This window comes from Candidatus Thermoplasmatota archaeon (assembly GCA_022848865.1).
Lineage (GTDB): Archaea > Thermoplasmatota > Thermoplasmata > RBG-16-68-12 > JAGMCJ01 > JAGMCJ01.
This window is the reverse complement of sequence record JAJISE010000013.1, coordinates 1-43,391: the sequence shown is the minus strand read 5'-3', so window position 1 is coordinate 43,391 and position 43,391 is coordinate 1. Positions and strand designations below refer to the sequence as shown.

37 protein-coding genes and 1 other RNA gene are annotated in these 43,391 nt (G+C 58.7%); 24 read left to right on the top strand and 14 right to left on the bottom strand.

Annotated features, from left to right (window positions below; translation table 11 throughout):
• Positions 1-1,840: PKD domain-containing protein (locus LN415_04010; protein MCJ2556255.1), on the top strand; the 1,840-nt coding region annotated here is incomplete at its 5' end.
• A 73-nt stretch (positions 1,841-1,913) separates the two neighbouring features.
• Complete coding sequence (gene proS / locus LN415_04005) at positions 1,914-3,311, top strand: proline--tRNA ligase (GenBank protein ID MCJ2556254.1); 1,398 nt, start codon at positions 1,914-1,916, stop codon at positions 3,309-3,311.
• Here proS and LN415_04000 read toward each other — a convergent pair.
• Positions 3,308-3,517, bottom strand: a complete 210-nt coding sequence (locus LN415_04000; protein MCJ2556253.1) for a hypothetical protein — start codon at positions 3,515-3,517, stop codon at positions 3,308-3,310. The genes proS and LN415_04000 overlap by 4 nt on opposite strands.
• A gap of 35 nt (positions 3,518-3,552) precedes the next feature.
• On the bottom strand, positions 3,553-4,326 hold the full coding sequence (locus LN415_03995; protein MCJ2556252.1) for a hypothetical protein: 774 nt from the start codon (positions 4,324-4,326) through the stop codon (positions 3,553-3,555).
• 130 nt (positions 4,327-4,456) lie between these two features.
• On the opposite strand from LN415_03995, the gene LN415_03990 reads away from it, so the two are divergent.
• Together LN415_03990 and LN415_03985 are read left to right on the top strand one after the other, a co-directional pair.
• A complete protein-coding gene (locus LN415_03990; protein MCJ2556251.1) occupies positions 4,457-5,095 on the top strand; it encodes a MarC family protein in 639 nt (212 codons plus the stop codon).
• Positions 5,096-5,155: 60 nt separating this feature from the next.
• Positions 5,156-6,166, top strand: coding sequence for a class I SAM-dependent methyltransferase family protein (locus LN415_03985; GenBank protein MCJ2556250.1), 1,011 nt, complete (start codon positions 5,156-5,158; stop codon positions 6,164-6,166).
• A gap of 42 nt (positions 6,167-6,208) precedes the next feature.
• Here the strand turns inward: LN415_03985 and LN415_03980 are convergent, their stop codons facing one another.
• Both LN415_03980 and LN415_03975 read right to left on the bottom strand, forming a co-directional pair.
• Positions 6,209-6,472, bottom strand: coding sequence for a hypothetical protein (locus LN415_03980; protein ID MCJ2556249.1), 264 nt, complete (start codon positions 6,470-6,472; stop codon positions 6,209-6,211).
• 523 nt (positions 6,473-6,995) lie between these two features.
• A complete protein-coding gene (locus tag LN415_03975; GenBank protein ID MCJ2556248.1) occupies positions 6,996-8,531 on the bottom strand; it encodes a hypothetical protein in 1,536 nt (511 codons plus the stop codon).
• A 99-nt stretch (positions 8,532-8,630) separates the two neighbouring features.
• Between LN415_03975 and LN415_03970 the strand changes: the two genes are divergently transcribed.
• The 6 genes from LN415_03970 (at position 8,631) to LN415_03945 (ending at position 15,063) form a co-directional block, all read left to right on the top strand.
• The gene (locus LN415_03970; GenBank protein ID MCJ2556247.1) at positions 8,631-8,891 is read left to right on the top strand and encodes a zinc-ribbon domain-containing protein; all 261 of its coding nucleotides are present in this window, start codon (positions 8,631-8,633) and stop codon (positions 8,889-8,891) included.
• Positions 8,892-8,916: 25 nt separating this feature from the next.
• Complete coding sequence (locus LN415_03965; GenBank protein ID MCJ2556246.1) at positions 8,917-9,960, top strand: tyrosine--tRNA ligase; 1,044 nt, start codon at positions 8,917-8,919, stop codon at positions 9,958-9,960.
• Positions 9,961-9,965: 5 nt separating this feature from the next.
• Entirely contained in the window at positions 9,966-10,682 is a 717-nt protein-coding gene (locus tag LN415_03960) for a 5-formyltetrahydrofolate cyclo-ligase (protein MCJ2556245.1), read from the top strand.
• Between the two features lie 22 nt (positions 10,683-10,704).
• Positions 10,705-10,978, top strand: an RNA gene (gene rnpB / locus LN415_03955) — RNase P RNA component.
• 108 nt (positions 10,979-11,086) lie between these two features.
• On the top strand, positions 11,087-13,546 hold the full coding sequence (locus tag LN415_03950; protein ID MCJ2556244.1) for a DUF2791 family P-loop domain-containing protein: 2,460 nt from the start codon (positions 11,087-11,089) through the stop codon (positions 13,544-13,546).
• A gap of 98 nt (positions 13,547-13,644) precedes the next feature.
• Positions 13,645-15,063 carry an SDR family oxidoreductase gene (locus LN415_03945; GenBank protein ID MCJ2556243.1) on the top strand — a complete coding sequence of 473 codons (1,419 nt, stop codon included), beginning with the start codon at positions 13,645-13,647 and terminating at the stop codon, positions 15,061-15,063.
• Between the two features lie 118 nt (positions 15,064-15,181).
• On the opposite strand, the gene LN415_03940 is transcribed toward LN415_03945, so the two are convergent.
• Positions 15,182-16,279 carry a hypothetical protein gene (locus LN415_03940; GenBank protein MCJ2556242.1) on the bottom strand — a complete coding sequence of 366 codons (1,098 nt, stop codon included), beginning with the start codon at positions 16,277-16,279 and terminating at the stop codon, positions 15,182-15,184.
• Positions 16,280-16,389: 110 nt separating this feature from the next.
• Between LN415_03940 and LN415_03935 the strand changes: the two genes are divergently transcribed.
• The 7 genes from LN415_03935 (at position 16,390) to LN415_03905 (ending at position 22,966) form a co-directional block, all read left to right on the top strand.
• Positions 16,390-16,608: a hypothetical protein gene (locus tag LN415_03935; GenBank protein MCJ2556241.1), complete on the top strand. Its 219-nt coding sequence runs from the start codon at positions 16,390-16,392 to the stop codon at positions 16,606-16,608.
• A 240-nt stretch (positions 16,609-16,848) separates the two neighbouring features.
• Positions 16,849-17,649: a 3-oxoacyl-[acyl-carrier-protein] reductase gene (fabG, locus tag LN415_03930; protein MCJ2556240.1), complete on the top strand. Its 801-nt coding sequence runs from the start codon at positions 16,849-16,851 to the stop codon at positions 17,647-17,649.
• Positions 17,650-17,666: 17 nt separating this feature from the next.
• Complete coding sequence (locus tag LN415_03925; protein MCJ2556239.1) at positions 17,667-18,599, top strand: hypothetical protein; 933 nt, start codon at positions 17,667-17,669, stop codon at positions 18,597-18,599.
• A 29-nt stretch (positions 18,600-18,628) separates the two neighbouring features.
• On the top strand, positions 18,629-19,144 hold the full coding sequence (locus LN415_03920) for a hypothetical protein (protein ID MCJ2556238.1): 516 nt from the start codon (positions 18,629-18,631) through the stop codon (positions 19,142-19,144).
• A complete protein-coding gene (gene phaC / locus LN415_03915) occupies positions 19,125-20,189 on the top strand; it encodes a class III poly(R)-hydroxyalkanoic acid synthase subunit PhaC (GenBank protein ID MCJ2556237.1) in 1,065 nt (354 codons plus the stop codon). Before LN415_03920 ends, phaC begins: the two co-directional genes overlap by 20 nt.
• 41 nt (positions 20,190-20,230) lie before the next feature.
• Positions 20,231-21,016: an enoyl-CoA hydratase-related protein gene (locus LN415_03910; GenBank protein MCJ2556236.1), complete on the top strand. Its 786-nt coding sequence runs from the start codon at positions 20,231-20,233 to the stop codon at positions 21,014-21,016.
• 90 nt (positions 21,017-21,106) lie between these two features.
• Positions 21,107-22,966: a CehA/McbA family metallohydrolase gene (locus tag LN415_03905; GenBank protein MCJ2556235.1), complete on the top strand. Its 1,860-nt coding sequence runs from the start codon at positions 21,107-21,109 to the stop codon at positions 22,964-22,966.
• A gap of 4 nt (positions 22,967-22,970) precedes the next feature.
• Here LN415_03905 and LN415_03900 read toward each other — a convergent pair whose 3' ends face one another.
• From LN415_03900 to LN415_03890, 3 genes are all read right to left on the bottom strand, one after another.
• Positions 22,971-25,433, bottom strand: a complete 2,463-nt coding sequence (locus LN415_03900) for a TIGR03790 family protein (protein MCJ2556234.1) — start codon at positions 25,431-25,433, stop codon at positions 22,971-22,973.
• Positions 25,434-25,480: 47 nt separating this feature from the next.
• Positions 25,481-26,044 carry a GTP-binding protein gene (locus tag LN415_03895; protein ID MCJ2556233.1) on the bottom strand — a complete coding sequence of 188 codons (564 nt, stop codon included), beginning with the start codon at positions 26,042-26,044 and terminating at the stop codon, positions 25,481-25,483.
• A 116-nt stretch (positions 26,045-26,160) separates the two neighbouring features.
• Positions 26,161-26,670 carry a hypothetical protein gene (locus tag LN415_03890; protein ID MCJ2556232.1) on the bottom strand — a complete coding sequence of 170 codons (510 nt, stop codon included), beginning with the start codon at positions 26,668-26,670 and terminating at the stop codon, positions 26,161-26,163.
• A gap of 110 nt (positions 26,671-26,780) precedes the next feature.
• On the opposite strand from LN415_03890, the gene LN415_03885 reads away from it, so the two are divergent.
• The gene (locus tag LN415_03885; GenBank protein ID MCJ2556231.1) at positions 26,781-30,035 is read left to right on the top strand and encodes a M28 family peptidase; all 3,255 of its coding nucleotides are present in this window, start codon (positions 26,781-26,783) and stop codon (positions 30,033-30,035) included.
• Here the strand turns inward: LN415_03885 and LN415_03880 are convergent.
• Entirely contained in the window at positions 30,032-31,315 is a 1,284-nt protein-coding gene (locus LN415_03880) for a hypothetical protein (protein MCJ2556230.1), read from the bottom strand. The two genes, LN415_03885 and LN415_03880, sit on opposite strands and share 4 nt — an antisense overlap.
• A gap of 158 nt (positions 31,316-31,473) precedes the next feature.
• Between LN415_03880 and LN415_03875 the strand changes: the two genes are divergently transcribed.
• Both LN415_03875 and LN415_03870 read left to right on the top strand, forming a co-directional pair.
• On the top strand, positions 31,474-32,850 hold the full coding sequence (locus LN415_03875) for a DUF835 domain-containing protein (GenBank protein MCJ2556229.1): 1,377 nt from the start codon (positions 31,474-31,476) through the stop codon (positions 32,848-32,850).
• Between the two features lie 45 nt (positions 32,851-32,895).
• Positions 32,896-33,771: a hypothetical protein gene (locus LN415_03870; protein ID MCJ2556228.1), complete on the top strand. Its 876-nt coding sequence runs from the start codon at positions 32,896-32,898 to the stop codon at positions 33,769-33,771.
• Here the strand turns inward: LN415_03870 and LN415_03865 are convergent, their stop codons facing one another.
• On the bottom strand, positions 33,772-35,205 hold the full coding sequence (locus tag LN415_03865; GenBank protein MCJ2556227.1) for an aminopeptidase: 1,434 nt from the start codon (positions 35,203-35,205) through the stop codon (positions 33,772-33,774). It abuts the gene before it with no gap.
• 143 nt (positions 35,206-35,348) lie between these two features.
• Between LN415_03865 and LN415_03860 the strand changes: the two genes are divergently transcribed.
• Genes LN415_03860 through LN415_03850 form a run of 3 tightly spaced genes read left to right on the top strand, consistent with a single transcriptional unit; the run spans position 35,349 to position 39,445 of the window.
• Positions 35,349-38,060 carry a hypothetical protein gene (locus LN415_03860; GenBank protein ID MCJ2556226.1) on the top strand — a complete coding sequence of 904 codons (2,712 nt, stop codon included), beginning with the start codon at positions 35,349-35,351 and terminating at the stop codon, positions 38,058-38,060.
• A 37-nt stretch (positions 38,061-38,097) separates the two neighbouring features.
• Entirely contained in the window at positions 38,098-38,706 is a 609-nt protein-coding gene (locus LN415_03855; GenBank protein MCJ2556225.1) for an MBL fold metallo-hydrolase, read from the top strand.
• 4 nt (positions 38,707-38,710) lie between these two features.
• The gene (locus LN415_03850) at positions 38,711-39,445 is read left to right on the top strand and encodes an SDR family oxidoreductase (protein ID MCJ2556224.1); all 735 of its coding nucleotides are present in this window, start codon (positions 38,711-38,713) and stop codon (positions 39,443-39,445) included.
• On the opposite strand, the gene LN415_03845 is transcribed toward LN415_03850, so the two are convergent.
• The 4 genes from LN415_03845 to LN415_03830 all read right to left on the bottom strand — a co-directional run bounded on the left by LN415_03845 (position 39,446) and on the right by LN415_03830 (position 42,753).
• Positions 39,446-40,222, bottom strand: a complete 777-nt coding sequence (locus LN415_03845; protein ID MCJ2556223.1) for an enoyl-CoA hydratase-related protein — start codon at positions 40,220-40,222, stop codon at positions 39,446-39,448.
• Positions 40,223-40,230: 8 nt separating this feature from the next.
• Positions 40,231-41,079 carry a 3-hydroxybutyryl-CoA dehydrogenase gene (locus tag LN415_03840; GenBank protein MCJ2556222.1) on the bottom strand — a complete coding sequence of 283 codons (849 nt, stop codon included), beginning with the start codon at positions 41,077-41,079 and terminating at the stop codon, positions 40,231-40,233.
• Between the two features lie 61 nt (positions 41,080-41,140).
• Positions 41,141-41,578, bottom strand: coding sequence for a Zn-ribbon domain-containing OB-fold protein (locus LN415_03835; GenBank protein ID MCJ2556221.1), 438 nt, complete (start codon positions 41,576-41,578; stop codon positions 41,141-41,143).
• The gene (locus LN415_03830; protein MCJ2556220.1) at positions 41,575-42,753 is read right to left on the bottom strand and encodes a 3-ketoacyl-CoA thiolase; all 1,179 of its coding nucleotides are present in this window, start codon (positions 42,751-42,753) and stop codon (positions 41,575-41,577) included. Before LN415_03830 ends, LN415_03835 begins: the two co-directional genes overlap by 4 nt.
• Positions 42,754-42,865: 112 nt before the next feature.
• On the opposite strand from LN415_03830, the gene LN415_03825 reads away from it, so the two are divergent.
• A partial coding sequence (locus tag LN415_03825; protein ID MCJ2556219.1) for a 2-dehydropantoate 2-reductase occupies positions 42,866-43,391 on the top strand: 526 nt, incomplete at its 3' end.

Below are 43,391 nucleotides of genomic sequence, written 5' to 3'. Positions count from 1 at the left end.
CGAGGTTCCGAACCAGCCGCCAACAGCTGCGACGGACCTCGCGGTTGACACATTCACTGCCGCTCCGGAGATCACACATCTGCTGAACCCGACGCCAACCTTCAGCTGGACGTTCAACGATCCAGACGTTGGCGACACGCAGGGAGACATCGACGTGATTGTCTCGACTGGTCCAGGGGGAACTGGCACAGTCATCTGGGACCCGGCGCCACAGGCCTATATGATGGAATCAATCGTCTTTGGCGGTGGGATAAACCCCCAGCCCTGCGAGACGTACTACTTCGGCGTTCTCACAGCTGACGACAAGCACTTGTGGGCTGACTCCGCGGACTGGTCGGAGATAATGTTCGCCATGAACTGCCCGCCGACTGTACCCACGCCGACGACTCCAGCTGACGGAGCGGTCTTGGTGCCCTCCGCGACCCAGACAGTGGGATGGGATCCATCTACGGATGCTGACGCCGACGCCATCGACTACGAAGTTGAGGTGAACGAGACTGACGGTTCGCCAGTCTGGAGCGAAACCACAGCAGGAACGACTTCCGCGTCCTTCACCACAGAAGGTGGCAAGTGCTACGTGTGGCATGTCCGCGCAACGGACAGTTGGGAATACTCTCCCTGGAGCAATGACTTCGGTTTCTGCGCGAACACTCCGCCCGACCTGCCAACAGACCTCATGGTCGAGGGATTCATGGTCGCCGATGTTGATGACCGCATGCACATAATAGTTAGCCAGCCGACCTTCAACTGGACATTCACGGATCCCGACGGCGATTCACAGGCTGAGTACGCGGTCGAGGTCTGGACAGACCCCGATGGGACAGGTACTCAGATGTGGAGCGACTCGGACACGACTTCCGTCAACACAACGACCTACGCTGGCACAACGCTCGTACTGGGAGAATCCTACTACTTCAGGGTGAACGCGTCCGATGGCATTGAATGGAGTGGCTGGTCTGAGCTTGCGTTCAATATGAGCGCCCCACCACCCGCACCACAGCTTGATGATCCAGCGAACAACGCCGTGGATGTCCCGACAACGCCTCTTCTGAACTGGTCCGCTGTTGTTGACCCCAACGGCGATGAGATATCCTACTACTGGTATCTCGACAACGAGACAACGGTCACCACACCATTCCTTCAGGAGGGGACGACGACAGATACGGAAGTAACCATAACTACAGCACTCACAGAGTCAACAGGCTACTATTGGAAGGTTTGCGCCGATGACGGTTGGGAGCTGCCTGTGTGCTCGGTCATCTGGGCCTTCACGACCGCCGCACCCGACAATCTGGCGCCGGATGCAGTCGCAACAGCAGACCGGACAGAGGCCGAAGAGGGACAGACGATCAACTTCGACGGAACCGGCTCGTCCGACCCGGATGATGACCCGCTGACATTCTCCTGGAATTGGGGAGATGGAACTGCCGCCGGTACCACTGAAACAGCCTCTCACAGCTACTCCACAGCGGACACCTACACGGTGATCCTCACGGTCTCCGATGGCCTGCTCTCCGACACAGTCACACTAACCATAACTGTGACTGAGAAGGAGGAGCTGGACTTCCTCAGCCAGTACTGGTGGATACTCCTCATCATCATAATCATCGTGATCCTCGTCATCATCCTGCTGGCGAAGAGGAAGAAGCCAGAGGAGGAAGAGGAAGCTCCGGTCGAGGAGGAGGAAGAGATTCCGCCGCCCGAGGAAGAACCCGAAGCGGCTCCCGCCGCGGCCGAGGAGGCCAAGGAGGAGGGCGCCGATATGAAGGAGTGCGCCAACTGCGGGACGGTCCTAGCAGCCGACGACGCAGAGTGCTTCATGTGTGGAGCTAAGGTCTAGCCCCACACCTCTCCCATATTTCGGACCCGCACCAAAATCCATTTAAACAGCGTACGCTTTGTGAGGGAAGCCCATGAGAAAGAGAGACGAGTTCAGCGAGTGGTACGACGAGGTCATCCAGAACGCGGAGATCTGCGACAAGCGGTACCCGATAAAGGGGATGAACGTCTGGACGCCCTACGGCTGGAAGATCATGACCCGCATGGACGGGTTCATCCGCGCCGAGCTTGACAGGACGGACCACGGCGAGGTCCACTTCCCCGTGCTCGTTCCCGAGGGGGAGTTCGCCAAGGAGGCCCAGCACATAAAGGGCTTCGAGGAGGGCGTCTACTGGATAACGCACGCCGGGCTCAACCCGCTCGATGTCCGCCTGCTGCTCAGGCCGACGAGCGAGACGGCGATGTACCCGATGTTCAACCTGTGGATAAGGTCGCACGCCGACCTCCCGCTGAAGACGTACCAGATAGTCGAGGTCTACCGCTACGAGACAAAGCAGACGAGGACGTTCATCCGCGTGCGGGAGATACACTTCTTCGAGTCGCACACGTGCCACGCGACGTACGAGGAGGCCGAGGACCAGATCAAGGAGAACCTCGAGATAATGGACAGCCTCGCGCGGACGTTCTGCGTCCCCTACCTGAAGATGAAGCGCCCGGACTGGGACAAGTTCGCGGGTGCGGACTACACGGTGGCCGTGGACTCGCTCATGCCGACGGGCAGGGCGATCCAGAACGGCGGGATCCACCAGTACAAGGACAACTTCTCGCGGGCATACGACATCAAGTACGAGGACGAGAGCGGGGAGCACAAGTACGTGCACCAGACGACCTTCGGGCTCTCCGAGCGGCTCCTCGGCGGTGTCATCGAGATACACGGGGACGACCGCGGGGTGATCCTCCCGCCGAAGATAGCGCCGATCCAGGCGATAGTCGTGCCCATCCCGGAGAAGGGCTCGCAGGAGGAGATACTGATGGCCGCGAGGGACCTGAACATGCAGCTCCTCGGATGCGGTGTCCGCACGGACGTCGATGACCGCGACATAAGGCCCGGCGCGAAGTTCTACGAGTGGGAGAGGAAGGGAGTCCCGCTCAGGATCGAGTTCGGCTCGAACGAGATGAAGGACGGCACCGTGACTCTTGTGCAGAGGCACAGCATGAAGAAGGAGGCGGTACCGCAGGGAGATTTGACAGTGACGGTCCAGAGGCTCCTGGAGGACATCCAGAAGGAGCTGTGGGACCGCGCTTCGGACGAGCTTGCGAAGGGCATCCTCCCGATCGAGGAGCTGAAGGACGCGAAGGCCGGGATAAACCGCATGGGTTGGTGCGGGGAGGAGTCCTGCGGGCACGAGATCGAGGACGTCACGGGCATGTCCGTTCTCGGCACGCTCTACGACGGCGAGGAGTTCGAGGGCGACTGCATCGTGTGCGGGAAACCGGCGAAAACAGCGGCGTACGTGGCCAGGACATACTAGCGCCTGGAGTAGAGCAGGAGGCCGACTATGCCGAACCCCACGAGGATGACCGTGAGGGCGTAGACGCCCACGTTCTCGGGGCGGGTGACGTCCCAGCTTCCGAAGATTATGCCCCAAGCGAGGTAGAAGAATATCCCCAGGATTAACAGAAAGGCGTAGAATGCGACGGCGACGCCGCGCGGGAACCCCGTGCCCTCTTCTTTCATCGGCTGGGTATTATGTAGGCGTGGCTATAAAGCTTTCACTTCTTCGGTCTTTTCGGTTTCTGGAACGTCTGCCTCCATAGCCCGCGGAAGCGCCTCCACTTCCGCTCCATCCAGGGCCAAGTGCCGGGGTTCTCCTCCAGGTGGAACATCAGCGCCAGGAAGAGGAAGAACGCCGCCAGGACGACGAACGTGTAGAATGGCCACATGGGCATGGGCTCCTTGACGCCGAAGCTCGAGTCGGGGATGATCCCGTCCACGCCCAGGTAGGTGAGGCAGATGTCCCCCTTCCTGTCGGCGGGGTCGCAGTTGGCCACGTTCGTGTCGTTCGTTGCGTCCTCCCACATCTGGTCCGTGAAGTAGCCCCTGGATGCCATCAGGTAGCTCTCGTTGTCGTAGTCGAACTCCATCCGGAACCGCACGAAGTAGGTCCCCTGGTCGAAGACCCCACCGCGGACCGTGTGCACGGACGTGACGATCTCCACGCTGACCGTCCTGGTGTTGTTCTCCACCAGGGTGCCGTTCACGCCAAACGTCGGGAAGGTGAACGCCTGCTCCTGATTGTTCCTTATGAGTGGCGTGCTCCAGTTGTCGTCCACGTCCTTCGTCTCCTCCGCCGTCGCGAACATGTAGATGCTCATCGTCAGCGAGATGTTGGTCATGTTGTTCTCGTTGGTGTTGACGACATCGAAGCTGAACGTGCCCGATTCACCGGGAGCGAGCTGGGGCGTGCTGAAGTTGGACAGGAGCTTGTTCACACGATCGACGCGCGTCGGGTCATCGGCGGCCGCCACGTATGGGAGTAGAAGCATAAGCGAGAGCAAAAGCACGACAGCCTGGAGGCGCATCTGAACTCGATAATATTTCTTTGCACAAATAGTTTGTGAAAGGGCGCTCGCCTGTGTCACGCTTAAATAGGTGAGTGGAAGTGAGTCCTCCGCAATGGTAGACTTCGCCCTCTCGGCCTTCGCAGCGATATTCGCCATAGTCAACCCAGTGGGCAATCTCACGTTCTTCGTCGCGCTCACGGAGGGGTACACCCCGGAGCTCAGGAGGAAGGTGATCAACAAGGTCATACTGGTCGCCTCTGTGACGCTCCTCGTCTTCGCGCTCCTGGGCAACTACATATTCATGATCTTCCACACGTCCATACCTGCCTTCAGGATCGCTGGCGGGATTCTCCTTTTCTCGATCGCTTTCGTCATGCTCTGGGGAGGGAGGCCTGGTACGAAGCTCACTGACAGGGACAGGTCCGAGGCTATGGAGCAGGAAGTCGTCGGGGCGGTCCCGTTGGGGGTCCCGATGTTCGCGGGACCTGGGTCGATAACGACCGTGATGGTCTTCATGGCAGAGGCCTCGTCGCCGACCCTGGACCTTGTCAAGGCCGTGGTGATAGTGGCGGCGATATTGGGAACTATGGCGGCCTCCTATTTCCTCCTCCTGTACAGTGACAGGATCACGAAGAGAATGGGGCGCATAGGCGCCCTCGCGTTCTCGAGGATAATGGGTCTGATACTCGCGGCGATTGCCATGCAGATCATTCTCGTTGGCGTGTTCGGTGCCATAGAACTGTTCGGCTAGGTTCGCGGGGCGCTCCAACAGCAACCCTATATCACGGGAGCCCGATTCCTGTCCGTGCGTGTGCTTCGCGTGGCTAAAGAGGCGGCCGAGGAGGCTAGGTTGGCTCTTCGGGATTGCGGAGCGGTCGACAGTACAATGAGGATAGTCGAGCGGGACGGTGCGGTGATGATCCCCCTTCTGCGAGATGACTTCGAGCTCCCCGGCATCGAGGGCGAGATCGTGGAGATGCCCTCCTTTCCGCTCATCAAGGAACAAGAGATACCGTTCCATGTCATCGCGAACGGTCTGGACCTGCCCGCCCTCGCCAAGGAGAAGCTACCGCGAAGGTGGGAGCTCATCGGAGACGTACTCGTGCTGAAGCTCGATTCCTCGCTCAGGGAATACGACGATGAAATCGCCGAGACGTACGCCCGAGTCCTGGGAGCGAAGTCCGTCCTCGAGGACGTTGGCGGCATTGGCGGGGAGCTCAGGGAGCCAGATCTCAGACTGATACTTGGCAGCGAGACGACGACGGTTCACAAGGAGAACGGGGTGCTCTTCAAGCTGGATGTGATGAAGGTCATGTTCTCATCCGGGAACATACACGAGCGGATACGGATGGCGAGAATATGCAAGCCGGCCGAGACGATCGTGGACATGTTCGCTGGGATAGGGTACTTCTCGCTTCCGATCGCAGTTCACTCGAAGCCGCGCAAGGTCTACGCGTGCGAGATCAACACGGCCGCCTTCAGCTATCTGGAGGAGAACATCCGCTTGAACCGGGTGCACGAGGTCGAACCGCTCCTCGGTGACTGCAAGGACGTTGCGCCCGAGGGGGTCGCTGATAGGGTCATCATGGGCTATCTCTGGGGGAAGGAGTACCTGGGAAAGGCGATGAGAGTGGTCGGCGAGAAGGGCATCATCCACTATCACGAGGCGTGCCACAAGGATGAGATGGCAGAAAGACCGATCAGGGTCCTCAAGGAAGAGGCACACGAAGAAGGCCGCAGAGTTGAGAATGCCGTTGTCAGGAGAATCAAATCGTATTCGCCAAACGTCTATCACGTTGTCGTGGACGCGGAAATCCGATAGCACATTCCCCTGCGCATCTAGATTCAACGCTCGATGAGAGGACTACGGCACGTTGATGACTTCGCTGGTTATCTTGTTGTCGTTCGCCGCCCAGATCAGTATGACCTCGTACTGCGAACCAGATGTCAAGTTCTCAAGCGTGAAGAAGTCCCCACCCGTCAGCTTGCCATCGCTCGTCAGGTCGGTGAAGTTCAGATACTCGCCTGCCCAACCGGTACCACACGCTCCCTGCCACACTACGCTCGGGGATCCCCACGGGATCCCGTCCTTCAGGACAGAGACCTTGAAGGCGCTCAGTGCTTCCATTCTGCTTGGCGCCTGAATTTCGACCTCATATCCCTCCGAGGTCGGAGTAGTAACCATATCGACAGTCGGTGCATAACCATTCCACGGATGGAATGTACTAGAGGGAGCGGAGAATGCTACGAACAGGATCACGGCGCACACGACTGAAACAAAGGCGACGGAGAGCGCCGCTTTCAATCCCAGATTAAGCAAACGCGCTGTTTCCCGAGTCCCGGAAGTCTCGGGTTCGGTCAATTCCACTTGTTGATCCCGAGGCGCCGACACATCTTCCCCTCCAGCTTGTTGACATGTATCACCACTGATCGTGACGATATAATCGTTTCCCTCGAAACCATTCCATATCTCTGGATTCATTCTCATTTCCCAGGTCCAGAGATGGGTGATCGTGTGGAGGAGTCGTCAGCATTATTCCTTATCGTGAGTGGAAGCTGAAGGAACGCAATCAAGAGACCTTCACGTCACTTCTAGCAGACAGAGACGCCGAATCCACCTTCGTGACCTTTCGGCCTTCATCGGCAATCGGCTAGAAAGAGTGCCCGCTCGCGGTCAACAGACTCCGCAAAGAAGCGTCATATCCCTCGGGCTCGGCGGACAGCAGCGCCTCCGCTTTCGACTTGAGATGCGCCCCGAATCCCAGCTCGTCCTCTGAGTACCTCCACTCGTCGCCCCTGCCCGCGCCGAGAGCGAGAAGGAAGGCGTACTCCAGAGCCTTGAACTCCTTCTTCCTGGACTGGGTCCCTCGTATCTCCATCACGGCCGCGTCCGATCCCTTCGTCCTGTGGATGCGAGTGATGCGGTCGCAGAACCTCGCGACTGGCGGGAGCCTCTCGTACTCCGGCAGGTCCGCCAGTATCCTCTCGCGCTGAGCGGACCGAAAGGCCTCCCGCACGAATCGCGACGGCGTCTCCTTCGACTTCAGCGATCGCTCGTAGAACTCCTCGGCAGCGTCCTCGTCACCGAGCACCGCCTCGAGGACCTCCTTCCCAGCTTCCTTCCAGTACATGTCGAGAACCTTGGCGGGAGTGGCCTCGTCCACGATGACGTTCTCGTCCAGGTTGTCAAGGAGCGCCTGCAGAGCCTCCCGCTCGACCTTGTTCGGCCTGAGCGATTCGATGAAAGCCTTGGAGTCGTCGTCGAAGCACGTCATCCCGACCGCGAAGATCCGCCTGCTCATCGCCTCCGCCTTCTCCCTCACGTCCTCCACGTGGTTGTCGATCGCTTCCCTGTCCGAGATGCGCCCGCCAACGTATTCCGCCCTCCAGTGATCGCTGACCTTGGTGAGCTTATTGAGCGGGCAGTCCTTGCCCCCGTTCGTGTGCTTGAACCCCGGTTGGACGCGTATGTCGAATACTGTGTCAGCCTGCGGGTGGAGCATGCGGTTCAGTATGACGCTCGCGATGTTCCGCTTCGTGCTGGACCTGTGGCGGGAGACCTTCAGCGAGATCTTGGCGGGGATCCATTTGACGCTCAGAACCGTGTCATCGGCGGGGTCCAGGGCGGCGTAGCCGTCCGCGCTCTTCTGGAACGGATACCTCATCCTGGCGACAGTCTCTGTCACGTACTCCTCCGGCGGCTTCCCGCTCGTCCCGGTGCAGACCATCTTGTCCTTCATCGAGAATATGTACAGCCCGTTCTTGCGCGCGATGTCGGCCACCGCCAGGAGCCGCGCGTCCGGGTCGTGATAGTGCTGGAAGCCGATCAGCATCTCCTTCTTCGCCTTCCCGCGCTGCGCGTACGCCAGGTCCTTGTTGCCCACGTGTGCAACAGCCAGGTAGGGCGCCTTGTCCTGCGTCGCAAGCAGCAGGGCGGCCGCGTAGGCCTTCGAGAAGTCCGGCCCGAGGTTGGCGAGCCCGCTCAGCTTCCTCTTGTTGTCCTTGTACTTCAGCTGCTTGAGCAGCCTTGCCCTCCACTTCTCGAACGGGCACTTCCTGCACTCTCCCCCGCATTCCGGGATCACGGGGTCTGGCCCGTCGCGGAGCCTCTTCACCCTCGCGATGAGCTCCCTCTCCTTCTTCTTGGCTGCTGTCCTGGCCTTCGTGCGGACCGTGCCCCGCTTCATTGCGGTTCAATACGGGAGCCGCCAATTAACACTTTCGTCAGAGACCAGGACCTGCGCGCGAAAACTCTTTAGGAGCGTGCGAGATTATGTCTCGATACAATGTATTGTCAGAAATGCGGAGCTGAGGTCGAGGAGAAGGCCGCCTTCTGTCCAGACTGCGGGGAACAGATCAAGTCGAAATCGGAGCAGTTCGTGGACGACGCTGCACGCGTCACTGGCGAGGTCGTCGAGGGCGCTGTGGATCTTACTAAGAAGGCCTACGATAAGACGAAGCCCGTTGTCAAGGACGCGGGAAGGAAGACGAAAGGTTTCGTGAAAGGCGTCACCAAGAAGCTCAAGGGAGATGAAGAAAAGTCTTAAATCGACCTTGCTCTTGCACGATAACATGGCTGGTTCTAGGTTCGACCTCATCTCGAGGGGAGCGGAAGAGATCATCACGGAGGAGGAGCTAGCGTCGCTCCTCGACGAGAAGGAGAAGATACGCTCCTACGTTGGGTTCGAACCCTCGGGGATCGTTCACATCGGCCAGGGCTTCGTCGTGGCGCGCAAGATCATCGACTTCTCCGAGGCGGGTCTGGACACGACGATCCTGCTCGCGGACTGGCACGCCTACATCAATGACAAGCTCGACGGGACGCTGGAGAGCATCAAGATATGCGGGGACTACGTGCGGGACTGCTTCATCGCGCTCGGCGTTGACCCGGCAAGGACGGAGTTCCTCTTCGCGCACGAGCTGGTGGGCAGGCGGGAGTACTGGCAGAAGGTGCTGTCCATATCCAAGAACGCGACCGTGTCGCGCATGCGGCGGGCGATGACAATCATGGGCCGCAAGGAGGAGGACGCCGACATGGACGCCTCCAAGCTCATCTACCCGGCGATGCAGGCCGCCGACATCGTGGAGCTGGACCTGGACATAGCCCTGGGCGGGATGGATCAGAGGCACGCGCACATGCTCCTGCGGGACGTGGCGGGGAAGATAGGCGCGAGGAAGCCTGTCGCCGTGCACACGCCGCTCTTGGCGGGCCTGCAGGGTGGAGGGCGCATGGACTCCTTCGAGGCGAAGATGAGCAAGTCCAAGCCGGAGACGTTCATATCCATTCACGAGACGCCCGAAGTCGTGGAGCAGAAGATCAAGAAGGCGTTCTGCCCGGAGGGAGACGTCGAGGACAACCCCGTCCTGGAGATATGCAGGCTCATCATCCTTCCGGCGGTCGAGGAGTTCAGGGTCGAGCGGGAGGAGAAGTTCGGCGGGGACGTCTCCTTCAGGAGCTACGAGGAACTTAGAAAGGCGTTTGGCGGAAGGGAGCTGCACCCGAGCGACCTGAAGAACGCGACGACGCGGTACCTGAACGAGATCATGGAACCCGTGCGCGCTTACTTCGAGAGGAACCCGGACAACTATGAGAAGATAGTCGAGCTGACATCGTGAGAGCGATGGACAAGGACGAGATCCGGGAGATGATCTGGGACGTCATGGAGGAGAAGGACATCGCTCTATTCCCCCGCCCGGTTCTCGGACGCATTCCCAACTTCAAGGGCGCCGACGTGGCCGCCAAGAAGGTGGAGGAGCTGGAATCCTGGCGGGATGCGAGGTTCGTGAAGTGCAACCCCGACAGCCCGCAGAGACCGCTCAGGGAGATGGCGCTGCAGAGCGGGAAGACGATATACATGGCCGTCCCCCGCCTGAGGGAGGAGAAGTGCTTCATCCGCGTCGACCCGAACTACATCGAGTCCCCGCGAAAGGCATCGACCATCCGAGGCGCGTTCAAGTACGGGCGGGCGGTGCATCCGCGAGAGATGAATCCTGTTGACATCGTCGTAGCGGGCTCGGTCGCCGTGAACCGCTCAGGCGGGAGGGTTGGGAAGGGCGGCGGCTACTCGGACCTGGAGTATGCAATCGGGCGGGAGTTCGGGATTGTGGATGAGGACACGCCGATTCTAACGACGGTCCACGCGGTCCAGGTCGTTGACGTTGACATTCCGATGGTCGAGCATGATGTCCCGATCGATTTCATTGTCACGAGGAGGGAGGTCATCGAGTGCGAGAGGAGGGAGAAGCCCAACGGGATCCTCTGGGAGAGGCTCGATGAAGAGAAGCTGGAAAGCATCCCTGTCCTGAGATCGGTCACCTCGCGAAAAAGCTTTATGTGAGCGGGTCGTTTGTATATACGCCAGGAGACCGTGGACGGCTGACGGTGCCTTCGGGCGCTGAGGAAAGTCCCCCCTCCTTCAGAAGGTGGACTGGTTCAAGCCAGTTGTCCGAGAGGGCAGGCAAGGGCGCAGAAACGACACAGCCGCTGGATAATGCGATGATTCGCCAGGCGATGAGGTCTCCAGCGGATTTGGTGAGACGGCGACTCCCCACCGGAGCAAGTCCAAATAGCGAAAGCAGGTAGGACGCTTAGTCGAATGCCGTCGGAACAGAAGGGGGCTTACGACGGTCACCTGGCACTTCATGCATCCCGATGGCGGGGTTCGGGCGGATCCCAAGAAAGCCAGCATCCCGCAGGGAAAAGATATATAAGATGATACTAGATGATGAAATGGGGGAGTCTATGCCACAGCTCGATTTTCATCCCCACATAGTGGGTAGAGAGCAAGAGCTCAGGGAGCTGGAGGCATACCTCGATGGAGTCGCAGAAGGACGCGGGAACACCCTCCTGATCTCAGGGGAAGCAGGCGTAGGCAAGACCACGCTCGTGGAGGAGCTGAAGTCCATCGCCCGATCGGAGGGCTTCCAGGTGATGTCTGGTAACTGCATGTACGAATCCCTCAGACCTTACATGTCTTTCGTGGAGGCCCTGAGGTCCAAGGACCTAGGTTACCTTCTTGCAGAGGAAGCGCCGAGGGTAGAGGCCGTCTATCTAGTGGAGGACACAGGCCTGTCGATAGAAGAGGTGCTGAGGGAAGAGACGGAGCTCGACTCGGACATATTCGCCTCGATGCTCTCCGCCGTTGGGAGCTTCGTGAAGGACTCATTGTCCATGCTCACTGGTGAGGAGACGCGGGACACGTTGAACAGACTCGGCTACGGCGACTGCACCATCCTCATAGAGGGCGGGAGGATCGCGAATCTCGTGGTGATACTCACGGGTCGGGAGAACGAGTCCCTGATAAGCGACATGGGCGACATACTCTCGGAGGTTGACAGCAACTACGGCAATGAACTGACGAACTGGGACGGAGACGGCGAGAAGGTGGAGGGTATCGAGAGGATCCTCGAGGCACTCATCACTTCAGGCAAGTACGATGGCATCTTCCACGGGAAAGAGGACACGGAGGCGAGGAGGGACTCGCTATTCGAGAACGTCTCCTTGGGGATGATCAGGCAGGCCCGCGACACGCCGACGCTCCTGTGCATCGAGGACCTGCAGTGGGCAGACCCGTCCTCCCTGGCGCTGATGCATCATCTCGCGGGAAGGACGCGGGAGAGCCCCCTCCTCATTCTGGGCACCTACAGGCCCGAGGACCTTGTCGTGGAGGATGAGAACGGTCATCCTCTCGTCGAGACCATGCGTCTGATGAGTCGTGAGGACCTGCACGAGAAGATGGAGCTGCAGAGACTGCCCGACAAGTACACGATGGAGTTCCTGACATCCCTCCTCGGGGCAACCGACTTCAGTGATGACTTCAGGAAGCGGATATATCAGAAGACTGAGGGGAATCCGCTGTTCTTGATAGAGCTAGTGAAATCGTTCGTAGAAGAGGGGATAATCGAGGCTCAGGACGGGGCCTGGAGGTTGGTCAAAGACATCCGGGATGTCAGCATCCCCTCCAAGATATACGACCTGATCCTGAGAAGGCTGGACCGAGTGAAAGAGGAGCCGAGGGAGACACTTGACTGGGCCTCGATCATCGGTGCAGAGTTCACATCCAAGGTCCTGGCCTCTGCAATGAGGAACGGAAGGATAGATCTGCTCAAGGCTCTCAGGCGGTTGGACCAGAGACACAGGTTGATTCATTCTGGCAATGGCAGCTATGTGTTCGACCACTCAATGATAAAGGAAGTGCTCTACTCCGAGATGCCGCGGGAACTGAGGACGGAATATCACGCGGTCATCGCCGAGTCCATCGAGGAGCTGAACAAGGACGATCTCGATGAGGTGGCTGGAGACCTGGCATTCCACTACCATCGTTCCGGGAGCGGGGACAAGGCGCTTCTGTACCTCATCAAGGCGGCGGAGAAGGACTACTCGACCGACGAGGCGATAAGGTTCTACGACGAGTCCCTGGAGATCGAAGAGGAGGAGCAGAGAAGAGTGGAGACTCTCGACGGTCTGGGAGATGCGTACAGCGTGATCGGAGATTACGAGAAGAGCAGAGAATCCTACGAGAGTGCATTGGACGTGGCCGAGGGAAGGACGAAGAGGGCCAGGATAAGGGCTAAGATCAGGAGCCTCGGCATAAGAGAAGCGGAACGGGACGAGGAGATCGAGGCCAAGAAGCCCGACGTCGTGGAGAGCGGGGAAAGCGAGGAAGCTCTCGCCCTCAACAACGTCTGCAACGCTCATTTCAGCCGGGGGGAATACGGTAGGGCTCTCAGGTACTGCGAGAAGGGCCTGAAGATGTCAGAGGAGATTGAGGACCGCATATTGGCGGCTTACTATTCCATCAAGATCGCGGAAGTATATCTCAAGAAGAAGGACTTCCAGAAAGCCCTGGACTTCTGCGCCAGGGCGTCCGAGGTGTCAGAAGAGGTGGGCGCCAAGGATGGCATCGCCCACGCGAAAAGGGTCTTCGGCATGATATATCGCGAGCAGAAGAGGTGGAGAGAATCGATCGAGAACTTCGAGGAGAGCCTCAGGATATGCGAAGAGATCGGGACGGAGAAGGAACTAGCAGACTCCTACTTCGAGTACGGAATGATGTGGAAGGAGAACGGGGATGCGGAGAAGGAGAAGGACTACCTGAACAAGGCCATGGACATCCTGGAAGACCTGAGACTCGAGATGGAATCGGAGAAGGTGAAGGAAGCCCTCTTCAATATGGATGGGATTCAGAGGGCTGGCGTCTAGGGCCACAGGGGGCCAGCAAGCACCAGTTGGCATCTCGGTTCTGCCTTAGTTGATGATAAGTACGAGAGCGCATCTTCTAATCTTGAAGGTGCACGGGCTTGAAGGTGCTGCTCACAGGCGCGACGGGATACATAGGTAGGAGGCTGACCCAGCGACTCCATGAGGATGTGGATGTGGAGCTGCGGCTCTTCGTGCGGGACTCGAGGAAGGTCACGACCGACACGAGTGCGGGGGCGGAGGTCGTCGAAGGGGACACGTTCAACAAGGACTCCCTCAGAGAGGCGGTCAAGGGCGTGGACGTCGCCTACTACCTCATCCACTCAATGGAGGCCGGAGGAGGCTACGAGAAGCTTGACAGGCTGAGCGCCCAGAACTTCTTGGACGCCTGCACGGAGGCGGGCGTGCGGAGAATCATATACCTCGGAGGGCTCGGAGTGAAGGAGACCGCCAGCAAGCACCTTCTGAGCAGGATCGAGGTGGGCGAGGTCCTGAGCTCTCGTCCTGATAGGATCCAGACGATATGGCTCCGGGCGGGCATCATCATCGGCTCCGGAAGCGCGAGCTTCGAGATAATCAGGAACATCGTGCAGAAGCTCCCCGTGATGACGCCACCAATGTGGGTGAAGACACTGACCCAGCCTATTGCGGTGGATGACGTTCTCGAATATCTCACGGCTGCGAAGGATCTGTCTGTCAAGGGCAACCAGGTCGTCGACATAGGCTCGGAGAGAATGAGCTTCCAAGAGATGCTCAAGCAGGCCTCCGATGTGATGGGCCTGAGCAGGATCCTGATTCCGATGCTCTTGCCCACGCTGAAGCTTTCCTCCTACTGGTTCATGATGCTCACGCCGGTCCCGACCAGAATTGCCTCTGCCTTGATCGAAGGGATAAGGTCGGAGACGGTCATGCAGAACGACAATGCAAGGAGACACTTCCCCGACATCGTTCCCATGTCGTACGAGGAGGCCTTGAGAAGAGCTCTGAGGGAGATAGAAGAGAACCAGGTGATCAGCCGCTGGTCCGACAGCAGCGCGGGCGAAGTGAGCGACATAGTCGACGGCGACATCGCAGAGGCCGTATTCATCGACACGCAGACCATGGACCTGGGGGAAGTGAGAGCCGAGGACGTGTTCTCCACCATCACTCATCTGGGCGGTCACAGAGGATGGCTGAGGTTTAACATGCTCTGGCGCATCAGAGGGGTGATCGACAAGCTGCTAGGCGGGTACGGACTCACCAGGGGCAGAAGGGACCCAGAGAAACTGAGGATAGGGGACAGCCTAGACTTCTGGAAGGTGGCCGATCTCGTGGAGGGGAGAAGACTCTTGCTCGTCTCCCAGATGGTGCTTCCTGGAAAGGCGTGGCTTGAGTTCACGGTGGCAGAGGGCAAGCTCACGCAGACATCATACTTCTACCCGAACGGCATCCTCGGTCGGCTCTATTGGTACGCGATCTTTCCCTTTCACGCCCCCGTCTTCCGGAGCTTGGCGGATGCGCTCGTGGAAAGGTCGAAGTGAGCTAGATGATGGCCCAATGTGAATCGCCACCCTATCCGCGTTCCTCGTAATCAGTACGCATCTCTGAAGGGAAGTTCCAAAGCGAGCAGCTAGAACTTCCTGTGCTCGCCGTGCCTGGTCACCTCTTGAGTCCGAGCAAGGGGACGAGGAGCAGGGAAATCCCGGCGATCATCAGGGTCATCTGGACACTCACGAAGAAAGTGGCCAGCAGACACAGGAACGCTCCCACTGTCCTCCCCGCGTTCAGCATAAACTCTCTCACCATTATAGCGTTCTGCGATGAGGCCGCCCTGTCGACCGCGAGGACGAAGAGGAATATCCAAAGCAGCGGGAGGAAGAAGTAGATCGCCCCGATCGTGAGCCCGAAGAGCAGGGGGTCAGAGACGAATGCCGAGAGGAGGAGCAGCGGCCCGCAGACGAGGGCCGCCAGGATGATGAAGACCTTCCTCTTGCCCTTCTTGTCGGACATTTTGCCCGCCACGACCGACATCACACCGCCCGCCACACCGAAGGCGGCGAGCATCTTCCCCAGGTCGAACTCGCCACCAACGAGGAAGAACGTGGCCAGCGGGATAGCGACCGCGAACACGCCCTCCTGGATACCCTCGAAGAAGAAACCGGAGGAGGGGAACGACCACGCGCCCGTGAGGTCCATCTTCGGTGCGTACTTCTCGGCGCGTTTTCTCCACGTGAGAAGAATGAGTGCAGAGTTCATCACGAACAGCAGGAGGGCCACGGCGAACACGACATCGTAACCGGAGTTCTGTATCGTCGCCCCGCCCGCGAGCGGACCGATGAAATAGACGATCGGGAATATGACGAACGTCAGGCTGATGATGAGACCCCTGTTCTTGACAGTCGTCATGCGGATTATCGCGATGTTGAACGGGATCCAGAAGACCGGGATGTAGAGGGCGAGAAGCACGGGTGCGACGTTGATCAGTACCAGGTCGGGCAGGTAGAGGAAGCAGGCGAAATAGCCCGCCATGACGAGGCTGCCCACGGCCATGGAGATGTCCGCTCTGGGGAATCCCGTCCTCGAGAACACGAGGAGGAAGACCACAGTCAGCAGGTACCCGATTGCCACGAAGTAGGCCGCGTGCTGGACTTCCATGCCCTGGCGGATGAGGAAGACGAGCGAAAAGGAGCCCGCGAAGAACCACGCGAGCGACAGGACGGTCTCATACGTCATCAATCGAGCGAGCCTTCCGAGCACCGCCTCGGATATGCGGAGCGGGTATTAAGCCATTTACAGGGAACCGTACCAACATCTTCAAATGTTCCCGCGCCCGAATCAATAACGATGTGAAGGAGCTTGTCATTCTGGTGAGGAGAGAGGAGCTTTCAGTGCAGCGTGAGCGGTACAACCCGTTCTACGGTCATTGCTGCACCGCGCACGAGATGACGCGCATGGCCAGCCCTCTCTCACCGGACGAGATGACGGCCATAACCAGGATCCAGGAGTTCGCTAAGTACCATGACGTCGTGTTCAAGATCCTCCGCGGGGTGCCGTCGATGAGCGACCCCTCGGAACTCATTAGCTGAACTCGGTAGGAGTTGAGGCATGGGTTCTACGGGTCAGGACGCACCGCGTCATGGCGAGCAAGAGACAGCCATGTGTCTCGGGGGTCTATTATCAGCATTGATAATCTTACCCCAATCCTTTTTGTGGGGACTTCACCTGCTTAGACCGGAACCTCCCTGCCAGTCTATCCCGGAGGGAATGCTTTCTGGGAGAACACCGAGGCCAAGGGAGCATGAGATGACGGACAGAAGCGTGATATCTTGAAAACCGAGGAGCTCTTCAGAATCTCAGGCGGTGAGGAGACAAGCCCCGTGTCGGGTAGACTAGACGGTCTTCTGGCTCTCGTCACGGGAGCGTCCAGGGGCATTGGGAAGGAGATCGCCAGGGCACTCGCAGAGGAGGGCGCGGATGTCGTTATAAACTACAGATCGAGCGACGATGATGCAGACAGGATTGCCGTCGAGATAGAGAGCCTGGGGAAGAACACATGGGTCTATTGCGCCGATGTTGGCGACACAGACCAGGTGAAGAGAATGAGGGAAAGCGTTGAGACCCACGTGGGGAATGTCGACATTCTGGTCAATAACGCGGGGATAAACAGAGACGGGTTGTTCTCTAAGATGGATGAGGACGCGTGGACAGAGGTCATTTCCGTGAACCTCAACGGCGTTTTCAACTGTTCCCGGGTTTTCCTCGACCACCTCAAGCAATCCAAGCGTCCGAGGATAGTCAATATCTCCTCGATCGTAGGCCAGATGGGTAACATCGGCCAAGCCAACTACGCAGCTTCAAAGGCTGGTCTCATCGGATTGACCAAGACACTTGCCAAGGAACTCGCAAGAGACGGAATAACCGTGAATGCTGTCTCTCCGGGATTCATCGAGACCGACATGTTGTCCGGCATACCGCAGAAGGTGAGGGAGAAGATACTCACCAACATCCCGCTTGGGCGGTTTGGCCTTCCGAGAGAGATTGCGCGAGCGGTCGCATATCTCGCCTCTGAAGATGCTGACTACATCACGGGTCATGTTCTCAATATCAATGGTGGAATGTATCTGTGAGAAAGAGGTGCTAGATAATGGCAACGAAAAAGGCAAAGAAGAAAAAGGCAACTGAGGAATGGATGCCCTATGAGGACCTTTCCCAGTCCATCGCACAGGTCTCTGAAGGCTATCTTCAGCTCTGCGAAGCGTGGACGGATTTCCAGGAGGGCATCGGTTCCAGGATAGACAAGAACGCAGAAGAGCAAAGGAAGACGTACGAGGACTTCGCGAGCGAATGGACTGAGTTCTACAAGACCGTTGGCTCAAGAGCCTCGAAAAATGCTGAGGACCTTCAGTTGAGAGAGCTCTATGACATCTGGAGGAACTACTCGAACAAGATGTACAACAGGCTCACATCCGTGATGAACACAACGATGGAGCGGCACGAGGATCTCCAGAAGAACTGGAGGGATTCGTCCAAGGATTTCAACAGTCAACTCTCAGCTCTCGCCTCAGGCGGTCAGATCGATTGGGAGCAGTCAATCCTCTATGACAGCTGGCGGGGATTCACATCTGACATGCAGAAGTGGATGGAAGACACCGCTGAGCACGGGTCAGAGGAGTTGAATCAACTGACCGAGACCTGGACGGACTTCTACACGAAGATGGGACAGATCGTGAACTCTCTCGAGGCAGACGGGGAAAGCTATAGGGACTTCGTTGAGCTCTGGGGAAAGCAGTCCGACACGATGGGAAATAACCTGAGATCACTAGTCTCCTCCAACAACGGCGGATTCGAAGGTCTTCAGAATGCATGGTCCGAGTATCTATCCAGAGTGGAGAAGGAGGTCATCCACTTGACGAGGAATTTCGGGACCAACTACGACGAGCTCTGGAAATGGTACTTCGATTCCCAAGAGCCTTGGCAGGAGGCCTTCGACCTTTCGACCCGAAAGGAGAACGAGCATCTGAAGAAGCAATTGAAGGAGCTCACCAAGAGAGTGAAGAAGCTGGAGAAGTCCAGATAGACTCGGCTCGTCCTTGCAGGTGTATGCCAATGAGCGACAGTAAGCACGGAGAACCCAAGAAGGCAGGCAACTGGAGTGGATCACCCATTGATTGGCAGCTCATGATGACGAAAAACATGGAGGCTCTGGAGAGGGCGCGGGATTACTATGAGAGCTCCGCGGAAGCCAGTGCGGATGTTGCCAGGATAGCGAGAGAGCACTTCAGCAGAATGATGGAGAACCTCGGAGATTTCCCCAACCAAGAGGACGCGACATCTCGAGAGAAGTATCGTGAATTCGCACGGCGACACTCCGAAATGGTCGACGAGATGCTGGGAACGCCCTCTGTCCTGCGCTTCTACGCGAGAAATCTAGATGCCTTCCTCGATTGGAAGATCCTCTTGCAGGATGCCCAGGACCAATCGCTGAAATCGATGGGACTCGTTACTTGTGGAGAAATGTCGGAGATACACAAAGAAGTGTATGAGCTGAGGAAGCAAGTGGAGAAGATGTCAGAGTCAACGAAGAAGGGAGGGGAATCCCACCTTGGCAGCAGAAAGAGATGAACTACCACGTTGGCGGGGAGAAGAAGCGGGGAGCTGGCCATACTCTCTTCAGCTGCCATGGCGACCTCTGGATGTCGATGTTGGACCGACCCCCAAGGAGGTCGTTTGGAGGAAGGACAAGGTGGAACTGCACCACTATCGTCCAGTCAGGAAAAAGCGAGCCGGACCTCCTCTGCTCATCGTTTATGCGCTCCTGAACAAGCCATACATCTTGGACCTTGAGCCGAAGCGGAGCGTTGTCGAGTCCCTGCTGAGTAAGGGCATCGACGTCTACATGGTCTACTGGGGGTCACCAGGAGAGGAAGACAGGCACCTCTGCACGGAGGACTATGTGGAAGGCTACCTGAATGATGTCGTCGACTGGATTCTGGAGAGCCAAGAACTCGAGAAGATATCGTTGATGGGATACTGCATAGGAGGAACACTTGCGAGCATATACGCCTCGACCCATCCCGAGAAGATACAGAATCTGGTCATAATGGCCGCTCCCATAGAGTTCCACTGTGACGGTTCTCTCCTTCACGTGTGGACCAACGAAGAGTACATTGATGCGAGCAAGCTAGTAGACGCCTTCGGAAACGTGCCAATGGAGCTCTTCACGTGGACGTTCAAGTCCCTCGACCCCGTGGGGAATCTCCACCTCAAGTACCTGGACCTTTGGGAGAACGCGGATAACGAGGAGTTCACGGAGACCTTCTTCCGCATGGAGAAGTGGATTCACGATGGCATTCCGATGACAGGTGCCTTCTACATGGACCTCATAGAGAAATGGTATCAGCAGAATCAGTTGACATCTGGCGAGTTGAGGGTCTGCGGGAGAAGAGTGGATCTTGGGAAGATCCGCATGCCGGTTCTTACGATAACAGGTTTGAAAGACCACATAGTGCCCCCCGAGTCCACGGAAGCACTATTGGAGCATGTATCCTCAAAGCAGAGGGACTCAATCAGTTGCAACACCGGACACGTTGGGCTGTCCGTTGGCGGGAGAGCACACAGAGAAGTGTGGCCTGCGGTCGCGAGTTGGCTCAAGAGAAGGTCTAGATAGGCATCTGGGGGAGAATATCAATGACGACTGGGATGGAAATAATGCAATCACAACAGACTTCGGTTCGACTCTCGACGTACGAAGACCACGCAGCGATCCTTCTATCCAGTGAGAATGGTTTGAACATACTGAGCTCTAGTGTTATGCGAGATTTCCATGATGTCCTGGATGAGATTGCGGGCGATTCCTCAATCAAGGTCGTTTCCATCCGGAGTTCCTCTGCCAAGGCATTCACGGCGGGGGCAGACATAGTGGAAATGGAAGCCAAGAGCGCATCCGAGGCGAGGGAATTCTCCGAGTTGGGTCAATCCCTCGTTAGGAAACTCGAGCGAGACCTGCCGCCCGTGATTGCCGTTCTGCGCGGCTACGTCCTAGGTGGAGGATTGGAGATAGCCTGCGGATGCGATATCCGTGTTGCATCCGAGAACTGCGTCTTCTCACAGCCGGAGATCAACATCGGTGTCATTCCGGGATGGGGAGGAACCCAGAGGCTGACCCGCCTGGTCGGGCCAGGGAAGGCAGCCGAGATCATATATCTCGGGACCAGAATAGATGCCCACGAGGCGTTGGACGCGGGCCTCGTCAACAAAGTGGTTCCAGACGACTCTCTGGAGGATTTTATCAGCAAGATCATCGAAAAGCTGTGCTCAATGAGCAGGGACTCTCTCCTTGCCGCCAAAAGGGCGATAAGGTGTTCTGTGGAGGCTTCGTACGAAGCGGGCTTCGAAAGAGAAAGGGAGGAATGGGCCTCTCTCTTCGAGACTCCAGATCAGAAGGAGGGAATGAAGGCCTTTCTCGAGCGGAGGAAGCCCGAATTCACCTCCTGAGTTGCCAGCTCCAACGGAAGATACTAATATCCACAGTCGAATCTGATTTCTTGAATGCGTGGATTACGCCGTCCATCGAGATTCTCCGTTGTGCTTACCTCGAGCGTCCTCTCGATTCTAATCATCATTTCGTTCGCTCCATCGCTCGGATTTGAGGGTGAGAGAACTTCCCCTTCCGGCGAATCCTATGCGCCGCTGACGTCTGAGACGAACTACTCCACCGCCGTCGGCGACGGTCACATGCACTCCACGTATTCGAACGGGTTGACGACAGTCCATCAGAACTCGGACGTGGCGAAGAACAGGAGCCTGAACTGGATAGTGGTCACGGACCACAACGTCGTCCCGCCTCAGTCCGTTTGCGATGCCGAGAACACCGCCGACTTCCTGTGCCTGATCGGAGATGAGGTGACCACCGCTGACGGGCACATCCTGGGATGGGGTCTGAGCGAGTTGGTGTCCTGGAACCTCGGGCCAGGGAGGAACATGAACGACATCTTCGAGGACATCCGGAAGCAGGGAGGACTGGCGATACTGGCGCACCCGTTCGCTCCGGACGCACCGGACCGCTACCAGTACTTCGGGACCTACGAGGACTTCGACGGGATGGAGATCTATCACGGTTATGGCGGGTTCAACGCGGCGTTCCCCACGACGATGGACAGCGATGCCGTTTCCCAGTGGGAGAGCTATCTCAACGCCGGCGTGCGGAAGATTGCAGTCGGGGACAGCGACTCCCATAACGGGTTCAACGACTGGAACGAGGGCGACCTGCTCAATCTTCAAGGCGCCATCGGCTTCCCCCGGAACGTCGCCCTTGTGGAGGAGCTCAGCCGCGAAGGACTGCTCGAAGCGGTCATGAAGGGGCGGCTGTACATCACGGACGGGCCCGTGCTGAACTTCACGGTCGACGGGCACATCCTCGGAGAGACCGTGCGGTCGTCCGCTCCCGCGACGCTGAACGTGAGCATATCCGGCTACGCCAACGAGTCCTCCCAGGTGAGGCTGATCAGAAACGGGTCCGTCATCGGGTCGTGGGCGGTCGGAGCGGGATGGTTCTCCGTCACGGAGTCCACGCTGGCGGACACGGACTTCTGGTACAGGACGGAGATCAGGACGTTCAACGGCGGGTTCCTCAGGGGGGAGACCTACGTCGCCTTCACGAACCCGATCTTCTTCGATCTGGAGCCGTTCAACTCGCCTCCCGCCCCACCCGCGAACCTGATGGCCGAGCTGAGCGGGAGCGACGTGTTCCTATCCTGGGACCCATCGCCCGCCGCGGACGTGGACCACTATCACGTGTACTTGTCCGATTCCTACGACAACTTCAGCTTCCTCTACCCCGTCGCGAGGACGGTGAGCACGAACTGGACTCACGAGGGTGCGGGGATCGGCAACGACGAGGACTTCTTCTACGTCGTGCGGGCGGTCGACACGATGGGATACGAGGACAACAACACGAGAGAGGCGGCCAAGACCTCTCGGTTCCTGGCTAGCGGGAAGCATCTGATATCCTATCCACTCGTGCCGGCGAACGACAGCCTGCTGAGCGTCCTGCAGACGGTCAGCGTCGACCGCGTCTGGACGCACGACCCGAGCGGGTGGACGACATTCTCCAGCTTCAAGGTCTACTCGGCGCTCAGGTCCATGACGCACGCGAGCGGGTATTGGGTCAACGTCACGCAGGACTCCCACTTCGTTCTGGCGGGAGCGGTCCCCGTGCAGACGACGATCCAGCTCCGCGAGGGCTGGAATCTGGTCAGCTATCCCTCCTTCGTCGAGGCGGATGTCGCCGATCTCATGGCGGGCATGCCGCTCGAGCGGGTCGAAGGTCCGCTCGGCGCTCCGCCGCACTACCTGAGGCGATACACCGCGCTCGACACATTACAGTCGTTCCAGGGTTACTGGTTCGAGGTCTCCGCGAACGCAACGTGGGTCGTCCAAGGCTAGGTCGTCAACCGTCCACTATCCACCAGCAATCCTGGGTGACCTTTATCCAGATAGCCGTCCCCGGTGACAGGACATCGGTGGGGGAGAGAACCTTCAGGCGATGGGGCATCGCGAGCGGGTCGAAGCCCTCTATCCGCGTCCACGGGACCCCTGCCAGGGAATCCTGAATCGTCCGGTTCGAAAAGGAGGGATAACCTACGAGGTTCCAGCCGTACTTCAGTCTGACCCACTTGGTGGGCAACTCTTCCGCGCCGACAACTATGTCCGCCTCCGTCCTCATGTGAATCCAGAATCCCGTTTCGTCCGTTATCCACCTGAGCTCGTTGAGCGAGGCATCTCTTCCCGCCTTGAACGTCTTCCACGGGTCCACAATCACCGAGCTATTGTAGTGCCTAATGGTGTCGTACTTCCCGTCGATGGAATCCAGGACCGCCTCAACGCTACGATTGGTCCCCACATATGGGATCGAGACGAGGTTCCATCCTGCGTTCAGATGCACGCTGACGAGCGTGATGTTCGTGCACGCGATGTTGTTGGACTCATCCGTTTCCAGATACTTATCGGGCGAGTCCACGAACGCGCAGAACTGATGCTCGCCAAGAGTGAGATTCGCGGTCTGGAGCGTGACGGACGTCGTGTTGACAGAGCCGTGAAAGATGTCCAGGCTCCTGTTCTCGAGGAGTATGCCACCGCTCCAGGGATCGCCCGCGTAGAAGGAGACGGTCACGTCCGTGGCAGGGTACTCGCCGAGATTGGAGATGTCAGCCACGATGTCGATCTGGTCTCTGACTATCGCCGGGCTCGGGTCCATCCGAACGCTGCCGTCGTTCAGGCTCAGGTCAGGAAGATAGCTCACGTTGTACGGCGCCAGCTTCGGGTCGCCTATGATCGCGTCCATCCAGCTCAGACTGATCTCGGACGCCATGGAGAAGCTCTCCGCGAGTGTGTACCCTTCTGTGTACGCCTTGAACAGGATATTCGGGTGCGCCACGGCACCCAGGTACGGCTCGTAGACGTAGCCCTTCAGTCCAGTGACGCCATCCCGCAGGAGGTCGGCGACAAGGGACTGGCCGTACGCTGTTCCGTATGTGAAGCTCCTCCCGCCCGTGGACACGTACGTCTCCGCCAGTGCTCCAGGGATCCACTGGTTGTGCGGCTTGATGTCTATGAGACTGACGTCGTCGAACACGACCGTGCCGCTGGATTTGGAGAAGACCGCCACGATCTGGATCCTCGACTCATTTCTTTGTTCGAGTTTGATCTGGCCAAGTGAAATGTAGTCGGCCGTGGTCCCGGTCCGAGCGGTGGTGTTGACCACCGCCACGGGCGCTCCGGAGTCATTGAGTATCCTCAACTGGAGGAACACGCCATGTCCGGCGGACACTCCCGAGAGGTTCGCATATCCACGGACGAAGTACCGTCTGTCCGGCTCGGCGGTAAGGTTCTGGACGACGGCCGTGTACTCATTGTCCGCGGCGGGCCGCGTGATTCCGATCGACCAGCTGCCAGAGCGCACATCCGTGCTGTTCCTCGAAACGCCAGCGGTTCCGGACAGATCCTCGATGAACCAGTCGTCCGGAAGGCCGTCGAAGTCGGCGTCAGTCTCGAACCCCGCGTTCGGGTTCTCCGCCCAGTACCAGCTTCCGTCATTGCTCCCCCAACTGGTGTAGCCAGCAATGTTGGAGTAGTTCGTCAGGAAGTCGTTCGTCTGGTCCAGGATTACATCGTAACCTTTCTGCTGGAGGATGTAGTCGGCATCGATCATCCACTCGTTCCCTATCGCGTAAGTCCCGCCCCTGCGCGGGTCCGTGTCCAAGAGGAACGTTCCTTTTCTACCTATCGCGAGCGTGGCTTTGTCGATCAGCCCCATCGCCTCCTCCTTGGTGTAGGCGGTCAGCCTGTTGACGATGTAGAAGTTGTAGTCCGCGTGAGAGAAGGGCGCGGACGCGTTGAAGTACGGGCTCAGGAGCCAACGGAAGTTCCCTATCGAGCCGGAGTAGATGTCGTTGATGAGCGCCAGCTCGGAGTCCACGGAGGCGGCGTTCTCCCACGGTGAGTCGGTGACCTTGAGGGGGACGCCCTTCGTCGTCACGATGTAGTTTATCGCGTCGACGAGACCATTCGTGACCATGAAGTCCTCGACCTGCGTCCTCAGGTTGGCGAATGTCGCCCGGTTGATGACCTCGGTGGCCGCTATGGTCACGTTGCAGACCCGCTCCCAAGGGATGCCTCTCTGGCTCGTGAAGTAGTCCGCGATATCCATGGACGTCTGGGAGTTCAGGTTCCTGATGACCATCACGTCGCTGTAGTCCACCATCTCGGCGAACCTCTCCGAGAGCGCCGACCTCGTTCCCGGCGGAAAGGACGAAGAGGGTGCGACGTCACGGTCGGGATCATCGCCCCCAATCAGGGAAGGGGCTGTGAGAAGAACCGCGACGAGGAGACAGAGGACCATCTTTGAGCTCATCTGGGCGGTAGCCATGTGATGCAAGAAAAGAATGGAGCTACCCGCTATTAAGCTTGTGGACGGAGAACGGACCTTCCTTCTTCTGTGGCCATCCTCTGGGCGATCCCTTCGAGGACGATGCTCCTTGCCAGGTCGTAGAACGCCTTCTCGACGTTGCTGCCCGTCTTGGCGCTCACGCGGATGCACGAGATGCTTCCGTCAACATTCAGCGAGAGCCCCGGAGCGTCTGCGTCGCGAGCATCGGCCTTGTTGATGACGATCTGTACCGGGACATCGCCAACCAGCTCTCTCACCGTCTGGATCCAGTCGGTTACACCAGATATCGTCTTGTCGTCCGTGGCGTCGCACACCGCCAGCACACCTTGAGTCCCCGCAAGGTAACCTCTCCCGAGAACGGACTCCCTTCCACCGATGCCCGCTATGTCCCAGAGGATCATATCCACTCTGATCTCGGTACCATTCCAGGGGATTACCAGCGTCTTCTTGGCTATCTTCGCTCCCACCGTCTTGAGATAGCCGTCATCGAACTGGTCCTTCACGTAGCGGCGAACAAGGCTCGTCTTGCCGACGGCGGAATCGCCGACTAGACATATCTTTAACTTAACAACCATTGCGTCCGGCGTATCTCTCCCCCTCGCGTTGTGCCTCCACTCCAAGGCCGCTCCAAACCGAACTGCCTTGGAAATCGGGCCGTTCCTATTTAATGATGTTGGTCTTGTGTCCTATCTCACGCATAGCCGAGGCCCAGCCCTTCCTCGAAGAGTTTCCTGTCCAGGCTTCGCTTGAGCTTCAAGTCAAGGAGCTTCTGCTGGTCCGAGAGGTGCCCCTTCCAACCGAACTGGATCGGGCCCTGCACCAAGCCCGGAGAGTCTATCTCGCTGAGCCGCACGGGTTTCTCCTTGAGCACTCTGTCGATTATCTCGGTGAACTCCTCCCGCTCGAAGTCCCCGCCAAGGAACCTCTCCAGGAGGTCGGGTGGCAGGGAACGGAACCCGAATGTGGGCGTGGAATCAGAGGCGACCTTTCGAGCCTCTTCCTTGCCCCCGACTCTCATTCCCATGGCCCTCGCGTTAGGCCTGTACAGGCTGTCCACCTTCAACTGCCAGAGCTCGTCTGCCGTTGAAATGAAGAAATCCGAGTAGCCCGATCTGTTCTCTCTCACGAGGACAGACCAGCCACCAGGGTTCCGTTCGTATTTCTTGGCAAGTTCTGTAAGAACATCCTCTCGGCTTTGCATCTCAGCCATGTCGTTTAGATATTGGGCTGAGGACTTCTTAATGCTTTCCACGGGGAACAATCCTAAATACGATGTGGACATAGATATGGCTACCCTGAGGAGGCGTATCCATGGCCGTGGGCAAGAAGCTAGCCAGCATATTCATCGTTTTGTCTCTCTCCGTCTTTGGTTTTGTGCTCGGCGGGACTGGTGACGTCGTGTCAAGTCCTTCCGAAGAGGAACCTGCCGCATATGACCCCGTGATCGCGTCCATCGTGGCGAATGTTTCCAGGTCTCAGGTGACTGATTACATATGGGACCTGCAGAACTTCACGACGAGATACGCGTACACGGACGAACTTAACCAGTCAGCGACCTACATCCTCGAGGAACTGGGCTCCAATCCGAACGTTGTCAACGAGTCGCAATACTTCGTGTATTCCTCTCGAACGTACAGGAACGTCCTCGGGACGCTGCCCGCCTTCAATCCGAACAACAAAACCGTCTACATCGTGTCTGGACACTATGATTCCTACAGCACTGACCCGATGAACGATGCTCCTGGTGCAGATGACGATGCCAGCGGGACGGCCGTTGCCATGGAAGCTTGCAGGGTTCTGAGCGAGTACAAGCTCAATGCCACTGTCATATGTGCAGGTTGGACTGCCGAGGAGATAGGACTCGTAGGAAGCGAGGTTTATGCTAAGGACGCCAAGGACAAAGGTATGGACATTGGGATGGTCCTGCAGTTCGACATGGTCGGTTACGATCCATCGGGTCTGCTGGGCCTGGACATACTCTCCAATTTCCCGTCCGCGTGGATTCTTGACGAGTTCGTCGACGCGAACATTGACTATTCAATCGGTCTCGACCTGACCGACTACATCAACCCGGGTGCGGGAGCTAGCGACCACGCCTCCTTCTGGGCGCAGGGTTATCCGGCCATGATGGGGATCGAGTCCGTCTTCAACACACCGAACTACCACACGACCTCGGACACGATTGACAAGCTGAACATGGACCTCGTTCACAAGACGACGCAGGTCGCGGTGGCGGTCCTCGCGAAGATTGCGGGCATCCACACACCCGGTGAAGGAGTGATCCACCTCAATAGGACGCACTACTTGCTTTCCGATCAGATCGGGGTCTCGCTCTACGATACGGACCTCAACGTGAATCCAGGTGTCCAGGACTTCGTGGACGTCCTTGTCAACAGCACCTCCGAGCCCGCAGGTGAAATCGTCCCCCTGGTGGAGACCGGCCTGGACACGAACGTCTTCGTTGGTGGCTTGGCCTCGACGCCTGTTCCCGCGATTCCCGGTGAGCTGACGGTCGCGCACGGAGACACCATAACCGCCACATATGTAGAGGCGTCGCCAGCTGGTCTCAGGCAGGCGTACGCGACTGCCGACGGTCTTCCACCCGTCATCAGGAACGTTGCGGCGATGCCGGATGTAACGTCAGCCATCATAACTTGGGACACCGACGAAGTGGCGGACAGCGATGTGTCCTTCGGTCTCACCACCGCCCTGGGGAGTGACGAATCGGACGCCGCATTCGAGAAGCACCACAGCATCCTGTTGGAGGGCTTGACACCTGACACAAGGTACTACTTCGAAGTCGCATCCTCTGACATAGCTGGGAACCAGGCGGTGGATGACAATTCCGGGACGAAATACTCCTTCCTCACTCTACCTGGATACACGACGATACCCGGATATGGCTATGTGGGCTGGGTGAGGGATGAGGAGCCTACGGGGAACCACTTCGACGATCCTGAGATTCTAGTGGGGCATAGCAACAGGCGCCCACCAACAATGGATGTCGACTACCTCGGAGCCGCGCAGTTCCCCACGGACCCCCTCCCAATGGGGGCGACCATCACCAAGGCCACCGTGCAGTTCTACGGGAATCGATGGATATATACCGATACCTTCGGCCAGTGGAGCCTTAGGCTCCTGAACGCCTCTATCGATACCGGCTGGACAACGCACGCCTTCCCCGACATCGAAGGCGCAGTGGAGGACGCAGTCATATTCCCGATACTCAGCAACCCGGACATGGCCGAAATGCAGTGGAACACATTCGAGTTCCTGCCTGGCCAGTTCGCCCTATTGGAGTCTCACCTCTCGAATGGGCAGATCTCGTTCAGGATAGAGGGTCCAAGGTCTCCGGCCATAACCGATGGCCTGATATTCGCGTGGAGGTCGGGCTATGAGGGAACAAGCTTCGCCACGCCTTTTGCTCCCAAGCTGATCGTGAAGTACTCCATGACCGGTGACTCTGTTGGGCCCGTCGTGACCAGTATCGGTGTGAGTCCGAGTCCCACGGAGGGGACGCCTCTCGCGGACCTGACCGCAACGGTCTCGGACGAGACGACGGGCATGAGCAGCGTGCATGCCGTGGAATACTACGTCGGCACCGATCCCGGCATCGGAAAGGGAACACCGATGGCCGCTGTGGACGGCTCCCTCGACTCTGTGATTGAAGATGCGAACTACTTGGTCGATGCCAACGGTCTGAGCGAAGGAATGCATACCCTGTACGTTAGGGGTATGGACTCGGCGGGGAACTGGGGCTCACCGGTGAACGTGGTGCTGGAAGTGACGGACGGCGATACGGTGCCACCACTCCCAGCTTCCGATGTGACTGGCAGCCTTGAAGGACCGTCACTGCAGGATGTGGGCGTCTCCTGGACACCGTCTCCGGACGATGCCACGGACATCGCGAACTACGCGCTGTACAGGGGAACATCCTACGACAAGAACGGCCTGGGATACGAGTTCCTCGCCGACCTCCCGCCGGGCACGAGCGGATACCTGGACGCAGGCGCTGGATACGGCGACCCTTCCGACTACTTCTACTTCATCTGCGCGAATGACAGCGCAGGGAACTGTGGAGCGAGTGAGAGCCAAGGCGGCAAGATTGTGATGAATCTGAGCCCGGGCGAGCAGCTGATCTCCGTTCCGCTGTACCAGACGGACGCCGAGTTCTGGAAGGATATGGCCACGGCCTCGTACAGCTCCATCAGGGCGTACGACCCGACCTTTACGGGACCAGGCTGGAGGGCCTTTGCCGCCTTCAGGAACGTGAACACCATGTCGACCACCGATTACACCATTGGCATGTGGGTCAGCATCACCTCGAGCTCGGACCTGACCTTTGCGGGGTCCGTCCTCCCTCAGTTCACGATTCAACTGACCACAGGATGGAATCTGGTAGGCTACCCGTCCCCAGTGCCGAGGCTCGTGAGCGATGCTCTGGCGGGAGTCCCGTACATCTCCCTCGAGGGATACGATGCGGGGGCGCCGCCATACTACCTGAGAGAATACGCTTCGAACGAGTTCCTGGAACCAGGCAGAGGATACTGGATAATAGAGAACTAGACGACAGCCTCGGCGGGCTCGGGTGCGACCTCCGCGACCTCCGCTGCCGCTCTCTGCAGGGCCGGTGACAGCTCGTCCAGGTAGAGACCGATGAAGGAGTCCTGTTTCCCTATCCACTCGGCCATCATCACCACGGGCATCATCACCGTGATGAACGGGTAGTAGAGCGTCTCGTCTTCGTATCCGTTCGTCACCACGTCGAGAGCTCGCGAGGCGTATCCGGCGAGCCTGCGTATGTGATCGGAGTAGTCGTCCGTCGTCAGCCTGGGATTGTACCCTGCCAGCGTCTTGAGGCCGGAAACCTCCTCCTCCCGCATGGATATCAGCGACAGGTTCGCTATGCCCTCCTTCAGGTCCTGGTATATGTGCACGATGTTGTTGAGGTACACGATTACGACGTCGTAGTAGAACCACCCCTCCAGAAGCGTGTTGATCTGGTTCATGTCGAGGGCGCTGTCGCAGAACGAGATGTCTATGAGATTGTACCTCGTCCCCCCGCTCACGTAGTTCGCCAAGCGGTCATACCATTCGAGGTCCTCCGCGGGGGAGTAGAAGCGCGAGGCGATCCTCCTGATCTTGACGGTGTCCAGGGAACCCTCCTTCTGGAACATCGTCAACGCCTGACCCAGCGTGACCCTCTCGTCCAGGATGTCCATCTGATAGAAGAGCTCGTGGCCGTGCGGCGATTCGACGAACATCTCGTTGAAGCTCGCCGTTATGTCCGTCACGAGGTCGAACAGGCCCAGCTGCTCCTGCTTCATCATCGACGTCAGCTTGTTCTTGAACGCGTTCATCTCGAAGTCCGGGTCCGTCATCGAGGACAGAACGTGGTGATAGAGGTCCTTCGCCTCTATGTATGAGTACCTGTGAGTGTCCACGAGGTCGTCCAGGATCCCCGTCTGGCACTTGTAGAGTATCTTCGCGAGCATGGACCTCCTCAGGGTCTCGGCGGACATGAACCTCTGGTACCTCTGCGAGATCATGGTGGCTCCGGCAGCGAATCTGAGCGTCTGGACGTAGTTCCACGTGTCCCCCATGTTGTCCAGCACGGGACTGTTGTTCAGCCCGGGCGGTCTCAGAGCTATGGTCCTACCTCCGTTCGACTCTCTGAGCCTTGTGAGGTTGCGGTGGACCTCGTCGATGTGCCACGAAAGCCTCGACCTGCTGATGCCAAGGTCCACGTCATTCAGGAGGCCCTTGGCATGACCTCCCAGCTTCGTTACAATGTCCGATAGTATGTCGACATCGTTGGAGCTGAGCTCAATAGTCCTCTGTGCCATGAATCGGAATCTCCCAGAACTTCCTCGAAGTGAGGAATTCGAATAGAGACGGATTAATATTCTCGGACGGAAATCAAAACTGATTATCTCTATTGAGAGTGAGTCCGCTCCCTCTGTCCAGGACTACCTGGATTATCATTATGGATAACGGAAACGGCATGCTTTTTAGGATGCGAAATGCGTGGAAAGACGACCAGATAGCACTAGATGGAGGTATTGGAATACTCCAGTATGTCACTGTCTTCGCGGCCCTGACGATGTCGGTTATCATAGTCATCGCTCTGCTCAGGCAGAAGACGATGAAGGGATTTCACAAGTCCCTTCTCTTGCTCTCGATTCTCTTCCTCGTGTGCGCCATCTCCGCTCATCTCTTCATCTACACGTCGATCGCCCAGTCGGATTCCGGCAACCTCCTGACCGTGGGCAAGAAGGTCCAGGCGACCTTCGACCTGCTCATGGGCATAACGGCCGGGGCGTTCGCCGTGGTCATCGCCAACCCCGACGTGAAGGGTGCGAGGGACCTTTTCTGGAATCTCCGTAAGGAGTTCCCGAGCGCGTACATATTCTACCTCGTCGTAATGGTCGCGGCCATCATCTCGACGGCAATCGCGCCCGTAGACGTCCTGCACGAGGCCGGGGGCACGTTCACCTTCGTGTTCCCTCTCTGGTTCATAGGCATGTTGCTCCTCGCTACTGTGGCGACGCTGATCTTCATCCCATACAAGCTCTCAAGCTATCTGGTCAAGACGAGAGTGCCTCGGTCCGTGGCACTCAACACGTACCTCATCGCCATTGGCATCGTCTCCTACACGCTGTCGGAACTCCTGTTCGAAGTTCTTCTGCCCAGCCAGGCCGTCGACCTCAGGGGCATCGGGTTCCTGTTCGGCATCCTGATGCTCGGTCTCGTCGCCTACGCTGTCAGGGGGCCAGGCTATCTGCAGGAGCTCCTCGTACCGATCACGGAGGCGGACCTGGGCACCGAGCGGAGGTTCGAACTCCACGACGGGCTGAGCTACCTTGTCGTCGACGATTCCCCGAGCCTGAGCTTCGACGCCTTCAAGGACCTGGTCACTCACGGGTACCAGGGCCTCTGCATCACCCGACTCCCGCCCCAGAGGGTGAGGGCGGAATACGGCCTGGAGAAGACACCCGTTCTCTGGCTCAGTAGGGTTTCCACGGGGAAGGACACGATAAGGCCCTGGCCGCTGGAAGGGATATCGATCGCGGTCGAGCACTTCGTCGCCGAGGGCGAGAAGACCGTCGTGCTCCTCGATGGCCTGGAGTACATAATCTCCCACAACGACTTCCAATCGTCTCTGACGCTCCTTCACGACCTCAACGAGAGGATGGCCATGGAGGAATCCATCCTGATAGTGCCCTTGGACCCGAATGCTCTGGACGAGAAGGAGTTCGCCCTCATCAAGAGGGACTTTGTCGAGCTGGGGCATCCAACGCTGAGGGACGCGGTGGCGGAGGCCCCCTCCGAGAACGAGAACCTCGTCAATGGGACGGTGAGGGAGAAGGCCAAGACTTGAGCTGATCCGGAGCGTGGTTCCATCAGGGCGTGTTTGGTGTTTGCATTGACGGCGATGACCCTCCTTTCAGTCTCATCTGGACTGGCGGAGGGACAGGTCCTAATGCCGAGCTACGAGGAAGGCAATAGCTGGGTCTACTCGGCGAACATGACCCATTCTCTGGGGTTCGTCCTGGCCGGAACGCTCGAAATGGCGATCACGGACACCGAGAGGGTATACGTCGACTCCACGCCGTACCACACAATTCGGAACGAGATCATCGGCAACGGGACGTTCATCGGCGTCTTCGAGGGCCATAACGTCTCTGGCAACTGGACGATGGTCGGACTGGAGAATTGGGACATCGTGAGCTTGGAGATAGTCAGGTCCCAGACCACTCTCGTCTTTCGCGGTCTCATGGACGTGGGGGTTCCTCTCAACTTCTATCTCAGCATTCAGAACACGACTCACAGCGATGTCGTGCTGGACGCCTGGCAACATCCCTATGATGTCGGTGACAGCGGGAACGTGACGCTCACGAGGACGTCGAACGAGACGATGCTCGTGGAGATCGAGGGAAGCGCGCCGATCTACACCTCGACGGACTGGAGCGGCTCGGTCGCCGTCACCTATTCCTGTGTCGAGTACGCCGAGATCACAGTTCAGGCGGGCGTGTTCCAGACGCATCACATACTCAGGACGGAATCCAACGGCCTCGTGGAGGACAACTACTACTCCGATGAGGTCGGCGCGGGCGTGCGCATCGACAGGAGCACAGGCGGCGTTGTCGTGATCAGCCAGTGGGAGCTGCTCTCGTATACGTACGCCGCGGCACAGTCGCCCGATGACGAGGTTCTGCCGCTGCTCTTCTGGCTGATCCCCGTGGCCGTGGTCATCGCGCTGATACTCGCTGCCCTCTACATCGAGAGGCGTCGGAAGTAATCACGCGGTCGGGCCGAGGTCGCTCCGGAAGAACGCGAGATACGCCCTGTACGAGTTATAGATGTCCGCCTTGCTCGAGACCTCCATCGGCGAGTGCATCGCCAGGAGCGGCGGGCCGCAGTCGAGGACGTCGAGGTTGTGCCTGGCGAGGAACAGCGCCACCGTTCCACCGCCGCCCTCGTCGACCCTGCCCAACTCGGCAGCCTGCCACGGTATCCTCTTCTGGTTGAACAGGTTCCTTATCTGCCCCACGTACTCGGCATTGGCGTCGCTCGCGCGTGCCTTTCCGAACGCGCCCGTGTACTTGGTAATCGCGATCCCCCTTCCGAGGCGCGCTGCGTTCGTCGCCTCATGGACCTCCTTGAACGTCGGGTGAATGGCCACCTCCACGTCTGCGGAGAGGGATTTCGACCTTGCGATCATCTTCCGCAGGTCCATGTCCCTGTAGCCGGGCTCCATCTTCTCCATCAGCTCGGAGAGGACGATATCGAAGAACCTCGACTGGACGCCGCTGGCGCCCTCGCTCCCTATCTCCTCCTTGTCGAAGAAGAACGCGAGGCAGGTCCTAGCGGGAGTCTTCAGGTCGACCATCGCTGTCAGGGAACTGTACGCACACGCCCTGTCGTCCTGCCCGTACGCGACGAGCATTCCCCTGTCGAACCCGAGGTCCCTTGGCTGGCCCGCGGGAACCGCCTCGAACTCCGCGCTGACGAAGTCCTCCTCCGTCATGCCGTACTCCTTGTTCAGATGGTTGAGGACGCTGAGCTTGATCTTCTCCTTGACCTTCTTGTCCTCTATCGGGATGTGTCCGACCAGGATGTTCAGCTCCTCTCCCCTGATGCCATCGGGCAGCTTCCTCTTGTTCTGCACGTTATACGCGAGATGGGGCAGCAGGTCGGGTATTATGAAGATCGGGTCGTCCTCCTTCTCTCCGATCGTCATCTCGACTTCCTTGCCGCTTCCCAGGATGACCTTTCCGTGCAGCGCCAGCGGGCAGTTGACCCACTGATACTTCCTCACGCCACCGTAGTAGTGCGTCTTGAAGAGCGCGACCTCCGAGTCCGCATCCTCGTAGAGGGGGTTCTGCTTGAGGTCGAGCCTCGGGGAGTCGATGTGCGATGCCACTATGTTGATTCCCTCGGCTATGGGCCTCTTCCCCACGACGAAGAGCGCCGCGCTCTTGTTCCTGTTCACGCAGTACAGGCGGGTCCCCGGTCTCACGTCCTTCGCGGAGTCCATCTCGACGAACCCGTTCTCCTCCGCCAGGGAGACGATCTCATTGACCGCTTTCCTCTCCGTCTTCGCCTTGCCCAAGAAGGACTTGTAACCCTCAGCGTAATCGAAGACCTTCTTCCTCATCGTTCTGCTCATGCCCTTCCAGGCGGATTCCTTCTTCGCCATCAGCCTATCTTCGAGCTTCTTCTTCTTTGCCAGAACATCACCCCAGATGTTGAGGAGTAAGTCAAGTTCCTCGTATTAAGTTACCGTCATAGTATCAAATCCGATTACGAAACGTATATCCTTAAGTAATCCAATCACGATTCAATAGTCTGAAGGGAATCATTAGGGATGATTGAATGGCCAGTGGTACTCGCGATAAGCGCAAGAAAGCGGAGCGGGCCGCAATGGCCGCAGAGACTGCGAGGCTGCAGCTTCGCATGGGAAGGGCGGCTCACGGCTACGGCGTAATTGCCGCCATGGTGCTCACGTTCAACGCCATACTCGCATACCTTATGGAAGTCACCGAGATATTCGCCGACCCGCCTTTCTCCTCGGCGGTTCTTCTTCTTTGGACGCTCCCCATGATGATCGGCATCGGCGTTGGAGCTTCCGCACTCGCGCTCAAATGGGAGCCCTACTCCTACGAGAGGACGAGCGGGCATTTCATCCTCACAGTGCTCGGGACGACCGTGCCGGTCATCGGCCTGGTCATCGTTCTCGTGGCCGAGTCCGGTGTCCTTCAGTTCCAGTACCTGCCCTGGATATACCCCGTGTCCCTGCTGGGCCTGTCGCTCACCATGATCTCCATGGCGATGACCTGGCGGGGGAAGGGTCTGAGAAAGGTGACCAGCGTAGGGTCGTCGACGATCCCGATGGTCCTTGTCAGCATGATAATGATCGTATCCGCCCTCCCGCCAAGCTACCTCCCCCTCGTGATGGGCTACCTCGGGAGCGCCATAAGCTACCAGCTGAGCGGGTCCATGCTCCACGTACTCGCGAGCTCGACGTCCGCGCAGGAGCGGCACATAATCCGCGCGAACAGTGACAAGATGTCCACATTGGGGAAGGAGCTCAGCTCCCGCCAGTCGCTGGTCGACCGAAGGGAGAAGGCCCTCCTGGCAAGGGAGGCCCACCTGGAGAGCTACGACAAGGAGCTGTCCAGAGCGCTCATGTACATCGAGTCCCGGCGCAAGGACATGCACGAGTTCCAGGTGCATATCGACAAGAAGGAGCACGAGTTCCTCGCGATGGAGAGGAGGATCGGGGCGATCAAGGCCGACGCCGACGCCAAGATGAGCGAGATGGAGATAGTGAAGGGCGAGGTCAAGGCGCAGTCGGAGAAGTCCAAGCGGGTGAGGCAGGACCTCACGAGAACGGCCGCCACGCTCCAGAGAAGGGAGAGCAAGCTCCGGCGGCGGGAAATCCAGCATGATGCGAAGATGCGCGAGCTCACGTCCCTCGAGAAGGCGATGGGCAAGGAGAGGAATAGGCACGAACAGGCCCGCACGGAACTGGGCAAGAAGAGGGACGACATCATCGCTCGCGAGAAGGAGCTCGCCGTTCTTGAGCGGGAACCGTCAGCCGGCGTTCCTGCCAGCGGGGGCGAAGCCCCGACCCTGGAGGAATGGGAGACCCGGCTCAAGGACAAGGAGGCCGAGCTGGACTCCGCGACGACGGAGCTGGAGGAGTGGAAGTCCGAGCTGAACGAGCGGGGGTCCTCGCTCGCGGAGAGGTTCGAGGACCTGAAGGTCAGGGAAGAGGCGTATGTCCTCAAGGAGGTCGAGGTGGCCGACCGCGAGTCGAAGCTCCAGGAGGAGAGGGAGACGTTCGAGATGGGCAGTACCGCCCTGACCGAGGATGCGCAGCAGTTGAAGGAGAGGGAGGAGAACCTCAGGCAGCTGTCCGCTGAGGCCCGCAAGAAGGTGACCGACTACGACTCGCTCAAGGAGGAGGTGGAGACCAAGGAGATGGAGATCCAGCACAAGGAGAAGACGATAAACGAGCTGGAGGAGAGGCTCGAGGGGGAATCCAAGTCCATTGGCGGGAGGATGAAGGCCCTGATCGAGCGCGAGAAGGCGCTCGAGGAGAAGGAGGCCAGGATGAAGCTCACGGCTCTCGAGGCGACGCAGAGCGCCGCGGCTGAAGGGGCGGATCACGGGGAGAGGGAGAGAGCGATTCGCGTGCGCGAGGAGAGGCTCCGCACGAAGGAGAGGGAGCTCAAGAACGTGACCTACCAGAGGGAGAAGGGGCTCGAGATGCGGGAGAAAGCGCTCCAGCAGAAGCTCAGGGAGGACATCTCCGACATGGAGGAAGAGGTAATCGAGGAGAAGAAGGTGGAGAAGGTCAGGACGGGCATCACGAAGCTCGACGACCTCATGTACGGGGGCATTCCGTTCAATTCGAACGTTCTCTTCATCGGCCCGTCCTTCCTCGGGAAGGAGGTCGCCATACTCAACTTCATAGCGGAGGGCCTCAGAAAGGGCATCCCCGCCGTCATCGTCACGACGTCCAAGCCGCCGCAGGAGATCTCCAGGGACATGGGTCCGATCCTCGTGGAGTTCGTCGAGTACGAGCGCATCGGTCTCGTCAAGTGGATCGACGCGACCTCCCAGATCCCGCCTGATGCGGTTGGGTTCGACAAGGAGAAGCGCGTGTACAGGGTCAACGGGGCGGCGGACCTGGGCAACATACTGGAAGGTCTGCACGAGATCGAGGCGGTCCTCGGGGAAGAGCACGAGTACTTCCGGATAGCGTACCTCAGCCTGTCGCCGAGCTTATCGCACTCGGAGCCGAGCGAGGCGTACGACTTCATCCAGAGGATGGTCAATGACCTTCGCCAGACCCGTTTCGTGGGCGCGTTCGCCCTCGAGAGGGGGATGCACGACCAGAGGGAGATCGAGACCATCGAGCACCAGATGGACGGGGCGGTCATGTTCAAGGAGGAGGACACGAAGACGTTCCTGTCAATCCAGGGCGTGTGCGACGTCCAGACGCGCGAGTGGGTCCAGTACAAACGGACGGACCGCGGGCTCATCATAGGCGCCTTCAGCCTGGAGCGCATCAAGTAGGAAAAGCAGATAAGGTCGCCTCACCTTCACGAGTCGGATGATATTCGAGCAGATCCGCAAGCGGGGGGACAACTTCTCGTATCTCATCGGTGACGAAGGCTCTGGCCTGGCGGCCGTGGTGGACACCTCCGGGAACCAGAGGACCATCCTCCGCTGTCTGAAAGAGAATGGGTTCAAGCTCGTCTACGTTTTCCTGACCCACTCTCATCCCGACCACACCTTCGGAACGGACTACCTGACGAAGAAGACGGGGGCAAAGGTCGTCGCCCACGAATCGTCGCGGGTTAGTATCGATCTCGCGGTAAAGGACGGTCAGAGGATACAACTGGGCGGGCTTACGATCGAGATAATGCACACGCCTGGTCATACGCCCGACGGGATATGCGTCATCGTCGACGGCAAGATCATGACCGGCGACACGCTCTTCGTCCGAGAGTGCGGTCGCACAGACCTGGCGGGCGGCGATCCCGTGGAGATGTACGACAGCCTCAACAGGATCAAGGCGCTTCCCGAGGATATGGAGGTGTGGCCCGGGCACGACTACGGTCCCAAGCCGTCCTCCACGATAGGCGAGGAGGTGCGGGAGAACTACACGCTCGAGGACAGGATCCTGGAGGAGTTCATCGAGTTCATGAAGGAGCCGTGATCTGATGACAGTAGCGCTTGTCACAGGGGCCTCGCGGGGAATCGGACGCGCCATCGCCATCAGGCTGGCGCGGGACGGATTCCACGTTGCGATAAACTACCGGAGCAGGAGGAGCTCGGCCGAAAGAACCCTGTCCGAGGTCATAAGGGCTGGAATGAATGGTGTTGTTGTGCAGGCCGATGTCTCCAAGGAGAATGAAGTGTTGCTGATGTTCGCCCAGGCTGAATCGGAGCTCGGAGTGCCACTCGTTCTCGTGAATAATGCGGGGATCTACCCGCGCAAGCCCTTCGATGAGCTGACAAAGAGGGATTGGAATCGCGTCATCCACACGAACCTTGACAGCATGTACAACTGCTGCAAGTATGCCGTCCCGAACATGAGGGAGGAGGGCTGGGGACGCATAGTGAATGTATCCAGCATGCTCGGCTTCAGCGGCTCGACGCAGGGCGCACACTACGGAGCCTCCAAGGCCGGCGTCATAGGCTTCACCAAGTCCCTCGCCCTCGAGGTGGCGCGGCATGGCATAAGGGTCAACGCCGTGGCACCTGGAGCGACTCTCACTGCCATCCTTAGAGGCTACACCGAGGAGCAGAAGATGGAGAAGTTCGGGGGCATTCCTGCGGGGAGACTGGGCAGACCAGAGGACATAGCGGGCGCTGTCTCCTTTCTGTGCTCAGAAGACGCCGACTACATCGTCGGCGAGACGATCCACGTGAATGGCGGGTACCTGACAGTCTGACTACTTGCCCTTGAAGTTCGCTTTCCTCTTCTCGAGGAATGCCTTCATCCCCTCTTCCTTGTCCTCGGTCGAGAACGCCAGAGAGACGAGTTCCCGCTCGTAGGCAAGCCCATCAGTGAGGCTGCCCTCGAGGGCCATGTTGATTGCGGACTTCGCGAGCCTAACACCTATCGGCCCGTTCTTCGCTATCGTGCCCGCGAGACCCTTCACTTCCTTCGTCAGGTCCTCGAGCGGGACGACCTTGTTCACGAGTCCCATTGAAAGGGCCTCCTTGGCCGTGACCATCCTGCCTGTGAAGACCATCTCCGCGGCCCAGCCCTTGCCCACAACGTTGGTGAGTCTCTGAGTCCCGCCAAAGCCAGGGAATATGCCCAGCTTCACTTCCGGGACGCCGACCATCGCGTTCTCGGACGCTATCCTGATGTCGCACGCAAGAGCGAGCTCCAGCCCGCCGCCGAGCGCATATCCGTTGACTGCGGCGATGACGGGCTTCTCCATCCTCGCGATGGCGTTCATGGCCTCGTGTCCCAGCATGGTGAAGCTCCTCATCTCGAGGGGCGTTTTCCCCAGCATCTCCTTGATGTCAGCGCCCGCCACGAAGGCCTTGTCGCCCGAGCCCGTGACGATAACCACGCTGACCTTCTCGTCCGCCGCCATCTTGTCCGCAGCAGCCTTCAGCTCCTTGAGCACCGTCGCGTTCAGTGCGTTCAGCGCGTCCGGCCTGTCAATCGTTATCCAGCCGATGTCCTTCTCCCTTCTTCTCTTGACGAAAACCATGCTCTCACCTACTCGTAGTCGTAGACGCCCTTCTTCGTCTTGCGTCCCAGGCGGCCTGCGCGCACGTACTTGCGCAGCAGCGGGGCGGGCCGGAACTTCGGGTCTCCCGTCTCGCGGAAGAGGACCTCCATCACGTCGAGCCCTATGTCGATGCCAGTGTAGTCTGCCAACTCGAACGGACCCATGGGCCAGCCCGCGCCGAACTTCATCGCCTTGTCTATGTCCTCCGGCGAGGCCGCGCCCTCGTCCAAGAGATTGAACGCCTCGTTGAGCATGGGCACGAGCAGGCGGTTGACGACGAAACCGGGAGTCTCCTTCACCTCGATGGGCTCCTTCCCGAGCTTGACGCTCAGTTCCCTGATCGTCTCCAGCGTCTCGTCCGACGTCTCGGAGCCGCGGATGAGCTCGATCAGCTTCATCACCGGTGCGGGGTTGAAGAAGTGCATTCCCACGAACCTGTCCGGCCGCTTGGTCGCGGACGCGAGCTCAGTGATGCTCAGCGATGACGTGTTGGACGCGAATATCACGTGGTCCGGGACAATCTCGTCGATCTCCTTGAAGAGTTCCTTCTTGATCTCCATGTTCTCGAAGATGGCCTCGATGACGACGTCCGCGTCCTTTGCCGCATGAGCGATGTCCGTCGTGCCCTCGATGTTGCCGAGGATCTTGTCGACGTCCTCCTGCGTCATCTTGCCCTTCGCTACCCTCTTCCCCAGTGGACCGCTGATCCTGTCGAACCCGCCATCCACGAACTTCTGTTCGATGTCGCGCATTGTGACCTTGTAGCCGGCCACCGAGCAGAGCTGAGCGATGCCAGCACCCATAGTTCCGGCTCCAAGAACGCATATCTTCTTGATGTCTTCGACTTTCATTTCCTCCCCTGTGTCCGAAAATGGAACGTGGTATAACTTAGTTTCTCTAATCCACAGGAACGAACCTGAACCAGACCCGCCCGTCCTCGAGCTCGTACGTCTCGAGCTTGACGCGCATCCCGATGCCGCAGTCCTCGTACTTCGTGTTTCCGATGCGCGACAGGACCTTGAACTCCGTGCCGTCAAGTAGCACCATCCCGAGCACGAAGGGAACGTCCTTCTCCATCCCCAAAGGAGCCCCCAGCAACATCGCCGTGAAGGCGTACAGCTCTCCCTCGTCGGGAAGCTCGACCCACTCGAACTGGTCCGAGTTGCATCCGGGACACGCGACTCGCGGGGGCCAGAAGAGCCCACCGCAGTTCTTGCACTTGGTCGTCGTCAGCTTCCCCTCCCGCAGGCTCGCGTAGAACTGGTGGACCCGGGTGTTGTCCTCGTCCTGGAGCGGGTAGAAATCCAGCATGTACGGCAGCACTATCGTCGTCATGTCGGCGACCTCCCGAATACGAGGATGCTGTGAACGTTCGCCGCCCCGCTGAGGTTGTGCGTCATGGCCATCTCCGCTCCGTCTACCAGCCTCTCCTTGGGCACGGTCGACCTGAACTGCTGCATGACCTCCACGATCTGACCGATTCCCGTAGCTCCGAGCGGATGCCCGGTGCCCAGCAGACCGCCTCTAGTGTTGATCGGCATCTTTCCTCCGATGTTGGACTGACCCTCCTCGATGAACTTGCCGCCCTCGCCCTTCTCGCAGAAGCCAGCGTCCTCGTACTCGATTATCTCCGAGATGGTGAAGCAGTCGTGCAGCTCCGCGAAGTCCAGGTCCATCGGCCCGATCTTGGCGGACCTGTAGGCCTCCTTGGCGGCTATCTTCAGCGGGTGCCAGGTGGACAGGCTCTTGTAGTTGGCCAGGTTGCTCGCCATGGAGCACTGGCCCGAGCCGATGATGTAAGTGGGCGTGTCCGTGAACTCCTTCGCCCTCTCCTCCGACGTCAGTATGACGGCAGCGGCGCCGTCCGTTATCCCCGAGCAGTCGAAGAGCCTCAGCGGCGGGGCGATCATGGGTGAACCGAGGACCTTCTCGGCCGGGATCTCCTTCTGGAACTGCGCGTACGGGTTCGTCGTGGAGAAGTGATGGTTCTTCTCGGAGACCATCGCCATCTGCTCCACCGTCGTGCCGTACTTGTGCATGTGCCTCTGCGCGCACATCGCGAAGAAGGGCGGTGCGCTTGCTCCCTGCACGCCGTCCCATTCCCGCTCGAGGACGCAGGCCATGCTCGTCTGCGTCTCCAGCATGTTGGGCATGTTCATCTTCTCCACGCCCATGCACAGAGCGATATCGCTAAGACCCGTGACGATGGACGCCCAGGCCGTGCGCACTGCGGACTGACCGGAGGAGCACGCGAGCTCCGTCCTCGTGACGACCTTGTGCGGGACGATTCCCACCTGCTCCGCGACGAGGGGCGCGACGTGCGACTGGAATGCGAAGCGCTCTGGCATCGCCGCACCGACGAAAAGACTGTCGATGTCCTTCTTGTCAAGGTTCTGCACATCATCAAACAGGGACTTGCTCGCCTCCTGCACGAGCTCTCTCCAAGTGGCCTTTCGCACTCCGAACGGGGCGAGACCACATGCAACGATAGCGACGTTCTTCAAAGACATGCCTCCTGGCCTTTCAGGCGGATTAGAGGAAGCACAACTCCGTAATAACGTTTGGTCCCGATGGGAAAACCTTATTGATAGATTCGGCATTCCATCAGTCGCAGGGGGTATCATGGGTACTGGAGAACCGCTTCGGGCAGCCATCGTCGGCGTCGGGCCGGTCGGCGGGATTCTGGCCGCTCACCTGGCGCAGGGTGGCAATGTTGTCTACCCCGTTGACATTGTGAAGGATCATCTCGATGTCATCAGGACCGACGGGCTGAGAGTTTCTGGTCTGGAGGACCTGAAGGTAGTCATTCCCGACGTCTGCTACGATATCTCCGAGCTGAAGGGAAAGGAGATCGAAGTGGTCTTTGTGGCAGTCAAGGCCTCCGTCCTTCCGCGCGTCATCGACGGTCTCAAGGGAGTCGTCGAGCCCGGCACCTTCCTCGTCAGCTACCAGAACGGAATGGACACGGAGCAGATGCTCGCGGACGCGTTCGGTGAGGAGCGCGCACTTCGCTTCATCGTGAACTACGCCGGTGGGCTCGTGGAGAACGGACACGTGAGCATGGTGTTCTTCAACAAGCCCAACTACATCGGCGCTGTCTCTGACGCGGGCGTCGAGTTCGCCAAGCGCATCGCGGAAGTGCTGACCG

Bases quoted from the DNA above. Each gene is read 5' to 3' on its own strand.
- LN415_03995 (MCJ2556252.1), bottom strand. From the start codon at position 4,326: ATGCTTCTACTCCCATACGTGGCGGCCGCCGATGACCCGACGCGCGTC.
- LN415_03885 (MCJ2556231.1), top strand. From the start codon at position 26,781: ATGGCCGTGGGCAAGAAGCTAGCCAGCATATTCATCGTTTTGTCTCTC.
- LN415_03875 (MCJ2556229.1), top strand. From the start codon at position 31,474: ATGCTTTTTAGGATGCGAAATGCGTGGAAAGACGACCAGATAGCACTA.
- LN415_03910 (MCJ2556236.1), top strand. From the start codon at position 20,231: ATGCAATCACAACAGACTTCGGTTCGACTCTCGACGTACGAAGACCAC.
- LN415_03880 (MCJ2556230.1), bottom strand. From the start codon at position 31,315: ATGGCACAGAGGACTATTGAGCTCAGCTCCAACGATGTCGACATACTA.
- LN415_03980 (MCJ2556249.1), bottom strand. From the start codon at position 6,472: ATGGAAGCACTGAGCGCCTTCAAGGTCTCTGTCCTGAAGGACGGGATC.
- LN415_03990 (MCJ2556251.1), top strand. From the start codon at position 4,457: ATGGTAGACTTCGCCCTCTCGGCCTTCGCAGCGATATTCGCCATAGTC.
- LN415_03960 (MCJ2556245.1), top strand. From the start codon at position 9,966: ATGGACAAGGACGAGATCCGGGAGATGATCTGGGACGTCATGGAGGAG.
- proS (MCJ2556254.1), top strand. From the start codon at position 1,914: ATGAGAAAGAGAGACGAGTTCAGCGAGTGGTACGACGAGGTCATCCAG.
- LN415_03850 (MCJ2556224.1), top strand. From the start codon at position 38,711: ATGACAGTAGCGCTTGTCACAGGGGCCTCGCGGGGAATCGGACGCGCC.
- LN415_03920 (MCJ2556238.1), top strand. From the start codon at position 18,629: ATGAGCGACAGTAAGCACGGAGAACCCAAGAAGGCAGGCAACTGGAGT.
- LN415_03925 (MCJ2556239.1), top strand. From the start codon at position 17,667: ATGGCAACGAAAAAGGCAAAGAAGAAAAAGGCAACTGAGGAATGGATG.
- LN415_04000 (MCJ2556253.1), bottom strand. From the start codon at position 3,517: ATGAAAGAAGAGGGCACGGGGTTCCCGCGCGGCGTCGCCGTCGCATTC.
- LN415_03890 (MCJ2556232.1), bottom strand. From the start codon at position 26,670: ATGCAAAGCCGAGAGGATGTTCTTACAGAACTTGCCAAGAAATACGAA.
- LN415_03845 (MCJ2556223.1), bottom strand. From the start codon at position 40,222: ATGGTTTTCGTCAAGAGAAGAAGGGAGAAGGACATCGGCTGGATAACG.
- LN415_03860 (MCJ2556226.1), top strand. From the start codon at position 35,349: ATGGCCAGTGGTACTCGCGATAAGCGCAAGAAAGCGGAGCGGGCCGCA.
- LN415_03855 (MCJ2556225.1), top strand. From the start codon at position 38,098: ATGATATTCGAGCAGATCCGCAAGCGGGGGGACAACTTCTCGTATCTC.
- LN415_03895 (MCJ2556233.1), bottom strand. From the start codon at position 26,044: ATGGTTGTTAAGTTAAAGATATGTCTAGTCGGCGATTCCGCCGTCGGC.
- LN415_03835 (MCJ2556221.1), bottom strand. From the start codon at position 41,578: ATGACGACGATAGTGCTGCCGTACATGCTGGATTTCTACCCGCTCCAG.
- LN415_03970 (MCJ2556247.1), top strand. From the start codon at position 8,631: ATGTATTGTCAGAAATGCGGAGCTGAGGTCGAGGAGAAGGCCGCCTTC.
- LN415_03900 (MCJ2556234.1), bottom strand. From the start codon at position 25,433: ATGAGCTCAAAGATGGTCCTCTGTCTCCTCGTCGCGGTTCTTCTCACA.
- LN415_03965 (MCJ2556246.1), top strand. From the start codon at position 8,917: ATGGCTGGTTCTAGGTTCGACCTCATCTCGAGGGGAGCGGAAGAGATC.
- LN415_03975 (MCJ2556248.1), bottom strand. From the start codon at position 8,531: ATGAAGCGGGGCACGGTCCGCACGAAGGCCAGGACAGCAGCCAAGAAG.
- LN415_03950 (MCJ2556244.1), top strand. From the start codon at position 11,087: ATGCCACAGCTCGATTTTCATCCCCACATAGTGGGTAGAGAGCAAGAG.
- LN415_03830 (MCJ2556220.1), bottom strand. From the start codon at position 42,753: ATGTCTTTGAAGAACGTCGCTATCGTTGCATGTGGTCTCGCCCCGTTC.